The 57443-nt window shown below is 67.3% G+C and carries 50 protein-coding genes and 1 riboswitch (2 of these 51 cut by a window edge); of the genes, 31 read left to right on the top strand and 19 right to left on the bottom strand.

Going from position 1 to position 57443, the window contains the following annotated elements; translation table 11 throughout:
* Positions 1-633, bottom strand: partial view of a PA4780 family RIO1-like protein kinase gene (locus tag ABE546_RS07250; RefSeq protein ID WP_313210901.1) — the 5' portion only. The gene continues 228 nt to the left of window position 1, outside the view; only the first 633 of its 861 coding nucleotides appear in the window; the start codon lies at positions 631-633; its stop codon lies off the left edge, out of view.
* Positions 634-826: 193 nt separating this feature from the next.
* On the opposite strand from ABE546_RS07250, the gene ABE546_RS07245 reads away from it, so the two are divergent.
* Genes ABE546_RS07245 through ABE546_RS07230 form a run of 4 tightly spaced genes read left to right on the top strand, consistent with a single transcriptional unit; the run spans position 827 to position 4799 of the window.
* On the top strand, positions 827-1954 hold the full coding sequence (locus ABE546_RS07245; RefSeq protein WP_346463054.1) for a DJ-1/PfpI family protein: 1128 nt from the start codon (positions 827-829) through the stop codon (positions 1952-1954).
* Positions 1955-1957: 3 nt separating this feature from the next.
* Positions 1958-2644 (top strand): response regulator transcription factor, encoded by a 687-nt coding sequence (locus ABE546_RS07240; RefSeq protein ID WP_313219109.1) that lies wholly within the window; start codon positions 1958-1960, stop codon positions 2642-2644.
* On the top strand, positions 2641-3906 hold the full coding sequence (locus ABE546_RS07235) for a HAMP domain-containing sensor histidine kinase (protein ID WP_346463053.1): 1266 nt from the start codon (positions 2641-2643) through the stop codon (positions 3904-3906). The genes ABE546_RS07240 and ABE546_RS07235 overlap by 4 nt, the downstream gene beginning before the upstream one ends.
* An 11-nt stretch (positions 3907-3917) precedes the next feature.
* Entirely contained in the window at positions 3918-4799 is an 882-nt protein-coding gene (locus ABE546_RS07230; protein WP_346463052.1) for a hypothetical protein, read from the top strand.
* Between the two features lie 65 nt (positions 4800-4864).
* Here the strand turns inward: ABE546_RS07230 and ABE546_RS07225 are convergent, their stop codons facing one another.
* Both ABE546_RS07225 and ABE546_RS07220 read right to left on the bottom strand, forming a co-directional pair.
* Positions 4865-5290 carry a HupB gene (locus ABE546_RS07225; RefSeq protein ID WP_346463051.1) on the bottom strand — a complete coding sequence of 142 codons (426 nt, stop codon included), beginning with the start codon at positions 5288-5290 and terminating at the stop codon, positions 4865-4867.
* Positions 5291-5326: 36 nt separating this feature from the next.
* The gene (locus tag ABE546_RS07220) at positions 5327-7417 is read right to left on the bottom strand and encodes a catalase (protein ID WP_346463050.1); all 2091 of its coding nucleotides are present in this window, start codon (positions 7415-7417) and stop codon (positions 5327-5329) included.
* A gap of 181 nt (positions 7418-7598) precedes the next feature.
* On the opposite strand from ABE546_RS07220, the gene ABE546_RS07215 reads away from it, so the two are divergent.
* Entirely contained in the window at positions 7599-8309 is a 711-nt protein-coding gene (locus ABE546_RS07215) for an AraC family transcriptional regulator (protein WP_179460368.1), read from the top strand.
* Positions 8310-8384: 75 nt separating this feature from the next.
* Positions 8385-9782: an amino acid permease gene (locus ABE546_RS07210; RefSeq protein WP_346463063.1), complete on the top strand. Its 1398-nt coding sequence runs from the start codon at positions 8385-8387 to the stop codon at positions 9780-9782.
* A 780-nt stretch (positions 9783-10562) separates the two neighbouring features.
* On the opposite strand, the gene gcvP is transcribed toward ABE546_RS07210, so the two are convergent.
* Positions 10563-13442 (bottom strand): aminomethyl-transferring glycine dehydrogenase, encoded by a 2880-nt coding sequence (gene gcvP, locus ABE546_RS07205; protein WP_346463049.1) that lies wholly within the window; start codon positions 13440-13442, stop codon positions 10563-10565.
* Positions 13443-13530: 88 nt separating this feature from the next.
* Positions 13531-13632: riboswitch (glycine riboswitch) on the bottom strand.
* Between the two features lie 280 nt (positions 13633-13912).
* Between gcvP and ABE546_RS07200 the strand changes: the two genes are divergently transcribed.
* Both ABE546_RS07200 and ABE546_RS07195 read left to right on the top strand, forming a co-directional pair.
* On the top strand, positions 13913-15136 hold the full coding sequence (locus ABE546_RS07200) for a multidrug effflux MFS transporter (RefSeq protein ID WP_346463048.1): 1224 nt from the start codon (positions 13913-13915) through the stop codon (positions 15134-15136).
* Between the two features lie 72 nt (positions 15137-15208).
* Positions 15209-15595, top strand: a complete 387-nt coding sequence (locus ABE546_RS07195; protein ID WP_346463047.1) for a hypothetical protein — start codon at positions 15209-15211, stop codon at positions 15593-15595.
* Between the two features lie 141 nt (positions 15596-15736).
* On the opposite strand, the gene ABE546_RS07190 is transcribed toward ABE546_RS07195, so the two are convergent.
* From ABE546_RS07190 to ABE546_RS07175, 4 genes are all read right to left on the bottom strand, one after another.
* Positions 15737-17731 (bottom strand): M2 family metallopeptidase, encoded by a 1995-nt coding sequence (locus ABE546_RS07190; protein ID WP_346463046.1) that lies wholly within the window; start codon positions 17729-17731, stop codon positions 15737-15739.
* A 602-nt stretch (positions 17732-18333) separates the two neighbouring features.
* On the bottom strand, positions 18334-19986 hold the full coding sequence (locus tag ABE546_RS07185; protein WP_346463045.1) for a phosphoethanolamine--lipid A transferase: 1653 nt from the start codon (positions 19984-19986) through the stop codon (positions 18334-18336).
* Positions 19983-20753: a phosphatase PAP2 family protein gene (locus ABE546_RS07180; RefSeq protein ID WP_346463044.1), complete on the bottom strand. Its 771-nt coding sequence runs from the start codon at positions 20751-20753 to the stop codon at positions 19983-19985. The genes ABE546_RS07185 and ABE546_RS07180 overlap by 4 nt, the downstream gene beginning before the upstream one ends.
* A gap of 101 nt (positions 20754-20854) precedes the next feature.
* Positions 20855-22564, bottom strand: coding sequence for a glycosyltransferase family 39 protein (locus tag ABE546_RS07175; protein WP_346463043.1), 1710 nt, complete (start codon positions 22562-22564; stop codon positions 20855-20857).
* 130 nt (positions 22565-22694) lie between these two features.
* Between ABE546_RS07175 and ABE546_RS07170 the strand changes: the two genes are divergently transcribed.
* The 4 genes from ABE546_RS07170 (at position 22695) to ABE546_RS07155 (ending at position 27480) form a co-directional block, all read left to right on the top strand.
* Positions 22695-23396, top strand: coding sequence for a response regulator transcription factor (locus ABE546_RS07170; RefSeq protein WP_346463042.1), 702 nt, complete (start codon positions 22695-22697; stop codon positions 23394-23396).
* On the top strand, positions 23383-24714 hold the full coding sequence (locus tag ABE546_RS07165; RefSeq protein WP_346463041.1) for a HAMP domain-containing sensor histidine kinase: 1332 nt from the start codon (positions 23383-23385) through the stop codon (positions 24712-24714). The genes ABE546_RS07170 and ABE546_RS07165 overlap by 14 nt, the downstream gene beginning before the upstream one ends.
* Before the next feature lie 114 nt (positions 24715-24828).
* Positions 24829-26079, top strand: coding sequence for a DUF819 family protein (locus tag ABE546_RS07160; protein WP_346463040.1), 1251 nt, complete (start codon positions 24829-24831; stop codon positions 26077-26079).
* A 264-nt stretch (positions 26080-26343) separates the two neighbouring features.
* On the top strand, positions 26344-27480 hold the full coding sequence (locus ABE546_RS07155; protein WP_346463039.1) for a DUF3103 family protein: 1137 nt from the start codon (positions 26344-26346) through the stop codon (positions 27478-27480).
* Positions 27481-27597: 117 nt separating this feature from the next.
* On the opposite strand, the gene ABE546_RS07150 is transcribed toward ABE546_RS07155, so the two are convergent.
* Together ABE546_RS07150 and ABE546_RS07145 are read right to left on the bottom strand one after the other, a co-directional pair.
* Positions 27598-27822 (bottom strand): CstA-like transporter-associated (seleno)protein, encoded by a 225-nt coding sequence (locus ABE546_RS07150; RefSeq protein ID WP_019183464.1) that lies wholly within the window; start codon positions 27820-27822, stop codon positions 27598-27600.
* Positions 27822-29903: a carbon starvation CstA family protein gene (locus ABE546_RS07145; protein ID WP_121038787.1), complete on the bottom strand. Its 2082-nt coding sequence runs from the start codon at positions 29901-29903 to the stop codon at positions 27822-27824. Before ABE546_RS07145 ends, ABE546_RS07150 begins: the two co-directional genes overlap by 1 nt.
* Positions 29904-30130: 227 nt before the next feature.
* Between ABE546_RS07145 and ABE546_RS07140 the strand changes: the two genes are divergently transcribed.
* Entirely contained in the window at positions 30131-30982 is an 852-nt protein-coding gene (locus ABE546_RS07140; protein WP_313219085.1) for a pirin family protein, read from the top strand.
* Between the two features lie 124 nt (positions 30983-31106).
* On the opposite strand, the gene ABE546_RS07135 is transcribed toward ABE546_RS07140, so the two are convergent.
* The 4 genes from ABE546_RS07135 to ABE546_RS07120 form a co-directional block, all read right to left on the bottom strand.
* Positions 31107-31568 (bottom strand): hypothetical protein, encoded by a 462-nt coding sequence (locus ABE546_RS07135; RefSeq protein WP_313211349.1) that lies wholly within the window; start codon positions 31566-31568, stop codon positions 31107-31109.
* Between the two features lie 231 nt (positions 31569-31799).
* Positions 31800-32522: an aquaporin Z gene (gene aqpZ / locus ABE546_RS07130; protein ID WP_346463038.1), complete on the bottom strand. Its 723-nt coding sequence runs from the start codon at positions 32520-32522 to the stop codon at positions 31800-31802.
* A 115-nt stretch (positions 32523-32637) separates the two neighbouring features.
* On the bottom strand, positions 32638-33501 hold the full coding sequence (locus ABE546_RS07125; RefSeq protein WP_346463037.1) for a pirin family protein: 864 nt from the start codon (positions 33499-33501) through the stop codon (positions 32638-32640).
* A gap of 144 nt (positions 33502-33645) precedes the next feature.
* Positions 33646-35709 carry a 3-hydroxyacyl-CoA dehydrogenase NAD-binding domain-containing protein gene (locus tag ABE546_RS07120; protein WP_346463036.1) on the bottom strand — a complete coding sequence of 688 codons (2064 nt, stop codon included), beginning with the start codon at positions 35707-35709 and terminating at the stop codon, positions 33646-33648.
* A gap of 238 nt (positions 35710-35947) precedes the next feature.
* On the opposite strand from ABE546_RS07120, the gene rpoE reads away from it, so the two are divergent.
* The 9 genes from rpoE to recO all read left to right on the top strand — a co-directional run bounded on the left by rpoE (position 35948) and on the right by recO (position 44664).
* Entirely contained in the window at positions 35948-36568 is a 621-nt protein-coding gene (gene rpoE, locus ABE546_RS07115) for an RNA polymerase sigma factor RpoE (protein ID WP_313219082.1), read from the top strand.
* Positions 36565-37464 carry a sigma-E factor negative regulatory protein gene (locus ABE546_RS07110; protein ID WP_346463035.1) on the top strand — a complete coding sequence of 300 codons (900 nt, stop codon included), beginning with the start codon at positions 36565-36567 and terminating at the stop codon, positions 37462-37464. Before rpoE ends, ABE546_RS07110 begins: the two co-directional genes overlap by 4 nt.
* A gap of 83 nt (positions 37465-37547) precedes the next feature.
* The gene (locus ABE546_RS07105; protein WP_346463034.1) at positions 37548-39074 is read left to right on the top strand and encodes a DegQ family serine endoprotease; all 1527 of its coding nucleotides are present in this window, start codon (positions 37548-37550) and stop codon (positions 39072-39074) included.
* Between the two features lie 168 nt (positions 39075-39242).
* A complete protein-coding gene (lepA, locus tag ABE546_RS07100) occupies positions 39243-41033 on the top strand; it encodes a translation elongation factor 4 (protein WP_313211392.1) in 1791 nt (596 codons plus the stop codon).
* A gap of 100 nt (positions 41034-41133) precedes the next feature.
* Positions 41134-41928, top strand: a complete 795-nt coding sequence (gene lepB, locus ABE546_RS07095) for a signal peptidase I (protein ID WP_313211356.1) — start codon at positions 41134-41136, stop codon at positions 41926-41928.
* 32 nt (positions 41929-41960) lie between these two features.
* Positions 41961-42344: a DUF4845 domain-containing protein gene (locus tag ABE546_RS07090; protein ID WP_088434521.1), complete on the top strand. Its 384-nt coding sequence runs from the start codon at positions 41961-41963 to the stop codon at positions 42342-42344.
* Positions 42334-43014, top strand: a complete 681-nt coding sequence (gene rnc / locus ABE546_RS07085; protein WP_313211357.1) for a ribonuclease III — start codon at positions 42334-42336, stop codon at positions 43012-43014. The genes ABE546_RS07090 and rnc overlap by 11 nt, the downstream gene beginning before the upstream one ends.
* Positions 43011-43907 carry a GTPase Era gene (gene era, locus ABE546_RS07080; RefSeq protein WP_121038751.1) on the top strand — a complete coding sequence of 299 codons (897 nt, stop codon included), beginning with the start codon at positions 43011-43013 and terminating at the stop codon, positions 43905-43907. The genes rnc and era overlap by 4 nt, the downstream gene beginning before the upstream one ends.
* 31 nt (positions 43908-43938) lie before the next feature.
* Positions 43939-44664 carry a DNA repair protein RecO gene (recO, locus tag ABE546_RS07075; protein WP_346463033.1) on the top strand — a complete coding sequence of 242 codons (726 nt, stop codon included), beginning with the start codon at positions 43939-43941 and terminating at the stop codon, positions 44662-44664.
* Positions 44665-44734: 70 nt separating this feature from the next.
* Here the strand turns inward: recO and ABE546_RS07070 are convergent, their stop codons facing one another.
* Entirely contained in the window at positions 44735-45469 is a 735-nt protein-coding gene (locus tag ABE546_RS07070) for a response regulator (RefSeq protein WP_313219076.1), read from the bottom strand.
* 137 nt (positions 45470-45606) lie between these two features.
* Here ABE546_RS07070 and rlmD point away from each other — a divergent pair, with 137 nt between their 5' ends.
* Entirely contained in the window at positions 45607-46941 is a 1335-nt protein-coding gene (gene rlmD, locus ABE546_RS07065) for a 23S rRNA (uracil(1939)-C(5))-methyltransferase RlmD (protein ID WP_346463032.1), read from the top strand.
* 12 nt (positions 46942-46953) lie between these two features.
* Here the strand turns inward: rlmD and ABE546_RS07060 are convergent, their stop codons facing one another.
* Positions 46954-47565 carry a hypothetical protein gene (locus ABE546_RS07060; RefSeq protein ID WP_346463031.1) on the bottom strand — a complete coding sequence of 204 codons (612 nt, stop codon included), beginning with the start codon at positions 47563-47565 and terminating at the stop codon, positions 46954-46956.
* A 78-nt stretch (positions 47566-47643) separates the two neighbouring features.
* On the opposite strand from ABE546_RS07060, the gene ABE546_RS07055 reads away from it, so the two are divergent.
* The 8 genes from ABE546_RS07055 to ABE546_RS07020 all read left to right on the top strand — a co-directional run bounded on the left by ABE546_RS07055 (position 47644) and on the right by ABE546_RS07020 (position 53389).
* A complete protein-coding gene (locus ABE546_RS07055; protein WP_313211362.1) occupies positions 47644-48147 on the top strand; it encodes a CYTH domain-containing protein in 504 nt (167 codons plus the stop codon).
* Positions 48148-48192: 45 nt separating this feature from the next.
* Positions 48193-48885: a DsbA family oxidoreductase gene (locus tag ABE546_RS07050; protein ID WP_346463030.1), complete on the top strand. Its 693-nt coding sequence runs from the start codon at positions 48193-48195 to the stop codon at positions 48883-48885.
* A gap of 67 nt (positions 48886-48952) precedes the next feature.
* The gene (gene nagZ, locus ABE546_RS07045; protein ID WP_346463029.1) at positions 48953-49960 is read left to right on the top strand and encodes a beta-N-acetylhexosaminidase; all 1008 of its coding nucleotides are present in this window, start codon (positions 48953-48955) and stop codon (positions 49958-49960) included.
* A complete protein-coding gene (locus tag ABE546_RS07040) occupies positions 49960-50514 on the top strand; it encodes a hypoxanthine-guanine phosphoribosyltransferase (protein WP_019183441.1) in 555 nt (184 codons plus the stop codon). Before nagZ ends, ABE546_RS07040 begins: the two co-directional genes overlap by 1 nt.
* Positions 50514-51260: an S-methyl-5'-thioinosine phosphorylase gene (locus tag ABE546_RS07035; RefSeq protein ID WP_313211365.1), complete on the top strand. Its 747-nt coding sequence runs from the start codon at positions 50514-50516 to the stop codon at positions 51258-51260. Before ABE546_RS07040 ends, ABE546_RS07035 begins: the two co-directional genes overlap by 1 nt.
* 88 nt (positions 51261-51348) lie before the next feature.
* Positions 51349-51555 (top strand): cold-shock protein, encoded by a 207-nt coding sequence (locus ABE546_RS07030; RefSeq protein WP_019183439.1) that lies wholly within the window; start codon positions 51349-51351, stop codon positions 51553-51555.
* A gap of 64 nt (positions 51556-51619) precedes the next feature.
* Complete coding sequence (locus tag ABE546_RS07025; protein WP_346463028.1) at positions 51620-52867, top strand: NAD(P)/FAD-dependent oxidoreductase; 1248 nt, start codon at positions 51620-51622, stop codon at positions 52865-52867.
* A gap of 252 nt (positions 52868-53119) precedes the next feature.
* Positions 53120-53389: a hypothetical protein gene (locus ABE546_RS07020; RefSeq protein ID WP_121038721.1), complete on the top strand. Its 270-nt coding sequence runs from the start codon at positions 53120-53122 to the stop codon at positions 53387-53389.
* 45 nt (positions 53390-53434) lie between these two features.
* Here ABE546_RS07020 and pdeM read toward each other — a convergent pair whose 3' ends face one another.
* The 3 genes in view from pdeM to ABE546_RS07005 are tightly spaced (at most 14 nt apart) and all read right to left on the bottom strand, a layout consistent with a single transcriptional unit that may run on beyond the window.
* Positions 53435-54079 (bottom strand): ligase-associated DNA damage response endonuclease PdeM, encoded by a 645-nt coding sequence (gene pdeM / locus ABE546_RS07015; RefSeq protein WP_313211367.1) that lies wholly within the window; start codon positions 54077-54079, stop codon positions 53435-53437.
* Entirely contained in the window at positions 54069-56516 is a 2448-nt protein-coding gene (locus ABE546_RS07010; RefSeq protein ID WP_346463027.1) for a ligase-associated DNA damage response DEXH box helicase, read from the bottom strand. The genes pdeM and ABE546_RS07010 overlap by 11 nt, the downstream gene beginning before the upstream one ends.
* Before the next feature lie 14 nt (positions 56517-56530).
* Positions 56531-57443 carry the 3' portion of an ATP-dependent DNA ligase gene (locus ABE546_RS07005; protein WP_313211368.1) on the bottom strand. 692 nt of this gene lie beyond the right edge of the window, so 913 of the gene's 1605 nt are visible here — the last part of the coding sequence; its start codon lies off the right edge, out of view; it ends in the stop codon at positions 56531-56533.

Here is a 57443-nt window from a genome sequence, read left to right as displayed (position 1 = left end):
CGCGGTGAGGTTGTTGACGTCGCGCAGCAGCATCGTGCGTGCGGCATTGTTGCCCGCCGCACTGACCACCTGCGGGAAATCGATCACCACCGGGCCTTCCGGGCCAACCAGCACGTTGTACGGCGACAGATCGCCGTGGATCAGGCCGCAGCACAGCATGCGCACCACCTGGCGGACCAGGATCTGGTGGAACTGGCGTGCCTGCTCCGGGCTCAGTTCAACCTCACCCAGGCGCGCGGCGGAATAACCCTCGGCATCGGTGACCAGCTCCATCACCAGCACGCCGTGGAAGTAGCCATACGGCTCGGGTACGCGCACGCCGGCATCGCGCAGCTGGTACAGCGCATCGACTTCGGTGTTCTTCCAGGCCGCTTCCTGCTGCTTGCGGCCGTAGTTGCTGGCCTTGCCCACGGCGCGCGCTTCGCGGCTGCCACGGACCTTGCGGCCTTCCTGGTACTGCACGCGCTGCTGGAAGCTGCGCTGCGCCATGTCTTTGTAGACCTTCGCGCAGCGCACATCGTCGCCGCTGCGGACCACGTATACCGCTGCTTCCTTGCCGCTTTTGAGCGGGCGGAGCACTTCATCGATCACGCCGTCGTCGATCAGCGCCTGCAAGCCTTGGGGGGTCTTCACGGTATCTCGGGAATCGGCTGGCGCGGGGCCTGCCCTGGAGGGGGAGGGATTTTCGCATCTTCGGGCCGATGGAGCCATCGACACGGCACTCGGCCGCCGGATTGTTCAGCTGTGTGCACGCCCGGGCGGGCTTGAAATCTGATTCACATCCGGCGCGCAGGCTGGGATCACTTTCCCAAGGAGTGCCCCGCCCATGATGCTGTCCCTGTTGCGCCGTACCGGTGTTGTGCTGGCCTTTTTGCTGGCCGTTCCCTCGCTCCACGCCGGCCCGGCGGCGGCCGAGACGGTGCTCATCGTGGTCAGCGGCGAGGGCCGCGACGAAGGCAAGACCCGCCCCGGGTTCGAGATGGACGAATTCGCCCAGGCCTACCTGATCTTCCGCGACAACGGCCTGGCCGTGCAGGTGGCCAGCCCACGCGGCGGGCCGGTGGAGGCCGACAAGTTCGATGCCAAGGAGCCCTTCAATGCACGGGTCCTTGCCGATCCGGCTGCGGCCGCGTTGCTGGCCGACACCCGCGCCACCGCCACCCTCCGGGCGGCCGACTATGCGGCCGTCTACGTGGTCGGGGGCAAGGGGGCGATGTTCGATCTGCCCGCCGATGCCGCACTACGCGGTCTGCTGGGCACGATGTACGATCGCGGCGCGGTGGTCGCGGCGGTCTGTCACGGCCCGGCTGCGCTGGTGGACGTGCGGCTGGCAGACGGAACGCTGCTGGTCGCCGGGCGACGCATGACCGGCTTCACCAACGCAGAGGAGGGCGTGTTCGGCAAGCGCTGGGCGAAGGAGTTCCCGTTCCTGCTGGAGACGGCCCTGCGCGAGCGCGGCGCGCGCTGGGAACAGGCGCCGCTGATGATGCCCAGACTGGTGGTGGACGGACGCCTGATCACCGGGCAGAACCCGTATTCGACACCGGCGGTCGCCGAGGCGATCGTGCGGGCCACCGGCCGCACGCCGATCGCGCGCACGCCGTGGCGCGATGAGGCCAGCATGGCGTTGGTGCAGCGCCTGCTGGCCGGTGAAGGGGAGGCGGTCAAGCGCGAGCTGGCCAGCAATCGTACGGGCTATCACGATCAGCTGATCGGCGTGCTCGGCTACTACCAGCTGCAGGCCGCGCAGGACGATGCGGCGGTACGTGACGCGCTGTCGATCATGCAGCTGGCGGCCCCGTACATGAGCGAACCGCAGCTGCCGCTCGGCATCGCACAGGCGCATTGGCGGCTGGGCGAGGTGGCCCAGGCGCGCACGGTACTCGGCAAACTGCTGGAAACCCACCCGGACATGGCCGAAGCTAAGCAGCTCAAGGACACGATCGAAGGCTGACCCATGGACGATGGCCTGCACATCCTGGTGATCGAGGACAACCCGGCGCTGCGCGCCGGCATGGCCACGCTGCTGGAGGCCCGCGGCCATCGCGTGGCCTTCGCCGCCGATGGCCGCAGCGGCCTGCAGATGGCGCTGGAAGCGCCGCCGGATGTGCTGGTGCTGGACCTCACCCTCCCGGGCATGGATGGCCTGCGCGTGTGCAGCCATCTGCGTGAGCAGGCCGACCGTCACATCCCGATCCTGATGCTGACCGCGCGCGACACGCTGGCCGACAAGCTGATCGGCTTCCAGGCCGGTGCCGATGATTACCTGGTCAAACCGTTCGCAGGCGAGGAACTGCTGGCGCGATGCCTGGCATTGGCCCATCGACACGGCCGACGCGACGGGCATGTGCTGCGTATCGGATCCCTCGGCATCGACCGCCGTAGCGGCGCCGTGTGCCGCGGTGAGCAGGCGATCGAGTTGCCGCAGACCGCCTATCGGCTGCTGGTGCTGCTCGCCGAAGCCTGGCCGCGCACGGTGACCCGCAGCGAGTTGATCCGGCGTCTCTGGGGCGATGAGGCGCCGCCGTCGGATCCGCTGCGCTCGCATCTTTACCTGCTGCGCCAGGCGTTGGACAAACCGTTCAAGCGGGCGATGCTCAGGACCGTGCACGATGTCGGCTTCAAGCTGGAGGCCGATGCATGACGGCACGGGTGCATCGCCTGCGCAACCGGTTGATGCTGGCCTTCGCGGTGTTCGCGCTGGCGGTGGCCGGCCTGTTCGGCCTGTACGTGGCGGTATTCGTGTACAGCGTGGAGGATCGCTTCTTCGATGCGATGCTTGAGCAGGAAGCGCAGCTGCAGTTGGATCAGCGGGCCACCCGTGGGACGTGGTCGCCGCCGCGCAACGCCTTCATGACGATCCACGACAGCCCTGCCACGTTTCCGTCCGATCTCAAGGCCGCCTTCGATGCCGAGCCGTGGCGCCGCGAGATGGCCGGTGCGCAGGGGCGGCACTATCACCTGCGGGCGGTGACGCCGGACGGGGCAGGTACGCCGGGGTGGCTGGTCGCCGAGGTCAGCCAGCAGCTGGTGGTGCGGCCGATGCGCAGCCAGATTCTGGCGCTGCTGGCCTGGTCCGGCCTGGCCGTGGTGATGATCGCCCTCCTGGCTGGCGCATGGCTGGCTCGACGTACCACGCGTCCCTTGTCGAAGCTGGCGTCGCTGGTCGATGGCATGGCGCCGGACAGGTTGCCGGTGGGGTTCGCCGGGGACTTCCCCGATGACGAGGTCGGCGTGCTCGCCCGCGGCCTGGACAATCTGAGCGGGCGCGTGCGTGCCTTCATTGCGCGCGAGCATGCCTTCACCCGTGATGCCAGCCATGAGCTGCGCACGCCCCTGGCGGTGATCCGCAGTGCCACCGAACAGCTGGCCAGCGAACCCGGCCTGTCGGAGGCTGGGCGGCGGCAGCTCGCGCATGTGCAGCATTCGGCGCGTCAACTCGAACAGACCGTGATCACCCTGCTGACACTGGCCCGCGAAGAGAACGTGGAACAGGATGCGATGCCACTGGCGGTGCTGCCGGTGCTGGAACAGGTGGTGGTCGAGCAGGCCGCGCTGCTGGATGGCAAGCCGGTGGAGGTGCGGGTCGACGTACCGGCCGACGTGCGCCTGCCGGTGCCGGGCCCGGTGCTGCACATGCTGCTGGCCAATCTGGTTGGCAACGCGTTCGCGCATACCCGTTCGGGCGAGGTGCGCATCGAGGTGGCGAGCGGGCGGCTTCGGATCCGCAACACCGCCCTGGCGGGCGATCCCGAGGCGATCATGCGGCCGTTCACCAAGGGCGAGGGCAGTGCCGGGTTCGGGCTCGGCCTGGCGATCGTGCAGCGGCTGTGCGACCGCTTCGCCATCGACCTGCGTATCGAAGGGACCGAGCACGCAACGGTGGCCAGTTTCAGCGTTCAGTGAGGCGAGGCGGCATGGCGGCCGCGGCGACCGGGGCACACCCGGGGCGGGCCCGCTTCCGTCCATCGCCAAAGTGCGCGATGCTCTGCCGAACGGGGGAGGGGCGCATGGGCAGCAGGGACGAGGGCAGCATTGACGGGGATGTCCCGGCCGAGCAGACGCCGACCGATTGGTCGTTGCTGCCGATCACGCATGGCAACGAAGATTCGATGGTGGCCGTGATCTGGCGCCTGCTGCGGCAGGAGCCGGCCTTGATGGTGAGCGCGGGATATGTGTTCCTCTCCGTGCTGGGGCTGTGGTCGAGCTTCTTTTTCTATTTCAAATTCCGGCTGTCGATCCTGGACTACCTGCAGGTCAGTGATTTCCTGGTCGCCGGGCTGCGCGATCCCGCCTACCTGTTGATCCTGTTGCTGGGGGCCCTGCTTGCCGTGGTGCTGGGCTGGCCGGAGACGCTGCGGCGGCGCAACCCTGCCAAGGTGGCACGCCTGCGCGCGCGGCACTGGGGATGGCGGATGCTGTTCTCGGAATCGCCGTGGATGAACTGGGAATTCTCCGGGCTGCGCCCACTGACCGGCATGTGCATTGCGGTGGTCTGCTTCATGGCATTCGGCGCGGCGCTGTATGCCCTGAGCACGGCCGAAAAGATCCTCGATGGGAAGGGCGGTACGCCCGTGCAGGTCGTGCTCGCGGGTGACGCGGCCGCGCTTCCCGGCACCGCGAAGCTGCTGGGATCCAGCAGCGCGTTCGTGTTCCTGTGGTGGCCGGCGCAGCGGCGGGCAGAAGCCGTGCCGATCGGCTCGATCCGCCGGCTGCAGTCGATGCCCTTGCCGGCGAAGCCGGTAGCGCCCAAGCCGGTCACGCCGTCGGCGCAGCCCACTGCCGCCGCGAAACGGTAAGCAGCACTGCCTGCGCCCTGCCGCATGCTGCCTCAGGCAGCACGCGGCAGGGCCCGGCGTGTAGATCAGGCGTTGCTGGCGGCTCCTTTACGGGCGCCCGTTGGTACCTTTTTCGCAGACGTCCCGGCGGCGGTTTTCGACGCTGCTTTTCGGGGGGCCTGCTTTGCAGCGGTCTTCTTTGCCGCTTTTTTCACGGCCTTCTTGACGGCGGGTGTTGGCGTCGCCTTTTTCGCGGCCTTCTTCGTCGCAGCCTTCTGTGCAGCGGTCTTTTTTACCGCTGCCTTCTTCGTCGCCGACGCTTTCGTTGTCCGGGTTGCAGTTTTCTTCGCGCTGCCGCCCTTCCTGCCGCCACCATCCTGCTTGTTGACCGTGGCCCAGGCGATGCGCTCGGCGGCGGCACCGCTGCGCCCCTGGTCTTTCTCGCTTTCCTCGATGTGCCCGGCTTTGCGCTTCTGCGTGTCGGTATAGCTGGATTTATCACCCCGTGGCATGGACGTGCTCCTGTGTGGTGATGACGAAAGCGCCGCTCAGGCGAGCGTGCGCACCTTCGGTTCGCGGGCCCACTGGCGGGTAGCGGCGGCGGCGAGGAAGGCCTTGGCATCCTCGGCCTCGACCACCCCGGCATCGTTGCCGACCCGGGCAACCTTCAGCAGCGCCTGTGCGCCGTCATCGGCGGCGATCGCCTTCAGATGGGCCCAGGCGTCGCTGACGAAATCGATCGCGGCCGATTCCCTGCTCAGCTTCTTGGCGGCGTCGTTGCTCAGCACCACGGCGACCGCATCGAACACCACCGAGGGCGTGCCCGCCAGCTGACCATCGGCGGCCAGCGTCTTGCCGTCGCTGAGTTTGGCGCCACCGATCTTCGGCGCGACCAGCTTCACGCTCGCCCCGGCCTTGTCGGCCGCCTTGCGCAGGTTGGCGATCAAGGCCGCGTCGGAGCCTTCGTCGAACAGGATGCCGATGCAGCGGCCTTTGAGCAGGTCCTTGGTGCGGCCGATGATGCGCACTTCCGGCGCCTTCGGGAAATCCTGTGCCGGGGTCTGCGTGGCGGCCGGCTCGGGCAGCGCCGGCATCGCCAGACCGTCGGCCACGCGCTTGGCCAGTGCATCGTCGATGTTGCGCAGGTGGCTCACGGTGCGCTCGCGCACCTTGACCGTCTCCACCTTGGACAGCTCGAACACCAGCGCCGAGGCCAGATGCGCCTGCTCCGGCGCCTCCAGGCTACGAAAGAACATGCGGGCCTGGCTGTAGTGATCGGCGAAGCTCTCCGCGCGCACGCGGCCCTTGCGGCCGTCATCCGGCGCGGTGGCGTGACTGGGGAAGCCGTCGACGCTCTCACGCGGGCTGTCGCCCTGCAGCGAACTCGGATCGTAGGCGACCCGGCCCTTCGGGATGTTCATCTGCATGTGGCCGTCGCGCTGGTGGTTGGCGAACGGGCACTTGGGCGCGTTGACCGGGATCTGGTGGAAATTCGGGCCGCCCAGGCGGCTGAGCTGGGTATCCAGATAGGAGAACAGGCGGCCCTGCAGCAGCGGATCGTTGCTGAAGTCGATGCCCGGCGGCACGTTGGCCGGGCAATAGGCGACCTGCTCGGTCTCGGCGAAGAAGTTGTCCGGCCAGCGGTCCAGCACCATCCGTCCGATCACGGTCAGCGGCACCAGCGACTCGGGAATGATCTTGGTCGAATCCAGGTGATCGAACGGGAAGGCCTCGGCCTGTTCCTCGGTGAACAGCTGCACCGCCAGCTCCCACTCGGGGAAGTCGCCGGCGGTGATCGCCTCGAACAGGTCGCGCCGGTGGAAATCGTTGTCCGCGCTCTGCAGCTTGACGGCCTCGTCCCACACCGTGGACTGGATGCCCAGCTTCGGCCGCCAGTGGAATTTGACGAAGGTCGACTCGCCGGCATCGTTGATCAGCCGGAAGCTGTGGATGCCGAAGCCTTCGATGGTGCGCAGCGAGCGCGGGATCGTGCGGTCGCTCATCGCCCACATGATCATGTGCATCGATTCGGGCATCAGCGAGACGAAATCCCAGAAGGTGTCGTGCGCGCTGGCCGCCTGCGGGAAGGCACGGTCCGGCTCCATCTTCACTGCATGGATCAGGTCGGGGAACTTGATCGCGTCCTGGATGAAGAACACCGGGATGTTGTTGCCGACCAGATCCCAGTTGCCTTCCTTGGTGTAGAACTTGACCGCGAAGCCACGCACATCGCGCGGCGTATCCACCGAGCCGGCGCCGCCAGCCACGGTGGAGAAGCGGGTGAACAGGGGGGTGCGCACGCCGACTTCGCTGAGGATCCGGGCGCGGGTGTACTCACCCAGCGAGCGGGTAAGTTCGAAGTAGCCGTGTGCGGCGCTGCCGCGCGCATGCACGATGCGCTCGGGGATGCGCTCATGGTCGAAGTGGGTGATCTTCTCGCGCAGGATGAAGTCTTCCAGCAGGGTCGGCCCGCGCGGGGTGGCCCGCAGCGAATTCTGGTTGTCACCGACCGGGATGCCCTGGTTGGTCGTCAGGACGGGATGGCCATTGCCCGCGCGCTGGTGCAGTTCATCCCCTTCGCCGCGGGCGTCGGTGGCGGGTGCGGGGGCGTTCTTCGTGCTTTTCTTGCTGGCGGCCATGAGGCGACTCCGGGAGCTGGCGGGAAGGGGATCGCCTCACACTGGCGGCCGGGGCGTTAATCGAGGGTGCGAAAACCGGGCGCTGCTTGCACCCGCGCTTCACATGCGGCGCCCGGGCGCTGGGTGACGCGCGTGCGGGCAGGTATCCTTGGGCGCGTCTTCCCCTGTTCTTCCCGACCGCATGCGCGTTGAACCCGCCGACATCGAAGCCCTGTTTGATGCGATCCCCGACGTCCTGTTCTTCATGAAGGACTGCGACGGGCGCTATACGCACATCAACCAGACCATGCTGCGTCGGCTGGGGCTGAAATCCCGCAAGGACGTGATCGGGCGCACCGCAGCGGAGATTTACCCAACCGGTCTGGGGGCCGATTACGCCACCCAGGATGAGCAGGTGCTGGCGGGCAAGGTCATCGAGAACCTGATGGAACTGCATCTGTTCGCCAACCGCGAGCCGGGCTGGTGCCTGACCTGCAAGCGGCCGCTGCTGGTGGATGGGCAGATCCGCGGGCTGATCGGGATCTCGCGCGACCTCGGCCAGAAGGACAGCCTGGGCACCCAGTACGAACAGCTGCGCCTCGCGCTGGCACATCTGAATGCGCATTACGCCGAGAACGTGCGCATGCAGACCCTGCTGGACATCACCGGGTTCTCGCTATCCAAACTGGAGCGCACCTTCCGCAAGGTGTTCCAGATGACCCCGCAGCAGGTGCTGACCCGTCTGCGCATCCAGATGGCGGTACACCTGCTGCATGGCCCGGACAGCATCGCCAGCATCGGCCAGGCCTGCGGTTTCACCGACCAGAGCGCGTTCACCCGCAAGTTCAAGGCCGAGGTCGGGCTGTCGCCACGGGCCTACCGTGCCCAGATCGGCGAGCGCGCCGCTGCCTGAGGCGGGGTGGGGCTTCCGGCCTATGCCGTCGCGCGGCCGACAGGGTATGGTGTCGCACTTGTTGCCTGCCAATCGATTCCGATGCCCGCATCCCAGACTCCGGCTCCTGCCACTCCGCCCGCCGATACCCGCCTGGGGCACGCGCTCAAGCCCCGCCAGCTGATCATGATGGGCCTGGGCAGCGCGATCGGCGCCGGCCTGTTCCTCGGCTCCGGGGTGGGCGTCCAGGCCGCTGGTCCGGCAGTCCTGCTGTCGTATCTGGTCGCCGGCGCGCTGGTGATCATCGTGATGAACGCGCTGGGCGAAATGGCCGCGGCCAAGCCGACCAGCGGCGCGTTCTCGGTCTACGCCGCCGACGCCATGGGCGCCACCGCCGGCGCGACGGTGGGGTGGCTGTGGTGGGTGCAGCTGGTGATCGTCATCGCCGCCGAGGCGGTAGGGGCGGCCGGGCTGCTCGCCACGGTCTGGCCGGCGATCCCGGTGCCGATGGCCGCGCTGGCCTTCATGCTGTTCTTTACGGCGATCAATCTGCTCGGGGTGAAGAACTTCGGCGAGTTCGAATTCTGGTTCGCCATCCTCAAAGTCGCCGCGATCGTCGGCTTCATCCTGATCGGCGTGGCCCTGCTGATGGGCTGGCTGCCGGACGTGGCTTCGCCGGGCCTGCGCAACTTCACCGAGCACGGCGGCTTCATGCCCAAGGGCCTGGCCGGAATCGGCGCGGCGTTGCTGGTGGTGGTGTTCGCCTTCGGCGGCACCGAGATCGTGGCCGTGGCCGCGGCCGAAACCGAAGATCCCGAGCGCAGCATCGCCCGCGCGATCCGCACCGTGGCCTGGCGCATCCTGGTGTTCTACATCGGCTCGTTGAGCGTGATCATCGCGGTGGTGCCGTGGACCAGCGAGGCACTGAAGTCGCCGTTTGCTGCCGTGCTGGAAGCCGCCAAGATTCCGGGCGCGGCGACGGCGATCACGCTGATCGCGGTGATCGCGCTGCTGTCGGCGCTCAATGCGAATCTGTATGGCGCCTCGCGGATGATGTACTCGCTGGCGCAGCGCCGCGAGGCCCCGGCGGTGCTGGGGTGGACCGATCCGCGCCAGGTGCCGATCATCGCGGTGCTGGCCAGTGTGCTGTTCGGTTTTGCGGCGACGGTGATGGAGCTGCTGTTCCCGGACAAGGTATTGCCGGTGCTGCTCAACATCGTGGGCTCGACGTGTCTGCTGGTCTGGACGATTTCGTTGTTGTCGCAGTTGATTCTGCGCCATCGTGCGAACCGGGATGGGACGCGGTTGCCGTTCCGGATGGCGGGGTATCCGTATCTGACGGTGATCGGGTTGGGGGTGCTGGCGCTGATTTTCGGTCTGTTGTTGTCCGAGGCGCATACGCGGTTGCAGTTCCTGTCGATGGCGGCGCTGACGGCGGTGATTGCGGCGAGCAGTGAGATTGCGCGCCGGGTGCGTGGTGGTCGGAACGGCTGACGTTCGACAGCCAACAGCCAACAGCCAACAGCCAACAGCCAACAGCCGTAGATTCGGGCCTCCGCTTGACTGGGCGGGCACGGGTGGGTTGTCGGGACCCGCTGCAAGTACGTCCTTGTAAGCTCGTATGCCGCCATCCATGGCGGCATACGGTCCCGCCAACCCACCCGTGCCCACCCCCTGACAGGGGGCTGGTGGGCAATGGGAAGTCAAAAGCACAACGCAGAACGCTGCCAAGCTGATGCCGGGCTGTTGGATGCACTGATGCTGGCAACTGGCAACACAACCCAACGCTCAAAGCTCAAAGTTCGACACTGGATACGCACTGCGTACTAGCAGTAGCACTTAGCACTTAGCACTTAGCACTTAGCACTTAGCACTTAGCACTTAGCACTTAGCACTTAGCACTTAGCACTTAGCACTTAGCATTGAACGTTGGGCGCCCATGCTGATGCTATGGACAGTCATCCGATGAGTGCATGAGGTGTTAGTGCTCGCCTCCGTTGCACGGCGATTGCGTTTGCTTTTTCAGAGGTAGCCGACCCACTGTCGAGGGCGGGGGTGTGCGGGTTGGCGGGACCGTTGGAGCGGCATGGATGCCGCTCACGAGCCTCAAGGGACGGATTTACGGCGTGTCCCGCGGACCCGCACACCCCTGCCATGCCACAGCATCTCGCCGACGTTGAGCTCGGCCGGTGCGCCAGATTGGGGGGGCATGAAGCAACACAAAAAACGGCCCGCTTGCGCGGGCCGTCTGCTGTTGCGTCAGGGCAGGGAGGCTTAGACCTCCACGCCCTCGTCTTCCTTGTACGCATCGACCGGGATGCAGGCGCACATCACGTTCTTGTCGCCGTAGACGTTGTCCACGCGTGCCACCGGCGGCCAGTACTTCTGCTGGCGCAGGCTGGCCAGCGGGAAGGCCGCCAGCTCGCGCGGGTAGGCGTGGGCCCACTCGCTGGCCGAGACCGCCGTGGCGGTATGCGGGGCGTGCTTGAGAGGGTTGTCCTCACGGTCCAGGCGGCCGTCTTCGATTGCCGCGATCTCCTCGCGGATCTGGATCATCGCGTTGATGAAGCGATCCAGCTCGTGCAGCGATTCGCTCTCGGTCGGCTCCACCATCAGCGTGCCGGCGACCGGGAAGCTCAACGTCGGGGCGTGGAAGCCGAAGTCGATCAGGCGCTTGGCCACGTCCTCGGCGCCGATGCCGGAGGTCTTCTCCAGCGGACGCACGTCCAGGATGCACTCGTGCGCCACCAGCCCGTTGCGGCCGGTGTACAGGGTCTTGAAGTGCGGGGCCAGGCGGGTGGCGATGTAGTTGGCGTTGAGCAGGGCCACCTGGGTCGCCTTGCGCAGGCCGGCGGTGCCCATCAGGGTGATGTACATCCAGCTGATCGGCAGGATCGAGGCGCTGCCGAAGCTGGCCGCGCTGACCATGCCGACATCGCCTTCGCCACCGAGCACCTTCGGCAGGAACGGGGCGAGGTGCGACTTGACCGCACACGGGCCGACGCCCGGGCCGCCGCCGCCGTGCGGGATGCAGAAGGTCTTGTGCAGGTTCAGGTGCGAGACGTCCGAGCCCCACTTGCCGGGCTTGGCCACGCCCACCAGGGCGTTCATGTTGGCACCGTCGGTGTACACCTGGCCGCCGTGCTTGTGCACGATCTCGCAGATCTCCACCACCTCTTCCTCGAACACGCCATGCGTGGACGGGTAGGTGATCATCAGCGCGGCCAGACGATCGCTGTACTTCTCCGCGTTGATGCGGATGTCGTCCAGGTCGACGTTGCCGTTGGCATCGGTCTTGGTCACCACGACCTTCATGCCGCACATCTGTGCCGAGGCCGGGTTGGTGCCGTGCGCCGAATCCGGGATCAGGCAGACGTCGCGATGGCCCTCGCCGCGCGAGCGGTGGTAGGCGCGGATCGCCAGCAGGCCGGCGTATTCGCCCTGCGCGCCGGAGTTCGGCTGCAGGCTGACCGCGTCATAGCCGGTGCACTCCACCAGCATCGCTTCCAGACCGTCGATCAGTTCCTTGTAGCCGGTGGCCTGGTCGGCCGGGGCCAGCGGGTGGATGTTGGCGAACTCCGGCCAGGTCACCGGGATCATCTCGGCGGTGGCGTTGAGCTTCATGGTGCAGCTGCCCAGCGGGATCATGGTGCGATCCATCGCCAGATCCTTGTCCGCCAGCGAACGCAGGTAACGCAGCAGTTCGTGTTCGCTGTGGTGGGTGTTGAACACCGGGTGGGTCAGGAAGGCGCTGGTGCGCACCAGATCGGCTGGCAACGCATCGGCGGTGGCCGCATCGAGCGCATCGACATCGACCGTGGCACCGAACAGCTGGCCAAGCGCGACGATGTCGGCGCGGGTGGCGGTTTCATCCAGGCTGATGCCGACCGCGTCGCTGTCGATCGCACGCAGGTTGATGCGTGCCGCAGCGGCCTTGGCGTGGATCGCCTTGGCGTCCACATCCTTGACGTGCAGGGTGTCGAAGAAGTGCTCGCCGACGTTGAGGCCGGCGCCGCGCAGTGCCGCGGCCAGGATCGCGGCCAGGCGGTGGGTGCGGCGGGCGATACGGGTCAGGCCGTCCGGGCCGTGGTACACGGCATACATCGAGGCCATCACCGCCAGCAGCACCTGTGCGGTGCAGATGTTGGAGGTCGCCTTCTCGCGGCGGATGTGCTGCTCGCGGGTCTGCAGCGTCAAGCGGTAGGCAGCGTTGCCCTGCGCATCGACCGAGACGCCGATCAGGCGGCCCGGCATCGAGCGCTTATAGGCATCGCGGCAGGCCATGAAGGCGGCATGCGGGCCGCCGAAGCCGAACGGCACGCCGAACCGCTGCGAGTTGCCGACCACGATGTCCGCACCCCATTCGCCGGGGGCGGCGATCAGGGTCAGCGCCAGCAGATCGGTGGCCACGGCGACCAGGCCGCCGCGCGCGTGCACGGCATCGGCCAGCGCCTTGTAATCGCCGATATGGCCGAAGGTATCCGGGTACTGCAGCAGCACGCCGTAGGCTTCGGCTTCCATCGCCTCGGCCGGGGTGCCCACGCGCAGCACGATGCCCATCGGCTCGGCGCGGGTGCGCAGCAGTTCCAGCGTCTGCGGGTGCACGGCGTCGTGCACGAAGAACGTATCGGACTTCGACTTGGCCGAGCGCTTGGCCAGCGTCATCGCTTCAGCCGCGGCGGTGGCTTCATCCAGCAACGAGGCGTTGGCGATTTCCATGCCGGTCAGGTCGGCGCACAGCGTCTGGAAGTTGATCAGCGCTTCCATGCGGCCCTGCGAGATCTCGGCCTGGTACGGGGTGTAGGCGGTGTACCACGCCGGGTTTTCCAGCACGTTGCGCAGGATCACGTTCGGGGTGAGCGTGCCGTAGTAGCCCTGGCCGATGAAGGTGCGGAACACCTGGTTCTTGTCGGCGATGGCGCGGATCTTGGCCAGTGCCTGCACTTCGGTCAGCGACTCGGGCAGGTCCAGCGGTGCCGGCGATTTGATCCCGGCCGGGACGATCGCATCGGTCAGCGCGTCCAGCGAGGCGTGGCCGACCACGTCGAGCATCTGCGCGATTTCGGCGTCGTTGGGGCCGATATGGCGTTCGACGAACGCGTGGCTGTGTTCAAGCTCGCGCAGGGAGGGGGTGTTCTGGGACATGGCTGGCATCTCGGAGAGTGGGCACGCACGTTCGGAAGGCGGCTGGGCCAGGGCGCGTCGCGGGCGACAGCGATCCACCGGACCTTGCGGTCTTCCTGGGTGCCCCTCTGTCCTTTTGCCTGAGAGTTTGGAAGCGCGCATCGGCGTGCTTCGTGCCCCTTCGGCGCCGGCACTCGCCGGTCTCTCCAGAGTTTTGGTACGGGTGGTATCGGGCCTGAGCGATTACGGGCGTTGCGCCTTCGGCAGCGGGTGTCCGCTTCTCCCACCATGTAGCGGGGCGATTATAGCCCAGCGCTTCGGCCCACTGGGCCTTTCCGGCACCTGAATACGGGCGCGCACGTGCGCCGGAAACCGTGCCCGGGCATGGTGCCAAGGGCTGCAAAGGCCTATGATCACTGGATCCTCGTATTCATCTGGCGCCGCCCGTTCCGGGCCAGGCGCCCGCCGTGCAATGCGCATGGCCGCTGACGGAAGCCCGCATGACGCCCGCCTCACCCTCGACCCGCCGCCTGGCCCTGCTGCTCGCAGGCCTGGCGATGTTCGGTCCGTTCTCGATCGACACCATTTTCCCGGCGTTCCTGTTGCTGGGCGAGCGCATGCAGGTGGACCAGGTCGCGGTGCAGCAGACCATCAGCGTGTACCTGCTGTTCTACGGCCTGATGAGCCTGGCGCACGGCCCGCTGTCGGATGCGTTCGGCCGCAAGCGCGTGATCATCGGCGGGCTGGTGCTGTTCATCGGCGCCTCGATCGGCTGTGCGCTGTCGCGGGACATGACCACCTTGCTGGTGTTCCGCGCGCTGCAGGGCGTGACCGCCGGTGTGGGTGTGATCGTCGGCCGCGCGGTGATCCGCGATCTGTACCACGGTGCCGACGCGCAGCGGTTGATGAGCCAGGTCTCGATGATCTTCGGCGTGGCCCCGGCGATCGCGCCGATCATCGGTGGCTGGATCCTGCTCGGCGGCGGCGACTGGCCGCTGATTTTCTGGTTCCTGGTGCTGTTCGGCGTGGTGTTGCTGCTGGCCACCGGCAAGTGGCTGCCGGAAACCCATCCGGTCGAGGCGCGCACGCCGCTGTCGATGCGGGAACTGCTGCGCAGCTATGCGCGGATGGGGTCCAACGCGCGCCTGCTGCGTCTGGCCGCGGCCGGCGCCTTCAACTTCTCCGGCATCTTCCTGTACATCGCGTCCGCGCCGGTGTTCGTGATGCAGCATCTGCAACTGGGCGAGGGCGGCTTTGCGTGGTTGTTCATCCCCACCATCGGCGGCATGACCATGGGCTCGTTCCTGTCCGGTCGGATGGCGGGCCGGCTCACCGCGCAGCGGCAGATCGCGATCGGGTTCGGGCTGTGTGCGGTCTCGGCGCTGTTGAACGTCGGTTACGTGGTGTCGGTGCCGCAGATCGCGCTGCCGTGGGCAGTGATGCCGATCTTCCTTGGCGGTGTCGGCATGGCGCTGATCTTCCCGATCCTGGCGCTGGCCGTGCTGGACATGTATCCGCGTCAGCGCGGCCTGGCCTCGTCCATGCAGATGTTCATCCAGCTGATGATCAACACCGTGGTGGCCGGCGTGGTCTCGCCGATGCTCAGCAGCAGTCCGGTGCATCTGGCGTTGGGCTACATGGGCTTCTTCGCGCTGGGCGGCTCGTTCTGGTACTGGGAACGGTATTGCGAGCGCCGCCGCGAAGTACTGACGCCCATCGAGTAGGCCACGCAGCTGGCGGGTCCCCCAGGGCCCGTGCGGTATCCTTTGCCCTTTCATGCAGTCCGGAAGTCCCTGATGTCGACCACCTCCAAACTGCGCCGCGACATCCGCCGGCGCCGTGAAACCCTGGCCGCCAACCGCGAGCAGGCCGCCACCCCGCCGGTCGAGCCGCATGCCGAACTGCGCGACCAGCAACGTACGCTGCTGGCCGGCGTGGTACGCCGTGATGGCGAGTGGGTGCTGGGCATGGATGGGCGTATCGCCGGCCAGACCACCAGCGCGGCACGCGTGCTGGCCTTGATCATGCAGGCCGCCGAACTGCACGAGCGGCAGGGCACGCCAGTCCGGCTGGTGTACTCGGACGTGTTGAAGGATGCCGCGCACGCCGAGGCCAAGGCCGATGGCATGGACTTCGAGCAGTTCAAGACCGAGCTGGCGGCCGCCCTGAAACCCAAGTCGTAGCGCCACGCCACGTGTGGTTGCAGGTGTCCCGGCCCATCGAGGCCGGACGCAGGCCACAGCGTCAGGGACAAAAAAACCGGCCTTTCGGCCGGTTTTTTCGTTGCGGGCTGCGGCCGGGCAGGGCCCGGCCCAACCCATGGGTTACGGTGCCCCGGGCGCCGTCGGTGCGGCCGGGGCCGCAGCGGTGGCCGCCGGCACCTGCCACCCACACATCTGGCCCTGGTTCTGCTGCTTGAGCCACTCGTTGACCGGGGTGAAGTACTCGATCATCGGGCCGGCATCGAGCTTGTCGCCGCCGGTGATTTCCTTCAGCGTAGCCTGCCACGGCTGGCTAGCGCCCTTGCTCAGCATCGCCCAGAACTTCTGGCCGGCTTCCTTGTTGCCGTAGAAGCTGCACTGGTGCAGCGGGCCCTTGTAGCCGGAGGCATCGCACAGGCCCTTGTAGAACTGGAACTGCAGGATGCGCGCCAGGAAGTAACGGGTATACGGGGTGTTGCCCGGCACGTGGTACTTGGCACCGGCGTCGAAGAACTCCTCACCGCGTGCGCTGGCCGGCGCCACGCCCTGGTACTTGGCCTTCAGGTCCCACCACGCCTGGTTGTAATGGTCCGGGGTGATCGAGCCATCGAACACCCCCCAGCGCCAGCGGTCGATCATCAGGCCGAACGGCAGGAACGACACGCCGCTCAGGGCCATGCGCATCTGCGCGTTGATGGTCGCCTCGCGGCTTTCCTGCGGGGTGTCCACCAAGCCGATCGAGTTGAGGTACTGCGGCGTCATCGCCAGCACGATGGTGTCGCCGATCGCTTCATGGAAGCCATCGTTGGCACCGCCCTGGAACAACGGCGGCAGCGGGTTGTAGGCCAGGTCGTAATAGATGTGGCCCAGCTCGTGGTAGATCGTGGTGAAATTCTCTTCGTTGGGCTTGATGCACATCTTGGTGCGCACGTCGCCTTCCATGTTCATGTCCCACGCGCTGGCGTGGCAGACCACGTCACGGTCCAGCGGCTTGATGAACTGGGTCTTGTCCCAGTACGACTTCGGCAGTGCCGGCATGCCGAGCGAGACATAGAAGTCCTGCGCGCGCTCGGTCATCTGCTTGGCGGTGCGCAGTTCGGCTTCACGCTGGGCCTTGTACAGCGCTTCCACGTTCGCGCCGCTGCCGGCCTTGGCCAGTGCGCCACTGAGGTTGGTCTGGTACTGCTTTTCCAGTGCGGCGGTGATGTCCAGGTTGCCGGCGCCGGGATACGGTTCCAGCTGGTCCCACAGGTTGGACCAGTCCTGCTGCCACATGTTGCCGGTCAGGTGCGCGGCGATCAGGCCGCCGTTGACCTCGGCCTTGTCCTTGCCGTACGTGCCGTCCAGCTTGGTGCGGGCATAGCAGTGAAGCTGCTCGTACATCGGCTTGACCTGGTCCCACAGGCGGTCGGTTTCCGGGCCGATCTGGTCGGCGGGCATGTCATAGCCGCTGCGCCACATCTGGCCGGCATCGGCGAAGCCCATTTCCTTGGCGCCTTCATTGACCAGGCTGACGAAGCGTTCGTAATCGGCGCGCATCGGCTTGGTGGTGCCGTGCCAGCCCTGCCAGGCGTCGAGCTGCTTGTCATAGTCGCGGCTGCGGGCGAGCACCTGTTCCAGATCGCCGAGCTGGCGGCAGCTCTGCGGGTTGGCTTCATCGGTGCAGTATTTGCCGGAGCCGTAGGCGCCTTCCATGCGGCTGGCGATGCGGGTCAGCTCGGAGAGCTTGGCCGGGTCGCGCGGGGCGGGCATGGAGGTCATCAACTTGAGCAGGTGGATCTGGCGCTTGGTGTCTTCGCTCATCGGCTGGCCGTCGTACTGACCGGCCTGGGTGATCCAGCCATTGAGGACGGTGAGCCAGCGCTCGTTGGCCTTGGCCGCGACGCGCTCGGAATCGTCATTGATGTAGGTCGAAGACAGCCACTGGGCCGAGGTCATTTCCGGGTACATGGCTTTGTACTCGGCGTTGACGCGGGCGATGAACTGGTCCGCGGTTTCCTTGGACTGGGTGGTGCCCGTGGCCGGTGCATCGGCGGGGGACGGTTCCTTCTGGCAGGCCGCCAGCGTCAGTGCGGCAGCACTGACTGCCAGGGCCAGCAGGAGCGGGCGGTGGTTCACGGGCACATCCTTGGGTGGTGACAGACCGGCGAAGGCTAGTGAAGCGCCGGGCGCACCGCAAGGGGCAGGGCAGCAGGGGGCGGGTCGATCGTCAGTGTCAACGACAGCTTCAGCGGCAACTTCAACGGCGAAGGTTTGGCGGCCGTGTTACGTGGGGAGGGTCGGTGTGGGTGGGTTGTCGGGACCCGCCGTGAACCCGTCCATGGGGGCTCGATATGCGCCATCCATGGCGCATAACGGTCCCGCCAACCCACCCACACCGCCCCGTCGACAGTGGGTCGGTGCGCATGGGAACAACAACGGCTCGAGACCAACCCACAGCCGAAGCCATTGTCTTTGCTCGACTATCCGCCGACGGACAGTGTGGGGGGCGAGGCAGGCCATACCGTGGCGGGACCGTCGGGCGCCATGGATGGCGCACGTCGAGCCCCCATGGGTGAGAGCGCATTGCTTGCGAGGCACTGCCTCGCATGCGTTCGAACGCACAGCCGCCAGCGGCTGGGCCGGGCCGCGGAGCGGGGTTTACGGCGCGTCCCGCCACGGTATGGCCTGCCTCGCCCCAAACGGAAGAGCGAATAGCTGACAGCAGTGGTCGTTCCGCTTCAAACCTCGCACGACGCAAACAGATCCCGGTCACGTTCATACACCGAGGTCTTGACCTGCATCAGCCCCAGCACCGACGGGAACAGATTGTCGTGGTCGGTGTACTTGCCCGCGCGCTCCCGCACGCAGGCCAGGTTGAGCCCGCGGTTGGCCGCGAAGGACGGCGAGAACCACATCGTCATTGGCACGCGGGTCTGTTCCTGCGGGGCGATCGCATACGGCACGCCGTGCAGATACAGGCCCTTTTCGCCCAGCGATTCGCCGTGATCGGAGAGGTAGATCATCGCCGTGTCGTAGTCGTCCATGCCCTTCAGCGTCCCGATCGTCCGCGACAGCAGATGATCGGTGTACAGCAGCGCGTTGTCGTAGCTGTTGGTGATCTGCTCGCGGCTGCACTTGCCCAAGTCCGGCGTGTCGCAGGTCGGGGTGAAGCGGCGGAAGCGCGCCGGATAGCGCTCGAAATAGCTCGGGCCGTGGTTGCCCAGCTGGTGCAGCACCACCACGCGGTCACCCGGTCTGGCGCGCACCTGGGTGGCCAGATCGTCGATCAGGATCTCGTCCATGCAACGCCCGTTGGCGCACAGGGTCGGGTGCTTGGCATCGTCCAGTGCCTGCATTTCCAGACCCTCGCACACGCCCTTGCAGCCGGACTGGTTGTCGCGCCACAACGTGCTGATGCCCGCGTGGTCCAGCACGTGCAGCAGCGATTGGTGCGCGCGGATCTTCGTTTCGTCGTAGTCATGGCGCCCATACGGCGAGAACAGGCAGGGCAGGGACACCTCGGTGCTGGTGCCGCATGAGTGCATGTCGGGGAAGTTGATCACCCCGGCCTGGGCCAGTTCCGGCGTGGTCTGCTTGGCATAGCCGTTGAGGCCCCAGTTCTGTGCGCGTGCGGTCTCGCCCATCACGATCACCAGCAGGCGCGGGCGGCCGCCTGCCGCACGTGGGGTTGCTTTGGCATCCATGCCGATCGGCAGCTTGGGAGCGCGCTGGATGGGATTGTCACCGCGCAGTGCCTTGGGCAGGCCGAGCAGGAAGTTGCCGGGCGTGGCCAGGTAGCGCACTTCGCGTTGGTTGCGCATCAGCGATGACATTTCCTGGAAGGACAGCATCGCCCCGCCGAAGGCGATCAGGGCCGACAGCAGCAGAAACCCGATGCGCCACAGCAGCGCCGCGCCCAGCGTGCGCCGGCGCAGCTGCACGCGCCACAGCAGCAGCATGGGGGCGAAGGCCAACAGCAGCAGCGGCAGGATCAGGGTGGGCGTGATCAGTTCCCGGCTTTCCTTGTGGTCGGTGGCCAGCACATTGCGCAGCATGTCCGCATCCAGATAGATGTGGTAACTGCTCATGTAGTGCGCCGCCAGTGCGGTGCCGATCAGCAGCACGCTGATCACAACCTTGGCATTCCAGCGCCAGACCAGCATCCCCATCAAAAGACTGTGCGCGCCGACCAGAAACAGGAACAGCGAGAGCGCGAAGCCAATGCTGCCCGGGTGGGTCGCCATCGCGCTGTGCCAGAACAGGCCATTGCAGGCCACCGCGAAGAACACGCTGGTGAGCAGGATCAGGGTTTCGGTGGTGCACTGCGGGCGCCAGCCACGCAGGGTGGCCAGTGCCGGGAAACGCGTGGCGCGCGGAAGGGTGGTGCTCATGCCGCTTCTCCCTGCGCGCTGACCGGTGCAGTGCTGCGTTCGCGCAGCCGCAGCCGTTCGATCAGCAGGTACAGGCCCAGCGATACCGCCCAGCAGATGGCCAACGTCCACAGGTCATGCGACAGGAAATGCGCGCCGCGCAGTTGCTGCGAGACCCCGAACACGCCGCCGGCCAGCAGGCCGACCGCCAGGCCGCGCCAGCGCCAGGCGGGGCGCACCATCAAGGCGAAGAAGTACAGGCTGACCCACGCAAAACCCGCGCTGGAGTGCCCGCCGGGGAAGCAGACCCCGCGCGGCATGCCCGGTGGGCGTGTGGCGAACAGGCCGATGAACTCGCGGGTGCCGCCGTAGCGGGTGAGATCCCACGGGCAGTCCATGTTGGTCAATGACTTGAGCAGCGAGACCAGACCGGTGCCCAGCGCGACCGCCAGCACCAGGTACAGCAGCGGCCAGCGCCACGCGACGGCGCGCTCACTGCGCCAGGCGTGGGAGCACAGCACGATCGCCACGAGCGCCGCCACACTGCTGGCCCATTTGCCAGCCTGATGGATCAGGTGAGTGGTGACCCAAGCGTTCTGCAGCGCCCACTGCTGCCCTTCCAGGCGATACCACTGGTCGGCCAGCCACTGGTCGCCCCCGGCGCCCATCAGCGCAGCGCTGGCGAGCAGGGTCAGCGCCATCGGGGCCCATAGGTGGTCGCGAAGGAAGCGCGGCGTGGCCGACGCAGCCGGCGTGGAGGAGAGCGCAACGGTGGACGCTGGGAACATGGACAAAGGGGCCGGGGGTGGATTCCGGCGCCATGGTCGTTAGCGGGTTGTCGGAGAGGGGTCGGAGCGATGTTGGCCGCCGGTTAAGCGCGACCTTCCGTTCAGTCTTCCTCGTCCTGCGCGGTGTCGGTAGCCGTGACGGCGGCATGGCAGTCCGCCTGCCAGGCGGTGCCCGGGAACAGTAGCCAGCGGTTGCGGTTGGCGCTGCCGATCTCGATCACCGCCGAGGGGGACACGCAGGGGCTGATCGCCTCATCAAGCACCAGCAGCCAGCGGCGCCTTGGGGCCTGCGCCAACCACGGGCCGGCGGCCTGCCATTGCTGCTCCCATGGCGTCTTGAAGCCGAAATCGGTCACCGGGCGGTCGGCCTGCAGCAGGTTCTGCTCGCGCCAGGCGACCACGCCCAGCTCGGCCTCCGGCCCGATCCGCGCGCCCACCCGCTGCATCACAGCCGAGGCGGAGCTGTACGGATCCAGCGTGGGCATCAACACCCAGCCGTACAGATTCCACAGCAGGAAAGCGGTTGCCACCACCAGTGCGCCTGCGCGGCGCTGGCGCCACCACAGGGCCAAGGCGAGCAGCACCACGCCAAAGGCGATCAGCCAGCCGCCCAGCACGGGCAGCAGGGCATCGGGCATGGCACGTCGGGCCAGCTGGAGGTGCGCCCACGCGCTGCCGCTCCAGAGCTGTGTGCCGATGTACAGCGCCGCCGCGCCCAGCACGGCGACATACGCCCACAGCAGCCAGCGCAGCCCGGCCCGGCGCAGCAGCCCGGGCAGCAGCGGTGCGGCGGCCAGGCACAGCGCGGGCAGCATCGGGAAGATGTACACCTCGCGCTTGCCCGGGCTGGCGCTGAAGAAAACGAGTACCAGCAGCGCCCAACCCAGCAGCAGCCACCAGCGCCCGTCCAGGCGGGTGAGGCGGCGCCACCACGCGGGGATCAGCGCCGGCAGCAACAGGCTGCCCGGCAGCCACAAGGTGGCCATCACCTGCAGGTAGTACCAGACGGGCTTCACGTGGTGCCAGGCGTTGGCGTAGCGGGTGCCGGTCTGTTTGAACAGCAGTTCGCGCGCATATGCATGCAGTGCCGGATCGGTCGCGTTGAGCAGGGCGATGCCCAGCGGCGCCAACCAGACCGCCGTGCCCAGCAGGAAGGCCGGCAGCAACCACCACAGATCGCGCGCGGTGCCCGGCGGCAACGCCGTGCCACGGGCGCGCCAGCGCCACAGGGCAAACGGCACCAGCACCAGCAGCGGCAGGAAGCCGACGCCCTTGGTCACCGTGCCCAGCCCGGCAGCGAAGCCGGCCAACCACAACGCCGGCCGGTTGCGGCCCTCCAGCAGGTGGCGCAGCAGCCCCCACAGCGACAGGGTGGTCATCGCTACCAGCACCATGTCGATCTGGGCCCGTTTGGCCATCAGGCCGAACTGCAGGCAGCTGAACAACGCGAGCATGGCCCACCAGCCGACGCGCCGGGTCCACAGCCGCCGGCCCAGATCCCAGGTCAGCCACAGCGTGAGCAGCGCAGCCAGCAGCGAAGGCACCAGAAAGGCGAGGGCCCAGCCGCCGAACAGCTGGTGGCTGGCCGCCTGCATCCACATGAAGACCGGCGGTTTTTCCGCATACAGTTCGCTGCCGCGGTGTGGCAGCAGCCACTGGCCGGACTCGACCATGGCACGCGCCGCGAGCACGAAACGCGGCTCATCCGGTGGTGAGGGCTGGCGCAGGCCGATGCCGGCGGCCAGCGCCAGCAGCAGGGCAAGGCAGACCAGCACACGCGGCCAGCGCTGCAGGAAGAAGGATTCGGTCACGCCCAGGCTCACCGGCAAAACAGCCACTGTCTCCCCGACAGCGTAGGAAAAGCGTCGTAACCACCCCATTGCGACCGGATTCCGACACGGTTCCCGCTACCATGCGTTCAACCGGTCAAGAGAGTCTCCCATGCGGCTGCTGGTCATTGAAGACAACCGTCAGCTGGTTGCCAATCTATTCGATTATTTCGAGTCGCGGGGGCATGTGCTCGATGTCGCGCCCGACGGCGTGACCGGCCTGCACCTGGCCGTGTCGCAGCCCTATGACGCGCTGATCCTGGATTGGATGCTGCCGCGCATGGAAGGCCCGGAGGTGCTGCGCCGGCTGCGTGCTGACCACGGCTCGGAAGTGCCGGTGATCATGCTCACCGCGCGCGATGAGCTGCCGGACAAGATCGCTGGGTTTCGTGCGGGTGCCGATGATTACCTGACCAAGCCATTCGCGCTGCCCGAGCTGGAAGTGCGCCTGGAAGCACTGATGGTGCGTGCCAAAGGGCGCAACCCGCGCAAAGTGCTGGAGGTGTCCGACCTCAAGCTGGATCTGGCGACGCTGGAAGCGCAGCGCGACGGCAAGCCGCTGCACCTGTATCCGGCCTGCCGGAAGCTGTTGGAAGTGCTGATGCGGGCCAGCCCCGGCGCAGTCACGCGCCAGCAGCTTGAATTTGCGCTCTGGGGGGATGAGCTGCCCGATGGCGATCTGCTGCGCTCGCATGTCTACGAACTGCGCCGCAGCGTCGATGGCCCGTTCCAGCAGAAGTTGATCCACACCTTGCCGCGGGTCGGCTACCGCCTCGGCGTGTCGGCTGCGGACAGTTCCAATGAAGTGGCATAAGCGCCCACCCAAGCCAGCGCCGATGCACCGGCGCATGGTGTGGTGGCTGCTGGGCTACCTCGCGCTGATCTCGCTGGCGGTATTCAGCGTGGGCAACTACGTGCACGAACACGCCGAGCACTCGGCATGGCGCGCGCTGCTCAACTCCGAACTGGACAGCATCGTCAACCACATCGAACACGAGCCGCACTACCACTGGCAGGATTCGGACACCCTGCGGCTGTTCTACATCAACGGCAGCCCGACGGTGCCGGAAAGCCTGCGCACGCTGCATCCGGGGCTGCACGACGGTGTGGAGGTCAGCGGGCGCGCCAGCGCGGTGATGGTCCGCGAAACCGCGCAGCTGGGGCGGCTGGCGCTGGTGCTGGACATCAATGACTTCCATGAGCTGGAACAGTTCGCCACGCGCTGGGTGCTGCTGGCCGGCGTGCTGATGATCATCGTCACCGTGGTGATGGCGTCCTTCGGCGTCGGTCGCCTGGTACGGCCACTGAGCTCGCTGGCCCGGCGTATCGACGACCTGCGGCCGGGTGTTCCCGGGCAACGGGTGGAGGTGGACCCACGGGCCAGCTCCGAGCTGTACGTGATCGCCAACGCGCTCAACGACTACCTGGCGCGCAACGAACAGTTCGTTGAACGCGAGCGGATCTTCATCAGCACGGCCAGCCATGAGCTGCGCACGCCGATCGCGGTGATCACCGGCGCCTCGGAACTGGCACTCGGCCAGCCGGAGATTCCCGACCGCGCCCGCCAGCAGATGCAGCGGGTGCACCGCACCGCGCAGGGCGTGGAGCAGTTGATCCAGCTGCTGCTGGTGCTGGCGCGCGACCCGGCGCGGCTGGCTGCCCTGGGCGAGCGCATTCCGCTCGATCTGCTGGTACCGGACATCATTGAAGACCATCGTCACCTGATGGGCGACAAGGACCTGCGCATCGAGATCGATGGGCTGGCGCGGGTGGATATCGTCGCGCCACTGGGCGTGGTCCAGGCGGCGATCGGCAATCTGCTGCGCAACGCGATCGAGAACAGCGGCCGCGGCACCATCCACATCCAGGTCTCCGACCAGGCGGTGGTGACGCTGCAGGATCCGGGGCTCGGCATGAGTCCGGAAGAGATCGCGGCGGTGCATGCGCGCATGGCGCGGGGCGACCGCAACGAACAGAGCGGGATCGGCCTGGAGCTGATCGCCCGGCTCTGTGAACATCTGGGCTGGGCCCTGCAGATCGAGCCCTGCGTCCCCCGGGGCACCTGTGTGATCCTCGATCTGGGGGCCTCGCTGCCCGGGCGCAGTGAACATCCATCGCTGCCAGCGTCGTAATCGTCCTGCTCGCTGCGCCGCAAAGTGTGGCGTCGTGAAGACAATGTTAAGCTCCGGAGGCGCCGCTCTATGCGGCGCTTTTTTTTAACCCTTCGATCGACAGAGGATGGCTTGATGCCGACCGAACCCAGTACTGCCCTGATCACCAATGACATCGTCGGCCTCGGCCTGATCGCCGCCACCCTGGCGGTGATCTTCTGGGCCGCCAGTGGCCCGACCCCGATCCTCAAGAAGATTTTCGCGTGGGTACCGGCCCTGCTGCTGTGCTACTTCATCCCGGCCATCTACAACACCGCCGGCCTCATCGACGGCCACAACACCTCGCTCTACAACCCGATCGCCCGCGACGTGCTGCTGCCTGCCGCGCTGGTGCTGCTGACGCTCTCGATCGATCTCAAGGGCATCATGAAGCTGGGGCCGAAGCTGCTGGTGATGTTCTGCGCCGGCACGCTGGGCATCATCCTCGGCGCCATCGTGTCGTTCCAGGCGATGTCCTGGATCCACCCGGCCACCGTGGCCGGTGATACCTGGAAGGGCATGGCGGCCCTGGCCGGCAGCTGGATCGGCGGCGGCGCCAACATGGTGGCGATGCGTGAAGTGTTCGGCACCGATGCGACGACCTTCGGCCAGTTCGCCGTGGTCGATGTGGCCTGCGCGAGCCTGTGGATGGCGGTCCTGCTGTTCCTGGCCAACCGCGCCAAGCAGATCGATGCCCGCAGCGGGGCCGATACCCGCGCCATTGATGAGATGAAGGAGCGCATCTCGGCATACGAAGCACAGAATGCCCGCATTCCGAGCCTGACCGACCTGATGGTGATCGTCGGTGTGGGGCTGGGCGGCGTCGGCCTGGCGCATGCCATCGCCGCGCCGCTGAGCGGCTGGTTCAAAGCCAATGTGAGCTGGGCCAGCCAGTTCAGCCTGGACAGCGCGTTCGTCTGGGTGGTGCTGTTGTCCACGGCGCTCGGCCTGGGCCTGAGCTTCACCCGTGCGCGGCGCCTGGAGTCGGCCGGTGCTTCGCGCCTGGGCACCCTGTTCCTGTACTTCCTGATCGCCTGCATCGGCATGCAGATGGACCTGCTCTCGCTGCTCGACCGGCCATGGCTGTTCGCGCTCGGCGCGATCTGGATGCTGACCCACATCCTGGTGCTGTGGATCGCCGCCAAACTGCTGCGCGCGCCGCTGTTCTTCTTCGCGATCGGCTCGCAGGGCAACATCGGTGCGGCGGCATCGGCACCCGTGGTCGCCGCCGCGTTCCATCCGTCGCTGGCGCCGGTCGGCGTGCTGCTGGGCACCGTGGGCTATGCCACCGGGACCGGCCTGGCGTATGTGACCGGCCTGATCCTGAAATGGATGGCGGGCGCGTAAGCGCGCGCCACGTTGTCGACTCCCGGGGCGGCCTTGATGGCCGCCTCTTTTTTGGCGGCGATCACCCGCTGAACGGCATGGGTCTGGGACCCCGGTCACGCGCCGGTGTCAGAAATGGCTGCATGCGACACGAACTGTGAAAGGCGTAGGGGATCGCCCTGGCACCGCCGCGTAAGGTCCGGCGCCATGCACTGTGCTGTGCGCCGAGCGCGCAGGGCATGGAACCCATCTGTCGATGGCAGTCGGCGCCTACCAGGAAATACGATGAAGACGAAGGGAACCTGGATGTCGGTGGTCACCACCGGCGTGCTGATGATTGCTTCTGTGCTGCCCGTACAGGCCGCACCGGGCGACGCTGGCAACGTGCACGCGGTGATGGATGCGAGTGCACGCGATGTGGCGGCGTGGCTCGGGCAGCCGGCACTGGGCGGCGCCCTGGTCGATGCGCTGGCGGCACATCCCGAACGCGGGCTGCCGTTGACCGCGGTCCTGGCCGAGAGCGATCCGGGTGGGAACCGCCTGGCGTCGCGGATGCTGTCCGAACGCGATGATCTGGTCCGCCAGTACAAGGGCCTGCCGGCCGCAGATCGTGGGTTGCTGCAGGTCCGCAGCTTCGTCCCGGCAGGGCAGACCCTGGCGTCGGTGGCGCCTGCCGATCTCTGGGTAGCGGTGCTGCCCAAGGGAGACGACCGCACATGGACCTCCCTGGTGGCCTACGACCGGCACGGGCGTCAGCATCTGCTGGATGCGCAGGTGGCCCCGACCTTCCCGGTGCTGATCGTGGATATCGATACCGGGCAGGCGGTCCAGGAAGGCATGGCCCTGATCAATGCCGGATTGCAGGCGAGGGGATTGCAGTCGGCCGATCGCCTCACGGTGGCCGCCGATGGAGCGACCTCCCTGGATGTCACCCGGCTTGACCGTATCCGCCTGGCCAATGACGGCGAACCGTGGGCGCTGGGCGGCGCGGAAGTGTTCGCCGTGGTGTCCGGCCTGCAGACAGGCAAGGCAGAGCCGGAGATGGCCACGGTGTCACTGCCGTACCTGGACCATGACAAGACCGATTACACCCCGGGCCAACCGTTGGTGATCTGGGGCAACTACCGGTTCGACACCGCCAACGTGCAACTGTTCGAAGACGATGGCGACACCAATTACAAAGACCTGCTGATCGCTCTCACCGAAGGTGTGAAGCTGGGGCTGGTTGCCTTCGCCCCGGAGTATGCGGTGATTGCCGAGATCGGCGGCGCGATCCTCAAGGCCATGCCGAGCGGCTGGTTCACCAACGATACCGACTACCTGGACAGCTTCTATCTGCTCCAGCGCGGTCAGACCTATACCGGGCGGATGGGCGCGGCGAACAATGCACAGGTAACGTTGAGCCCGCTCACGCTCCAGTAGCGCCGGCCGCGCTGGCCGGATCCCGATGGGGCCTGTCGCAGGCAGTGGCAAACGCGACCCGACAAAAAACGGCGGCGCTTTCGCGCCGCCGTTTTCGTGTGCATCCGCTGCCGGAGGTCAGCAGCAACGTCCCCCGTTCTTGCCGCTGTAACGCGCCTCCTGGCGCTCGCGGAAGAATGTCTTGTAGTCCATCGGCACGCGGTCCGGATGCTTCTCCAGCACATGCCGGACGTAGTTGTCGTAATCAGGAATGCCGCAGCACAGCCGTGCGGTCTGCACCAGGCGCCGCCAGATGCGGCGGTGGGCCTGGTATTGACCGGCGGGGACGAGTTCAGTGCTCATCACAGGTCCGCCATCTGGTGCGGCTCAAGCGCCACGTACGGGGTTTCCTTGTCGGTCCGTTGCGGAGTGCGGCGGGCCATGAAGATGGTCTTGATCGCGTAGAACAGGATCGAGAACACCACGAACAGGAACAGCACGGTCAGGCCGGTGTTGACGTAGGCGTTGACCACGATCTGATGCATCTGGCCGACGGTCTTGGCCGGGGCGGTCAGCGTGCCGCTGGCGATCGCATCCTGGTACTTGTGCGCCTGGGCCAGGAAGCCCTGTGCCGGGTTGCTGTCGAAGATCTTGATCAGGCCGGCATACGTGGTGCAGATCAGCAGCCACACGGCCGGCACGCCGGTCACCCAGGCGAAGCGGTCACGCTTCATCTTGAACAGCACCACGGTGCCGAGCATCAGCGCGATACCGGCCAGCATCTGGTTGGAGATGCCGAACAGCGGCCACAGGGTCTGGATGCCACCGAAGGGATCCACCACACCCGTGTAGAGCAGGTAGCCCCACAGCGCCACGCAACCGGCAGTGGCGATGATGTTGGCGGTCCACGATTCGGTCTTCTTCAGGGCGGGGATGAAGTTGCCCAGCAGGTCCTGCAGCATGAAGCGACCGGCACGGGTACCGGCATCGACCGCGGTGAGGATGAACAGCGCTTCGAACAGGATCGCGAAGTGGTACCAGAACGCCATCATCGCGTTGCTGCCGCTCGGGATCGCCTCGTGCAGGATCTGCGCGATACCCACCGCCAGCGTCGGTGCGCCACCGGCGCGGTGCAGGATGGTCGGCTCGCCGATCGCCGCGGCCGTGGCCTCCAGCTGCTCGGGGGTGATGATGAAGCCCCACGTATTGCTGATGTAGGCCGCAGCGGAGACCGCATCCGGACCGATCACGGCCGCCGGTGCGTTCATGGCGAAGTAGATGCCCGGGTCGATGATCGAGGCGGCCACCAGCGCCATCACCGCGACGAACGATTCCATCAGCATGCCGCCGTAGCCGATGTAGCGCATGTGGCGCTCATTGGCGAGCAGCTTGGGCGTGGTGCCCGAGGCGATCAGGGCATGGAAGCCGGAGACCGCGCCGCAGGCGATGGTGATGAACAGGAACGGGAACATCCCGCCTTTCCAGACCGGGCCGTCGCCGCTGGCGGCGAACTGGGTCAGGGCCGGCATCTTCAGTTCCGGCATGACGATCAGGATGCCGATCGCCAGCGCCACGATGGTGCCGATCTTGAGGAAGGTGGACAGGTAATCGCGCGGGGCCAGCAGCAGCCACACCGGCAGCACCGAGGCGACGAAGCCGTAGCCGATCAGCATCCAGGTGATCTGGATCCCGGTGAAGGTGAAGGCCGGTCCCCAGACCGGATCGGCGGCGACCTTGCCACCGAACCAGATCGCGGCCAGCAGCAGGATCAGGCCGACCACGGAGATCTCGCCGATCTTGCCCGGGCGGATGTAGCGCATGTACACGCCCATCAGGATGGCGATCGGCATGGTCGCGATGACCGTGAACATGCCCCAGGGGCTTTCGGCCAGCGCCTTGACCACCACCATCGCCAGCACCGCCAGGATGATGATCATGATCAGGAAGGCGCCGAACAAGGCGATGGTGCCGGGTACCGGCCCCATTTCCTCACGCACCAGGTCACCCAGCGAGCGGCCGTTGCGGCGGCTGGAGAGGAACAGGATCATGAAATCCTGCACCGCGCCGGCCACGACCACACCCACCACCAGCCAGAGCAGGCCGGGCAGGTAGCCCATCTGCGCGGCCAGCACCGGGCCGACCAGCGGCCCTGCACCGGCGATGGCGGCGAAATGATGGCCGAACAGCACGTGTTTGTTGGTCGGGACGTAATCCAGGCCATCGTTGTTGATCACCGCGGGCGTGGCCCGGGTCGGATCGAGCTGCATCACCTTGTCGGCGATGAACAGGCTGTAGAAGCGATACGCGATGAGATAGATGGAGACCGCAGCGACGACGATCCACAGCGCATTGATGGGCTCACCGCGGCGCAGCGCGACGGTGCCTAGACAGAATGCGCCAAGCAGTGCGATGACTGCCCAACCCAGTTTTGAAAAACCTTTCATGAGATTGCGTCTCCCTGGAGATCGTCGTAAGAGTCCGCCTTGGCACTGACGGGGTCAATGCAATGGCGGGGGCTTGCTGCTAGTACTTTGGTCGTAGGGTGGGTGTGGCGCGTGTCTGTGCACGTCGCCGGAACATCACGCTTGGAACAATCGGTTGCGGGCATGACGGTTGGCCGGCGGGGCCGGCGAGGCCATCTTGTTGATCGATCACCGACCCTGGAGTCACCATGAGCAGCCCAACCCCGGTGCGCGTGCTGCGCACCATCCGTGGCATGGCCACCTCCGATGGCGCCGGCGTGCGCCTGACGCGGGTGATCGGGGGGCCGTCGCTGCCCGACCTGGACCCGTTCCTGCTGCTGGATGAATTCGGCACGGACCGCGCCGAGGACTACATCGCCGGCTTCCCCAGCCATCCGCACCGTGGGTTCGAAACCGTCACCTACATGCTCGATGGCCGCATGCGGCACAAGGACAACCACGGCAACGAGGGCCTGCTCACGCCGGGCAGCGTGCAGTGGATGACGGCAGGCCGCGGCTTGATCCACTCGGAAATGCCCGAACAGGAATCCGGACAGATGCGTGGGTTCCAGCTGTGGGTGAACCTGCCGGCGCGCGACAAGATGACCGATCCGAAGTACCAGGAGTTCGCGCCGGACCACATCCCGGTGACCGCGCCGGCCGACGGTGTGCAGGTCAAGGTCATCGCCGGCCAGGTGGGTGACACCGTGGGGCCGATCGTGCAGCCGGCCACCGATCCGGTGTACCTGGACATCACCCTGGATGCGCGCGCGGGCTGGAGCTACACGCTGCCGGATGGCCACAACGCCTTCGCGTACGTGTTCGAAGGGGGCCTGGAGGTCGGCGAGGGTGACGACGCGCGCCCGGTGGCCAAGCAGGAAATGGCGGTGTTGGGCGGCGGTGAGCAGCTGAGCCTGCGTGCCGGTGAAACCGGTGCGCGCCTGATCCTGGTGGCCGGCCGCCCGCTGCGCGAGCCGGTCATGCGGCATGGGCCGTTCGTGATGAACACCAAGCAGGAGCTGATGCAGGCCTTCGTGGATTTCCAGGAAGGCCGCTTCTGAGGCACGTGGGCACCGGTCGCTGGCCGGCCGGCGCATGACACCTGACGGTGTGGGAGGCGCCGGCCGGCGGCTGGCGCTACCGTGGATGACGGGATGAGTGCGGTGCACTGTCCCGACCTCGTCCTCAGCGCCCGGCGGCGACAGCCGAGGGCGTCAGGTTCATCCCCTGCGCCAGCGTTTGCAGCGAACCCAGTTCGCTCTTGTCGCCGGCGTAAAGCGCAATCTGCGCAAAACGGTTCTTGTCGAATTTCACCACAGTGATCCGGCGGGTGTCATAGCCCGGCGGTTTCTGTCCCCCCAGGTCGGGCTGGTACCAGTACAGGGTTTCACCCGCGAAGCTGCCTTTTTCCTGGCGCAGCGCGCGGTTCAACGGCAGCTCGGGATTGCGCGCGCTCAAGGTCAGGCTGAGCACTTCGCGGCCATCGGCGGCGGTGGCCTTGCACAGGATGAAGTCGCGCTGGACGAGCGACTGCCATTGCAGGCCGCTGCTGGCGGGCAGGGACGGACATTCGCTGGTCGTTTGCGCCGCAACGGCGCCGGCAGTGACCAGCAGACACACACATACGACAGCGCGCAGGACGTTCATGGTTCCCCCAAGGTCGATGATCGCGTCCGTCGCTGACAGGCAGTCCGGTGGCCGTCGACAACCCAGGCCGTGGTGGCGCATTCCCCGCGCGCGTACCGGATCACTCGCTGCCGTCAGTGTCGGACGAGTGATCGGGACCTTAACGGAATGTGACTCAGTGTACAAATAACGGTTTCAGGTGAACCTTTCTGCACCGACGCCGGGCGGTCCGGGACCGCCCGGCCACGCCGGTCAACGGGGCGCGGCGCCCATCCACTTGTAGACGATGCCGCCGATCAGGCCGCCCAGCAGCGGTGCCAGCCAGAACAGCCACAGCTGGCTGAGCGCGCCGCTGCCGGCGAACAGCGCCACGGCGGTGGAGCGCGCCGGATTGACCGAGGTATTGGTGACCGGAATGCTGATCAGGTGGATCAATGTCAGCGCCAGGCCGATCGCGATCGGGGCGAAGCCGGCCGGCGCGTTGCCGTGGGTCGCGCCCATGATCACGATCAGGAAGAACGCGGTGAGGACCACCTCGCAGAGGAAGGCGGCGGCGACGCTGTAGCCGCCCGGCGACAGCGCGCCATAGCCGTTGCTGGCGAATGCACCGGCCTGGCTGCCATCAATCTGGAAACCGGGCGCGCCGGAGGCGATCTGCAGCAGGATGAAGCCGGCCAGTGCACCGCCCAGCACCTGCGCCAGGATGTAGGGAAACAGGTCGCGCGCGGGGAAGCGGCCGCCAGCCCACAGGCCAACACTGACCGCTGGATTGAAGTGCGCGCCGGAGACGTGTCCGAATGCATAGGCGCCGGTCAGCACGGTCAGGCCGAAGGCCAGCGCCACGCCCAGAAAGCCGATCCCCAGCGGATTGCCATCGCCACCGAAGTTGGCGGCCAGTACCGCGCTGCCACACCCGCCCAACACCAGCCAGAACGTGCCCAGGAACTCGGCGGCCAGACGTTTGCCCATGCTCATCGACGTGCTCCAACGTTATGCCCGGGGTGGGCAGGCGCAACGTAGCTGAATCGGGGTTCATCGGGGTGACGGCGGCGTCAACGGCCGACGAACGGTTGGCCGCCGGCGTGTCGGCTCAGTACGAAGGCAGCGGAATGAACTCTTTATCGTCGCCCGGAATCGTGCCGAAGCGGCCGGATTCCCAGTCGTGCTTGGCCTGCTCGATCCGTTCGGTGGAGCTGGAGACGAAGTTCCACCAGAGGTGACGCGGCCCGTCGAGCGGTTCGCCGCCCATCAGCATCGCCTTGATCGGGGTCTTGGCGCGCAGGCGGCCGCGGGCACCGGGTTCGGGAATGATCAGGTGCTGGGCAGGGACGTCCACACCGTCAAGCTGGGCCTGGCCTTCCAGGATGTAGAGCGAGCGCTCGGCGTGGCCGGTATCCAGGTCGATTTCCGCATCGGCGTCCAGATCGATGGCGACGTTGAGGGTATCGGCGAAGACCTTGACCGGGGATTCTTCGCCGTACGCGCGGCCGGCGATGACGCGCAGCCAGGCGCCGTTGCGGCGCTGCTGGGGCAGGGTCGCGGCAGCATGGTGATAGAACGCGGGATCGGTCTCTTCGGCACTCTTCGGCAGCGCCAGCCAGGTCTGCATGCCGTGCAGCGGGTGGTCGTGCTCGCGTTCGACGGCAGGCGTGCGTTCGGAGTGGGCGATGCCGCGGCCGGCGGTCATCCAGTTGAGGTCGCCGGGGCGGATGACCTGGTCCGAGCCAAGGGTATCGCGGTGGCCGATGGCGCCGGACCACAGGAAGGTGACGGTGGCCAGGCCGATATGCGGATGCGGGCGCACGTCGATCCCGGTGCCGGGGGAGAGCACGGCCGGGCCCATCTGGTCGACGAACACGAACGGCCCGACGCTGCGCGCCTGCAGGGTCGGCACGGCGCGGCGGACCTGCAGGCCACCGATATCATGGATGCGGGGGGCGATGATGGTCGTCATGCGGCGGTCTCGCTGGCGGGGACAGAGCGGGAGCATCGCATGCGGGGTGTGGGGGTGGGAGGCCTGTATCGGTAACAGGTTGTTCTGGTTGTACGCCGGCGGCGGAAACAACAACGCCAGCGTGCGCTGGCGTTGTTGCGATGCTCAGATGACCGGTTCGCGCAGCGCCGGCGAATCCCAGCCCGGGCGCGGGGCGAAACGGTCGCCGTAGCGCTGCTGCAGGACCTTGAGACGTTCGACCAGGGCATCGGCGCCGGTGGCGCGGATGTACTGGATCGGGCCGCCGCGGAACGGGGCGAAGCCGGTGCCGAAGATCACGCCGGCGTCGAGCAGGTCGGCGTCGGCGACGACGCCGTCATGCAGGCAGGCCACCGCCTCGTTGAGCAGTGGCAGGATCAGGCGGTCTTCCAGATCGGCCGGGACCTCGTAATTGGCGGGGACGTCCGGCTTCTGCGCGCGTCCGTTCTCCCACTTGTACAGGCCCTGGCCGTCCTTCTTGCCACGCTTGCCCTGTTCCACGGTCGCCAGGGCCGCCGGCACCTGCAGGCCGAGGAAGGGCGCCAGTTCCTTGCCTACGCCGGCGGCCACATCCAGGCCAACGGTGTCGAGCAGTTCGATCGGGCCCATCGGCATGCCGAACTTCACCGCGGCCTTGTCCAGCACCGGGCCAGGCACGCCTTCGGCATACGCGGTGGCAGCTTCAAGCATGTACGGGAACAGCACGCGGTTGACCAGGAAGCCGGGCGTGCCGGCGACCGGCACCGGGAACTTGCCCAGCGCCTTGCAGAACGAGGCCAGGCGACGCTCGGTCTCCGGCGCCATGCCGTCGTGATGGATGATTTCCACCAGCGGCATCTGCGCGACCGGATTGAAGTAATGCAGGCCGGCAAACTGCGCCGGACGCTGGATGTGGTCGCGCAGTTCGTCCAGCGGGATCGAGGAAGTGTTGGTGGTCAGCAGCGCATCGGCCTTCATCTTCGGCTCCAGCGACTGGTACAGCGCGCGCTTGGCGTCCGGGTTTTCGATGATGGCTTCGATCACCAGATCGGCCTGGGCCACGCCCTCGCCCGCGAGATCGGCTTTCAGGCGCGCGGCCACGGCCGGGCGCTTGCTGTCGTCTTTCACCCGCTTGGCAAACAGCGCCTGCGCGCGTTCCATGGCCGGGTCGATGAAGCGCTGCTCGCGATCCTGCAGGGTCACGTTGAAGCCTTTGTAAGCCGACCATGCCGCGATGTCGCCGCCCATCACGCCGGCGCCGACCACGTGGACGTGCTGGATGCCGTGGTCCTTGCCGCCCAGCGCCTTCAGGCGTTCGGTCAGGAAGAAGATGCGGATCAGGTTGCGTGCGGTCGGGGTGCCGGCCAGCTTCACCACCGCGCGGCGTTCGGCATCCAGACGGGTCTGGATCGGGCTGCCGCCGGTGCGTGCCCATGTGTTGATCAGCGCGTAGGGGGCCGGGTAGTGCTCCTTGCGCGCCTTGCGGGCGACCTGCTTGGCCATCTGCGGGGCGAGCAGCTTGCGTGCCAGCCAGGTGTTGGTGATCCACGCGGTCGCGCGCTGCTTGAATGGGCGGGTAGTGCCCTTCAGCGCGAGCGACACCGCGGTATCGAGCAGCACGGCCGGTGCGACCACCTTGTCGACCAGGCCGATGTTGCGCGCGGCCGAGGCCGACAGGTTGCGGCCGGTCAGCATCATGTCCATCGCCGCCGGGGCGCCCACCAGCTGCGGCAGGCGCGAGCTGCCGCCCCAGCCCGGGAAGATGCCCAACTGGGTTTCCGGCAGGCCGATGCGGGTGGAGGCATCGTTGGAGGCGACGCGGTAACGGCAGGCCAGGGCCAGCTCGGTGCCGCCGCCCAGGCAATGACCATGGATCGCCGCGACGGTCGGGCAGGGCAGTTCGGCCAGCTTCTGGTAGGTGCTCTGGCCACGGCGGATTGCGTCATTGACGGTGCCGCGGCGGTCGAATTCCTGGAATTCCTTCAGGTCCGCTCCGGCGATGAAGCCGGCCGCCTTGATCGACTGGATCACCACCGCCTTGGGCGGGTCCATCGCGATCCGCTCGATCAGGTCGCCCAGTTCGAGCAGCACGTCCTGCGACATGGCATTGACGCTGCTGTCGTGGCGGTCGAGGCTGAGCACGACGACGCCATCGTCACGGATCTGCGGGTGCCAATGCGAGAAGCGGAGCCCATCGAAGCCTGAGAGCATGGGAACGTTCCATCCGGTTGTGTATGGAGAAGGGGGCTATGATCCAGAGGTTGTTTCCTCCCCGTCAAATCCCTATAGCTGGGGGAGAGATACCGTCGATTCATTGCCTGGATCGGAAACCTTAACGGAACGGTGGTTAAAAGCTGGTGCGGCGCTGTGTGATCGAGCGCTGAACTTTTCCCGGGATTGGCAGTCTCATTGCCCGACGTCGGTTGGGCTGACAGGAGTGCGGCCCCCCATGGCCGAGGTTGAAACACCACAGGAGCTGGACCTGGAGCTGGTCCGACGTGTGCAGCGTGGCGAGAGCGCGGCGTTCGATGTCCTGGTACGCAAGTATCAGCATCGGGTCATCGCGTTGATCGGGCGCTACATCGCGGACTGGAGTGAATGTCAGGACGTGGCCCAGGACACTTTCGTCCGCGCGTATCGCGCGATCGGCAGTTTCCGCGGCGACGCCCAGTTCTATACCTGGTTGCACAGGATCGCCGTGAACACTGCCAAGAACCATCTCGCCGCCCACAACCGCCGCCCGCCCACCGATGACATCGAGATCGGGGACGCCGAGCAGTACGACAGCGGCACCCGCCTGCGCGACACCGACACGCCTGAACGCGAGTTGATGCGCCAGGAACTGGAACAGACGGTGATGAAGGCGGTCTCCGCGCTGCCTGAAGAACTGCGATCGGCCATCACCATGCGCGAGGTGGACGGCCTGAGCTACGACGAAATCGCGCAGAAGATGGGGTGCCCGATCGGCACCGTGCGGTCGCGGATCTTCCGTGCCCGTGAGGCGATCGACACTGAACTTCGGCCGCTGCTCGATGTGGGCAGCGCCACCCGCGAGAAGAGCCGCGCATGAGCCACGATATGTCCAATGATGCTTCCCGGGGCGCGTCCCCCGATAAATTCGACGCCCATTACCGGCAGCAGCTGTCGTCGTTGATCGATGGCGAGCTGTCCGCCGATGAAGCCCGTTTCATGCTGCGCCGGCTGGAACACGATGAGGCGTTGTCGAGCTGCAATGAACGCTGGCAGATGCTGGGCGATGTGCTGCGCGGGCAGGCCTGCGCGCCGGCGCCGGTCGATTTCGCCGAGCGTGTGCGCGTTTCCGTGGCGGCCGAGCCGGAACCGGCGATGCAGGCGCGTGTCGAGCGCAGCCAGGACCGTCAGGAACGGCGTGTCGGTTGGCGACGCTGGGGCGGGGGGGCGGCGTTGGCCGCCTCCGTCGCGGCCGTGGCGATGTTCATGACCCGCGAGCAGCTGCCGGCCCCGGCCCCGCTGGACGCGCCGACCACCATCATCGCCAGCCAGGCCGAGCTTCCTGCCGCGCCGGTGACCGAAGCCTCTGCCGCCGAACAGGCGCTCGCCGTGGCGGCGGTGCCCGCTGCCGCGGTGGCTGCCGCCAGCCGCCGCCAGGAGGTGGCGACGGCACGCCGCGCCAGCGCCAGCGCCACGCGTACCCAGCAGGCTGCGCGCAGCGCCGCCGAGCGCAGTGCCGAGCCGCAGCGGGCGGTCGCCAGCCAGGCGCCGTTGGCCCCGGCCATGCCGGCGGCCGCCGCGCGGCAGTTCCCGTTCGGCGAGGTCGGCACTCTGCAGGCCAAGCCTTGGCCGCGCTCCAGTCTGGCCCCGGCCGCAGGTGGCGCGCTCAATGCGAGCTTCTCCACACAGGCGCCGCAGGCCGCGTTCTATCCGTTCGAGCCGCGCCTGCAGGAGTCGGCCGAATCGGCCGAACCCGCGCGCCGGCACCGCGACTGAGCATCGTCGCGCTGACGCTCCGCTCCGGCCTGTGCGCCGGAGCGTTCCCCCCCTTTGTTCCCTGACCCGGAGGTTCGTGTCTGATGACCGCCCGTATCCGTACCCATGCCCTGGCGCTGATCGCCATGACGCTCCCACTGGTGGCCTGCGCGCAGTCGCCGTCGCCGGCCACCGCTGCCGCGCCGGCGTCCGCTGCTGCACCCCGCGCGCCGGCGCCGCAGCTGGTCAGTGGCCTGCCGGACTTCACCCATCTGGTCGAACAGGTCGGGCCGGGCGTGGTCAATGTCGAGACCACCATCGTGCGCAGTAACCGCCAGGCACGCATGGCCGGGCCGTCCGATCAGGACATGCCGGAATTCTTCCGTCGCTTCTTCGGCCCGGACTTCCAGATGCCGGGGCAGGGCGCGGACGGTCCCGATGACGGCACCCCGAGCATCCGCGGCCGCGGCATGGGGTCGGGCTTCATCATCTCCGCCGACGGCTACGTGCTGACCAATCACCATGTGGTCGCTGATGCCAGCGAAGTGAAGGTCAAGCTTGGCGATCGCCGTGAGTTCACCGCCAAGGTGGTCGGCAGTGACCAGCAGTACGACGTGGCACTGCTCAAGATCGACGGAAAGAATCTGCCGACCGTGCGCGTGGGCGACTCCAACACCCTCAAGCCTGGGCAATGGGTGGTCGCGATCGGTTCGCCGTTCGGGCTGGACCACTCCGTCACCGCTGGCGTAGTCAGCGCGGTCGGCCGCAGCACCGGCGGCCCGGACCAGCGCTATGTGCCCTTCATCCAGACCGACGTGGCGATCAACCAGGGCAACTCCGGTGGCCCGCTGCTCAATACCCGTGGTGAAGTGGTCGGCATCAACTCGCAGATCTTCTCCGCTTCTGGCGGCTACATGGGGATCAGCTTCGCGATCCCGATCGACCTGGCGATGGGTGCGGTGGAGCAGATCAAGAAGACCGGCCGGGTCAGCCGCGGCCAGCTCGGCGCGGCGGTCGGCCCGATCGATGGCCTCAAGGCCCAGGGGCTGGGCCTGCCGGACAGCCGCGGCGCGCTGGTCAACGAGGTGGTCGCGGGCAGCGCAGCGCTCAAGGCCGGTATCGAGCCGGGAGACGTGATCCGCTCGGTCAATGGCAGCCCGATCAACACCTTCAGCGATCTGCCGCCGGCCATCGGCGCGCTGCCGCCGGGCAGCAAGGTGCGCCTGAGCGTGCTGCGCGATGGCAAGGAGCGGGAGATCACCGCCACCCTGACCGAGCTGGCCGAAGACGCCGAGCGTGGCGCCGCCCGTCCTGCCGCGGACGCGGCCAAGCCCGAGGCCGGCGCCAATGCCCTGCTGGGGCTGGAGGTGGCCGACTTGACCGCCCCGCAGCGCCAGCAGCTGGGCCTGTCGGCGGGCGAGGGCGTGCGCATCACCCGGGTCAACGGCCAGTCCGCGCGTGACGCCGGCCTGTCGCCGGGCCTGGTGGTGCTGCAGGTCGGCCGGACCCCGGTCGGCAGCGTGGCCGCGCTGAACAAGGCGTTGGGCGGCTACGCCAAGGGCGATGTGGTCATGCTGCTGATCCGCGCCAACGGCAACAGCGCCTTCGTGGCGGTCAAGGCCGGGCAGTAAGCCCCGCCCCGCCTACGTTTCCGGGCCCGCTTCGGCGGGCCCGGTCGTTTCTGGCGGGCCGATCACGCCAATCGCGGGCGGCCGCACGCGGGACCGGGCCGGCCATGCGATAATCCGCAGTCATCCTGACGACGCGACGCGCCGCCGCCACCTATGTCTTCTGATTCGATGCGGTTCATCCGCAACTTCTCCATCATCGCCCACGTCGACCACGGCAAGTCCACGCTGGCCGATCGCATCATCCAGCTTTGCGGCGGCCTCCAGGCCCGTGAGATGGAGGCGCAGGTGCTCGACTCGAACCCGATCGAGCGCGAGCGTGGCATCACCATCAAGGCCCAGTCGGTCTCGCTGCCGTATGTCGCCAAAGACGGCCACACCTACCACCTGAACTTCATCGACACCCCCGGGCATGTCGACTTCTCCTATGAAGTCAGCCGCTCGCTGGCCGCCTGCGAAGGCGCGCTGCTGGTGGTCGATGCGGCCCAGGGCGTGGAAGCACAGTCCGTTGCCAACTGCTACACGGCGGTCGAGCAGGGCCTGGAAGTGGTGCCGGTGATCAACAAGATCGACCTGCCCACCGCCGACATCGACCGTGCCAAGGCCGAGATCGAGGCCGTGATCGGCATCGACGCCACCGACGCGGTGGCCGTCAGTGCCAAGACCGGCCTGAACGTGGGCGACGTGCTGGAAGCGATCGTGCATCGCATCCCGCCGCCGGTGCCGCGCGATACCGACAAGCTGCAGGCGCTGATCATCGACTCGTGGTTCGATAATTACCTCGGCGTGGTCTCGCTGGTGCGCGTGATGCAGGGCCAGATAAAGGCCGGCGACAAGCTGCAGGTGATGTCCACCGGCCGCAACCACCAGGTCGACAACGTCGGCGTGTTCACCCCCAAGCGCAAGGTGCTGCCGGCACTGAACGCCGGTGAGGTGGGCTGGGTGACGGCCAGCATCAAGGACGTGCACGGCGCGCCGGTCGGCGACACCCTGACCCTGGCCGCCGACCCGGCCGCCACGCCGCTGCCGGGCTTCCAGGAAATGCAGCCGCGCGTGTTCGCCGGCCTGTTCCCGGTCGATGCCGAGGATTACCCGGACCTGCGCGAAGCGCTGGACAAGCTGCGCCTGAACGATGCCGCGCTGCGCTTCGAGCCGGAAAGCTCCGAGGCGATGGGCTTCGGCTTCCGCTGCGGGTTCCTGGGCATGCTGCACATGGAAATCGTGCAGGAGCGCCTGGAGCGCGAGTACAACCTGGACCTGATCAGCACCGCGCCGACCGTGGTCTATGAAGTGCTCAAGACCGACGGCAGCATCATCAACATGGACAACCCGGCCAAGCTGCCGCCGGTGAACATGGTCGATGAGATCCGCGAGCCGATCATCCGCGCCAACGTACTCACCCCCGAGGAGTACATCGGCAACATCATCAAGCTGTGCGAAGAAAAGCGCGGCAGCCAGATCGGCATCAACTACCTGGGCAGCCAGGTGCAGATCAGCTACGAGCTGCCGATGGCCGAGGTAGTGCTGGATTTCTTCGACAAGCTCAAGTCGGTCAGCCGTGGCTATGCCTCGCTGGACTATCACTTCGTGCGCTTCGATGCCGGTCCGTTCGTCCGCGTGGACGTGCTGATCAATGGCGACAAGGTCGATGCGCTGTCGCTGATTGTGCACCGCAGCCATGCCGACCGCCGGGGCCGCGAGCTGTGCGAGAAGATGAAGGAACTGATCCCGCGCCAGCAGTTCGACGTGGCCATCCAGGCCGCCGTCGGCTCGCAGATCATCTCGCGCACCACGGTCAAGGCGATGCGCAAGAACGTGCTGGCCAAGTGCTATGGTGGCGACGTTTCGCGCAAGAAGAAGCTGCTCGAGAAACAGAAGGAAGGCAAGAAGCGCATGAAGCAGGTCGGCCGCGTGGAAATCCCGCAGGAAGCCTTCCTGGCCGTGCTGCAGATGGACAAGTAAGGCCGGATGGCTTTCCCGGCAGCGGCAGGCGGCACCGGATCGGTGTCGCCGGACGCGCAGGGGCACACCACACCGCTGCAATCGTTCCCAAGGACACTGCATGAAATTGTTTGAGCTCCTCCTGGTCGTACTGACGTTGGCCTCGGGCCTGATCCTGCTGGCCGAAAAGCTGTACTTCGCCAAGCGCCGCGCCCAGCGCGCCGGCCTGCTGGACACCGAGCCGGTGATGGTCGACTACGCGCGGGCGTTCTTCCCGGTGCTGGCGATCGTGCTGGTGGTGCGCAGCTTCATCGCCGAGCCGTACAAGATCCCGTCCAGTTCGATGATGCCCAACCTGCTGATCGGCGATTTCATCCTGGTCAACAAGTTCTCCTACGGCCTGCGCCTGCCGCTGAACAACGCCAAGGTGATCCCGTTCGGCGAGCCCAAGCGTGGCGACGTGGTGGTGTTCCATTTCCCGGGCCACTCGGACAACGATCCGGCCAAGGGTGAGAACTTCATCAAGCGCGTGATCGGCGTGCCGGGCGACCAGATCGAGTTCCAGGGCAACGGCCTGATCCTCAACGGCGAGCCGGTCAAATACGACAACAAGGGTCTGTACGCAGGCCACAACGGTCAGGGCGAGGGCAGCTCGTTGCTGGTCGAGCACCTGCCGGGCCGCACGCATACCGTGCTGGAGACCGATTACGCGCGAGGCGAAGGGCAGTGGACCGTCCCGGCCGGCAAGTACCTGGTCATGGGCGACAATCGCGACAACAGTGACGACGGCCGTTTCTGGGGCCTGCTGCCGGAGGAGAATCTCCGGGGCAAGGCGTTCCTGATCTGGCTGAACTGCTCGGGCTGGTTCTGCAAGGACGGCTTCGAACCGTCGCGGATCGGCACGGCCATCCATTGATTCATGGCACACGCGTATCTGGGGAGAACGCAATGAAGAACATGACATCGCAGCGCGGCATCACCTTGACCTCGTTCCTGGTGGTGCTGATCGTGGTCGCCTTCTTCCTGTACATCGGGATGAAGCTGTTCCCGATGTACCAGGAGTACTACGCCGTGCGGTCGGCGATGAAGAGCCTGGCCAAGGAGCCGGGCGTGGGCAACATGGAGCCGCGCCGCATCCAGGAGATGTTCTTCAAGCGCCTGTACATCAATTACTCCGAAAACGTGAAACCCGCCGACGTGAAGTTCGATCGCATCGATGGCGGCTGGAACATGAAGGTCTACTACGAAGTGCGCCGTGAAATGATCGGTAATCTGGACGTGGTGGGCAAATTTGATTCAAACCAGGAATTGACCCGTAGCGGTGCCGACTAAGACCTTCCAACGCGGTGACCTGATCGGTCACGCCTTCAACGATCCGGGCCTGCTCCAGCAGGCGCTGACGCATCGCAGCGCCGGCACGCCCAACAATGAGCGGCTGGAATTCCTCGGCGACAGCATCGTCAACATGATGGTGGCCCAGGCGCTCTACGAACGCTGGCCCAAGGCCGACGAGGGCGCGCTGACCCGTGCCCGCGCCGAGCTGGTGCGCGAAGGCGCACTGGCGGTGATCGCGCGCGAGCTGCAGCTCGGTGAGCGCCTGATCCTGGGGCCCGGCGAGATGAAGACCGGCGGCCACCGCCGTGACTCCATCCTGGCCGATGCGCTGGAAGCGGTGGTCGCGGCGATCTACCTCGATGCCGGCTTCGCCGCCTGCCAGGCGGTGGTGCTGCCCTGGTTCAGCGCCTCGATGCAGGCCCTGCCGGCCACCGGCAAGCCCGAGAAAGACCCCAAGACACGGCTGCAGGAATGGCTGCAGGCCCGACAGAAGGCGCTGCCGCTGTACGAGCTGGTGTCAGAATCGGGTGACGATCACGCCAAGACCTTCCGGGTACGCTGCGGCGTAACCGACCCCGCTGTCAGCACCGAAGGCGAAGGTGCCTCGCGACGGCTGGCCGAACAACAAGCGGCTGCCGCCGCCCTTGAGCAATTGGATTCCAAGTGAACGAAGCAACCCCCCATCGTTCCGGCAGCGTGGCCGTCATCGGTCGCCCCAACGTCGGCAAATCCACCCTGACCAACGCCCTGGTGGGCGCCAAGGTCAGCATCGTCTCCAACCGCCCGCAGACCACGCGGCACCGGTTGCTCGGCATTGCCAGCTACCCGGAAGGCCAGATCGTGCTGGTCGATACCCCCGGCCTGCACCGTGCGCAGAAGCGCGCCATGAACCGGGTGATGAACCGCGCCGCGCGCGGCTCGCTCGAGGGCGTGGACGCGGGCATGCTGGTGATCGAGGCCGGCCGCTGGGATGACGAAGACACCCTGGCCTTCAATGTGCTCAGCGACTCGGGCATCCCGGTGGTGCTGGTGGTCAACAAGATCGATCGCCTGAAGGACAAGGGCGCGCTGCTGCCGTTCCTGCAGCAGGTCACCGAAGGCCGCACCTTTGCGGCGGTGCACCCGATCTCGGCGCAGAAGCGCAACGGCCTGGAGTCGCTGGTCCGCGACCTGATGAAGCTGTTGCCGGAAGCCCCGCCGATGTTCGGCGAAGACGAGATCACCGACCGCAGCCAGCGCTTCCTCGCCGGTGAACTGGTCCGCGAGCAGCTGATGCGCCAGCTGGGCGAGGAACTGCCGTACGCGACCACGGTCGAGATCGAGCGCTTTGTCGAAGACGGCAACCTGCTGCGCATCGGCGCGGTGATCTGGGTCGAACGCGAAGGCCAGAAGGCGATCGTGATCGGCAAGGCCGGCACCCGCCTGAAGGAAATCGGCGCCAAGTCGCGCCTGCAGATGGAGCGCCTGTTCGGCGCCAAGGTCTTCCTGGAGACCTGGGTGCGCGTGCGCGAGGGCTGGTCCGACGACGAAGCCGCGCTCAAGGCGTTCGGCTACGAATAAGCCGGCCACTCCGGCCCCGGGCGGTTGAGTCATGCGCATCGACGATGAACCGGCCTTCGTACTGCACGCCCGGGCCTGGCGGGAAACCAGTCTGCTGGTCGAGGTGCTGACCGAGCAGTACGGCCGCATCGGGGTGCTGGCGCGGGGCGTGTCCAGCCCGCGCAGCCAGGCGTTGCGCGCGGCCCTGCAGCCGCTGCAGTGGATCCGCCTGACGGCCGTGCAGCGGGGCGAACTGGCCCAGCTCCGCGGTGCCGAGGCCTTGGACGCCGCGCCCCGGCTCACCGGTGAGGCGATGCTGGCCGGCTTCTATATCAACGAACTGATGATGCGGCTGGCGCCCCGCCAGGATCCGCTGCCCGAGCTGTACGATCATTACGCGCAGGTGCGTGCGCGGCTGCGTGACGGGGAGCCCCTGGCCTGGACGCTGCGTCGTTTCGAGCGCGACCTGCTGGAGGCCCTGGGCTTCGGTTTCGATCTGCTGCATGGCAGTGATGAGGAGCCGGTCGACCCGGCGGCGCGCTATGAGCTGGATCCGCAGGAGGGGCCGCGCCGCCTGCTCAGCGACCGTGGCGTGGATCAACGCCGGGGTACGGCCACCGGCAGCGCGCTGCTGGCGCTGGCCGCCGATGACATGCCGGGGCCCGAAGATCTGGGCAGCCTGCGCCGGCCGATGCGCGCAGTGCTGATGCACCATCTGGGCGGGCGGGGGCTCAAATCCTGGGAAATGCTGGAGGACCTGACCCGGCGGCGCACGTAAGCGCTGCTGGGCCGCGGGATCCTTGCGGGGTAACTCATGCGGCGCCGGTGCCCCGGCTGCCGCCCCGCGCTCACTGCAGCAGGGCGTCCACTGCCACGCGGAAGCGGTTCTGCGCACCGGTCGACTCCGGCGCCTGGTGCAGCTGCCGGACTGCCCGCGCCAGGCGGGCGGCGCCGACGAACCCGCAGCTGGCCTGCAACCGGTGCAGCTGCCCACGCAGGGCCCGTACATCGTCCTCGCGCAGGGCCTGGGCCACTGCATCGCGCACGCCGGGCAACTCGGCCAGGAACAGTTCGCGCAGCGCGATGAGGTGGTGGCGCTGCCCATTCAGCGCGGCCAGGGCGGTGGTTTCGTCCCAATCCTGACGCAGGCCGTCAGCGTCGTCCGCCTCCGGGCCGAGCGGCGCCGACAGGCTGCCCGCGGTATGCACCAGGGCGCGGCGGACGGCTTTGAGCAGGTGCTCGCGGCTCAGCGGCTTGACCAGGGTCTCGCTGAAACCGGCATCGCGCAGGCGCGAGTGGATCGAGGTGTCGCCGTCGGCGGTATGCGCCAGCGCCGGGGTATCCGGACGCGAGCGGCGCAGTTCCTGCAGCAGTTGGGTGCCATTGCCGTCGGGCAGGTTCACATCGATCAGCCACAGATCGTGTTGGCTGCCGCGGGCGCGGTCCATGGCCGTGGCCAGTGAATCGGCGGTATCGACCTGGGCCGGCAGGGTTTCCAGCGCGGCCTTGAAGAAGCCGCGGCTGATGGTGTCGTCCTCGACGAGCAGGAATCGGGGCATGGGATCCCTCGGGGTCATCTGCATTTGGGCTGCCTCCATGTCAGCTGCGCCCATCTTAAACGTGAAGTGGCCCGCCGCAAGCCTCCCGGCGGCATAGCGGCTCAGCTTGCAGTTGGTATCTGCGACAATACGCACCCTTTTTGCCCGCAGCCTGTTGCCACGTGGCCCGAACCCGCTCCCGCCTCGACCGAACCCCCTTCCAGACCGACATCCTCGACCTCAGCCATGACGGCCGTGGCGTTGCCCGCCGCGACGGCGAGGGTGGCAAGGTCACCTTCATCACCGGCGCGCTGCCGGGTGAGGTGGTGACCGCCGAGCCGACCGCGCGCAATCGTCATTTCGATGAAGCCCGGACCCTCGAGGTCGTACAGGCCTCGCCGCAGCGGGTGACCCCGCGCTGCCCGCATTTCGGCGTCTGCGCCGGCTGCGTGCTGCAGCATCTGGAGGAGTCGCAGCAGATCGTGGCCAAGCAGCGCGTGCTGATCGACAACCTGACCCGGATCGGCCACGTCACGCCGGGCACCGTGCTGCCGCCGCTGGTCGGCGACAGCTGGGGCTACCGCCGCAAGGGCCGCTTCTCGGTGCGCCGCGTGGAGAAGAAGGACAAGACCCTGGTCGGCTTCCGCGAGCTGGATCCGCGCTTCGTCGCGGACCTGAGCCAGTGCCTGACCGTCATCCCGGAAATCGGCATGAAGGTCGGCGTGCTGTCCGAGTTCATCGAGACGCTCGATGGCAAGCGCGATATCCCCCAGATCGAATTCATCGCCGGCGATGACGCGATCGTCCTGACCATCCGCCACATGCAACCGCTCAGCGACGCTGACCGCGCCGCATGGACCGCCTTCGGGCAGGAACATGGTTTTGCGATCTCGCTGCAGCCCGGCGGCGTGGAGTCGGTGCACCCACTGTGGCCGGCCGAGGTGCCGCTGTCGTTCAAGCTGGCACCGTGGGATGTCGAGCTGGCCTTCCGCCCGCTGGACTTCATCCAGGTCAACGCCAAGCTCAACGTGCAGATGATCGCCCACGCGCTGGCGCTGCTCGATGCGGGCGCGGACGAGCGCGTGCTGGATCTGTTCTGTGGGCTGGGCAACTTCACCCTGCCGCTGGCGCGCACCGTGCGCAACGTGGTCGGTGTGGAAGGCGATGCCGGCCTGGTGGCGCGTGCGAAAGAGAACGCCGTGCGCAACGGGCTGGGGAATGCCGAGTTCTACGCAGCGGACCTGACCCAGGACCAGCGCCAGACGCCGTGGATGCGCCAGGGCTTCGACAAGCTGCTGCTGGATCCGCCGCGCTCGGGCGCCATCGAAGTGCTGCAGCAGCTGCCGCTGAAGCAGTTCAAGCGGATCGTCTACGTGAGCTGCCATCCCGGCTCGCTGGCGCGCGACGCCGGCTACCTGGTCAATGAGCAGGGTTTCACCCTGGTCTCGGCCGGCGCGATGGACATGTTCCCGCACACCGCGCACGTGGAAAGCATCGCGGTGTTCGAAAAGCGCTGACGGCGTTCGCGCTTACCGGCCGTTCCCCGGTGCGGCGTTCTGCCACTGGCCCTGTGCGTCGAACACATAGGTCTGCGGGTAGGTCCCGCGCTCGGTGTCATCGCCCGCGGTGATATCGCAGCGGATGTCCGGCGACTGCGTGCTGTGCAGTTCGCAGTCGTCGACCGCAAGAATCTGCACGCGCTGCTGGTAGGCGCGCAGTTCGTCGCGGGCGGCGGTATCGGTGATGGATGCGGCACGATGACCGAGCTGTTCGATGAGCAGTTCGCGGACACGCTCGCGCGGGGGAACCGGCGCATCGACATCGGCCCGCTGCATCGCCCAGCCCATGCCCTGCGGAACGAAGCGCAGCATCCGGTAGCGGTTCTTGAGCCCGATCTCCATGCCGACCAGGCACTCGTAGGCACCGGTGACCGTCGTGCTGGCAAAGCACGGGCCATGCTCGAACCCGCGCGGGGTGAACATCGATTGCAGCAGCAGATCCTGCGCGGAGGCCGCCGGCGTCTTCTCCGCCTCGATCATGGCCATGATCGCCGCCTCGATCTGCGCAGGCGTGGGCGGCGTCGCGGCGAACCCGGGCAGTGGCAGCAGGGTCAACAACAGCGTGGGGAAGAGCGGCTTCATCGGGCGTCCTTGCAGGGCAGCCGGCCAGTATAGGAGCAGGCCGTGGCCGCATGATCGTGATCGCCGCATACTGTGCGCATGGGCATTGAAATCGAACGCAAATACCTCGTCACCAGTGAGGGCTGGCGCACTGCCGCGCACGCGGTGATCCCGATGGCGCAGGGCTATCTCAACGACACCGCCTCATTGGACAGCGGCGCACAGAAAGCCTCGGTGCGCGTGCGCATCCAGGGCGAGCAGGCCTTCCTCAACATGAAATCGCGCGAGATCGGGCATACCCGGCAGGAGTTCGATTACCCGATCCCGGTGGACGATGCGCGCGCGCTGCTGGCGCTGTGTGTCGGCGGGTTGATCGACAAGCGTCGGCATCTGGTCGAGCACGAGGGGCTGCTGTGGGAAGTGGACGAGTTCCTGGGCGAAAACGCCGGGCTGGTGGTGGCCGAAGTCGAGCTCGAGCACGCCGATCAGGCCATCACGCTGCCCGACTGGGCCGGCGCTGAGGTCACCGACGAGGTCCGTTATTACAATCTGGCGCTGGCTGCCCATCCGTTTTCACGCTGGTCCAGTGCTGAACGCGGCTGACCGCCAGACCTTGTAAACGCCGCGCAGCACCCACAATCTGGCGAGATGAAAATCGATATCTGGTCGGATGTGGTGTGTCCCTGGTGTTGGATCGGCAAGCACCGGTTCCAGCAGGGCCTGGCGCTGTTGGGGGATGACGCCACCGAGGTGGAGGTGCACTGGCACCCCTTCCTGCTGGATCCCGACGCGGGCACCACCCCGGTACCGCTGCGCGAGGCCTATGCGGCCAAGTTCGGCAGTGCCGAGCGCACCGAGCAGATCCTGACCCAGACCCAGACCGCTGCGCGCGCTGAAGGCCTGCCGATGGATTTCGACCAGGGCCAGGTCCGGGTCACCACGCTGCCAGCGCACCGCCTGATGTGGCTGGCCGGGCGTGAAGGCGTCCAGGCCGCGGTCGGCGAGGCCCTGTTCCGCGCGCATTTTGCAGAGGGCCGCAACCTGGCCGAGCCGCAGACCCTGATCGATGCCGGCGCCGCCGGTGGCCTCAGCGCCGATCGGATCACCACACTGCTGGCCGGTGAGGAAGGGCTGGCGGAGATCCAGGCACAACTGGCGCAGGCGCAGCGGTTTGGCATTCAGTCGGTGCCCACCTTCGTGATCGACGATACGTACGCCATCCAGGGGGCCCAGCCGCCGGAGGCCTTCGCCCAGGCGCTGCGCCAGATCGCGGCGGAAACCCCGCCGGCAGGGGCTGCCGGGCAGGGCGCTGGCTGCGCCCCGGACGGCTGCGAGGTCTGACGCTGCGCGCGGGTTCTGCGACAATGCGGCAGTGCGCCATGGTGGCGCCCCGTATTGGAGACACCCCATGCTCGTGATCGGCGTTGCCGGGACCGAACTCACCGCCCAGGAACGCGAGTGGCTGCAGCACGACGCCGTGGCCGGCGTGATCCTGTTCAAGCGCAATTTCGCCTCGCGCGAGCAGGTGGCCGAGCTGTCGGCGGCCATCCGCGCCGCCGCGCCGCGCCCGCAGCTGATCTGCGTGGACCAGGAAGGCGGGCGCGTGCAGCGCTTCCGTGACGGTTACAGCGCGCTGCCGCCGCTGCAGGGCTTCGATGCCCTGTATGCCACCGATCCCGAGGCTGCGCTGGCATTGGCCGAACAGCATGCCTGGCTGATGGCCAGTGAAGTGCGCGCCAGCGGCGTGGACCTCAGCTTCGCCCCGGTGGTCGATCTGGGCCGTGGCAACCTGGCCATCGGCGATCGCGCGTTCAGCGCGGACCCGCAGGTGGTGGCTGCGTTCACCGCTGCCTATGTGCGCGGCATGCACAGCGTCGGCATGGCTGCCACGCTCAAGCATTTCCCCGGGCACGGCACCGTGCTGGAAGACACCCATTTCCACGATGCCAGCGACCCGCGTTCGCTCGATGAACTACGCGCGCTGGACCTGATCCCGTTCGCGGCCGGCATCACTGCCGGCGCCGATGCGGTGATGATGGCCCACGTGGTCTACCCACAGGTCGCGCCGGAGCCGGCCGGCTACTCGCCACGCTGGATCCAGCAGATCCTGCGCGAGGAGATGGGCTTCCGTGGTGTGGTCTTCTCCGATGACATCGGCATGGCCGCCTCGTTCTCGGCCGGTGGCGTCAAGGCGCGCGTGGATGCGCACCTGGAGGCCGGCTGCGACGTGGTGCTGGTCTGCCACCCCGAACTGGTGGAAGAATCACTGCGCGCGGTCGAAGGCCGCGCCCTCAACACCGCTGCGCTGCTCGGCCTGATCGGTCGCGGCGCGTTGGGCTGGGACGGCCTGCTGGCCGATTCCCGCCACGGCACCACCCAATCCCGTTTGCTTGACACCCTTGGAAGAACCGTCTGATGCCCAACCTCACCATTTCCCAGGCCCTGGCCCAGGCCGACCTGCTGGTCGACCGTCCCACCATCGACAAGGCCATCGCTGGCATCGCCGACGCCATCGCGCGCGATTACAAGGGCGAGGTCCCGCTGTTCCTGTCGATCATGCACGGCGCGCTGCCGTTCGCCGGCCAGCTTGCGCTGGAGCTGGGCGCACGCGGCCAGGACGTGCAGTTCGATTACCTGCACGCCACCCGCTACCGCGGTGAAACCACCGGCGGCGATCTGGTCTGGAAGCACAAGCCGGCCACCGCGCTGTTCGGCCGCCGCGTGCTGCTGGTCGATGACATCCTGGATGAGGGTTACACGCTGCAGGGCGTGCGCACCTGGTGCCTGGAGCAGGGTGCCACCGACGTGCGCATCGCCGCGCTGACGGTCAAGCTGCACGACCGCGCGCTGCCGGACGTCAAGGCCGACTACGCTGGCATCGACCTGCCGGACCGCTACGTGTTCGGGTTCGGCATGGACGTCAACGAGACGCTGCGCTGCGTGCCGGCCATCTACGCGATGAAGGAATGATGGAGCACATTTCTCTCGCCGTCATCGGCGGCACCGGCGTCTACAAGCTGGCCCAGCTCGATGACGTGAGCAGCCACCAGGTCGAGACACGGTACGGCACGCCGTCCGGTCCGATCCGCGTCGGCACGCTGCTGGGCCAGCGCGTGGCCTTCCTGGCGCGCCACGGTGAAGGCCACTCGCTGCCGCCGCACAAGATCAACTACCGCGCCAACCTCGCCGCGCTCCAGCAGATCGGCGCGCAGCGCGTGCTTGCGCTCAATACGGTTGGCGGGATCACCGAACCGTTCGGCCCGCGCGTGCTGGCCTGCCCGGACCAGCTGATCGATTACACCTGGGGCCGCATCTCCACCCTGTGCGAAGAGCCGGGTACCGAGGTGCTGCACGTGGACTTCGGGCACCCGTATACACCGATGCTGCGCAGCAAGGTGCTGGCCGCGGCGAAAGTGACCGGCGTGCGCCTGCAGGACGGTGGTTGCTACGGTGCCACCCAGGGCCCGCGCCTGGAAACCAATGCGGAAATCGCGCGCATGCGCCGCGATGGCTGCGATCTGGTCGGCATGACCGGGATGCCCGAAGCGAGCCTGGCCCGTGAGCTTGGCCTGGACTATGCGTGCCTGGCGATTGTGGCCAACTGGGCCGCCGGCTGTGGCGATGGCGATGAAATCACGATGGCCGAAGTACTGGCCAATGTGGACGCTGCCTCCTCCGGCCTGCCCGAATTGATCGGTGAATTGGCACGGGGGTGATTGTCATTCCGGTACAAGGTTTGCATACTCCGCCAGTGCGCTGGTTGAGCGTACACCACCCATTCATAGAAGAAGGTCTCGCATCACCATGCCGAACGGTACCGTCAAGTGGTTCAACGACGCCAAGGGATTTGGCTTTATCTCGCCGGAGGACGGCAGCGCCGACGTCTTCGCGCACTTCTCCGCGATCAACTCCAAGGGCTTCCGCAGTCTGCAGGAAGGCCAGAAGGTCACCTATGACGTGACCCAGGGCCCGAAGGGCGCCCAAGCCTCGAACATCGTGCCGGCTGAGTGATTTTTTCAGCTGCGCATTGAAAACCCCGCTTCGGCGGGGTTTTTTTTCATCAGTGAGTCCGCGCATGTCCCCTCGTCGCACCATCGCCATCGTCGGTTACGGCACCGCTGGCCAAGCAGCGTCGATCCTGCTTTCACGTGACCATCACGAGGTGCACGTATTCGAGCGTGCCCCCACCCCGGGTCCCGTCGGTGCGGGGTTCCTGCTCCAGCCCAGCGGTCTGGACGTGCTCTGGCAGATGGATCTGCTGCCCGCGGTGCTCCGCCACGGCGCTGCCGTGCGTCGCCTGTACGGCGAGACGCCGTGCGGACGCGCGGTGATGGACATGCGGTATGTCCATCTGGATGCCGCACTGTACGGCGTGGGCATGCAGCGCGGCGCGTTGTTCTCGCTGCTGGCAGCTGCGTGGGAACAGCCGGGCAACCTGCAGGCCGGTACTGCCATCGTCGAGGTCGACACCGCGCAGGGACGCGTGCGTGACACAGACGGGCGCTGGCACGGGCCGTACGATCTGGTGATTGCGGCCGATGGTGCCGCCTCCTCGCTGCGCGCGCAGGTGCAGGGCACCTCGCTGGACCGCGAATACCCGTGGGGCGCGCTGTGGTGCCTGCTGCCGCGCGGCGACTGGCCGCACGTGGATGAACTGCGGCAACGCTATGTGGCCGCGCGCAAGATGATCGGGCTGCTGCCGGTAGGGACCCGGCCGGGCAACGATGCGCCACAGCTGAGTTTCTTCTGGAGCCTGCCACGTGACCGCTTCGCACAGTGGGAGCGTGACGGCATGGCCCGCTGGCTCGATGAGATCGCCACGCTGTGGCCGCAGGCGCATGAGCGCCTCGCCGGCGTGACGGAACCGGGTCAACTGGCCCGCGCCGGGTACCGCGACGCCGTGCTCTCGCGCTGGCATCGCGGGCGGCTGGTGCTGGTCGGCGATGCGGCGCACGCGATGAGTCCACAGCTGGGGCAGGGCGTGAACATGGCGCTGATGGATGCGCTGGCGTTGCGCGACGCACTGCGTGCGCACGCCGATGCCGATGTCGCGCTGCGGGCCTACCAGGTGCAGCGGCGCGCCCACGTGGCGATCTACCAGTACTGGAGTCGATGGCTGACGCCCTTGTTCCAGTCCGAACGCGATGGACTGGCGCGCGCACGCGATGTGCTGTTCCAACCCATGGGCCGCGTGCCGGGTGGGCGCGGGCATATGCTCCGCGTGCTCAGCGGAACCCAACGTGGCTGGCTGGGCAGACTGCCGTTGTCGCCCGCGTTCGAGCAGGCGATGCATGCCGCGCGAGCGACGGATGGCATCAGCTGATAACCCTGTGTATCGGTGCACGCGCCGATGTGAAGGCGTGAATAACATTCATTGACGGTGGACTCACCGCTGGCATGGGACAACACTCTGGCAAACGCAGCGCTCGCGCGCTTATCCATGCGCGCCCTGCTGACACCGCTGATGCGCGTCCAATTCCTGATCGCGTGGAGGCCCGCGACGGCGGGGTGGTACGGTGATGCTGCGTTTGCGACCTACGGTCCGGTGGACCGATCGCAACCCAAGGAGATTGAAATGCTGTTCTCGGCCGAAACTCTGGAAAGTGAAATCCGCAAACTGCGCGGACTACTGCAGATGCTGCATGAGGATCAGCCGGACGTGATGGAAGACGTGTTCGAGTTCCATGTGACCAGCCTCATCACGCACGCCGCGCCGGAGCACCATCCGCGCATCCGTGCCGCCGCCCATGACATGCTGACCGCGATCCAGCGGCAACCCGTGCGGCCCAATCCGAATGCACCGGATATCCGGTTGATGCCCGACCTGTTGGCCTCGGCTGCCTGATCCAGGCAACGTAGCTGGGGTCACGTACGTCGCGCGCTGTCCGAATCAGCGCGCCGGCAACGCGATGGCCTGGTCTTCGACACAGGCCACCAGCTGCTCGCCGGCACCGAGCACCGGTGCGATGCCGGCGGTGAATCCGGAAAACGCCGGCAGGATCGTCATTCCCTCGCGCATCCAGAACGACGGCCACCGCCGCTGCATGCCGGGCAGGCGCGCCAGCGGGTGCAGATGGCCGCACAGCACATGCAGGCCCGGCTGACGCTGCGGTGCATGGCGCAGCAGGAAGGGCCCCTCCTGCACACGCTCGCCGAGCAGTTCGATGCCCAGGTCGGCCTTGGGCAACACCCGGTCGTGATTGCCTTCGAGCGCGCCGATCCACAGGTGGGAATGCTGCTCGCGCCATCCCTGCCATTGCCGGTACCACGCCGCGCGATGCGCCGCGCCATGCAGGACATCCCCGAGAATCCACAGATGGCGCACGTCGTGGTGCTGCACCATCGCGCCCAGCCGTTGCAGATCATCGGAGGTGCCGCCACTGGGCAGGCCGATGCCCGATCGCCGGAACAGGTCGGCTTTGCCCAGATGCAGATCGGCGATCAACAGTGCGTGCCGTGCCGGCCAATGCAGCGCACGCGCGCCAAGCAGATGGACGGTCTCGCCGGCGAGGGTGATCGGCAGTTCAGGCGCCATGGCGCTTCTCCAGTTGCTGTGCGGCGCGCAGGACGCGGGTCTTCCAGTCTTCGTTGCTGAGCTGGCCGCGCAGCCGCTCGGCCCAGAGTGGGAAGGACAGTGGGCCCAAGCTGGCGGGATGCTGCAGGCTCAGCGTGCGCGCCTGGCAGGTGGTGAGGGCGCGGGCCAGACTGTCGAGATCGAGTTGATCGTGCAGCACTTCGTGTTCGGCCAGCGTCAGCAGGATGTGATCCGGATCATGTTGGCGCAGGACGTCGTACAGCAATCCGCTGGAGGCCTGCAGCTGACGCAGGCTGCGCGGTGTCCGCCCCGGCAGCGCGGGTACCAGCATGCCGGACACGCGCGCGATGTCGCGGAACTGGCGTCGGGCAAGCTCGCCCAGATTGAGGCTCTCGCGCAGATCCGCAAGCAGTCCCTGCGGTTCCAGCAACGCGCGCACGCGCGCCGCATCGATCTCAATCGCACGCGCCGGGGCGAGCACGAAACCGTAATCGTTGGCCGCGTAACCGAACGTATTGCTCTGCAGGCGCGTCCAGCGCATCGCCATCAACGCGGCCAGCCCTTCATTGACCTGACGGCCGGCGAAGGGATACACGAACACGAACTGGCCTTCGCGCCGGCGGACATGCTCCACCAGCAGCAGCTCGGGCCCGGGCAGGGCCGACAGGCGCATCTGCAGCGCCAACAGCGGCGCCAACCACTGCATCTCCGGGCTCTCGGGCGGGTGGGCCAGCACGGTTTCCATTTCATGCCCGAGCGCGTCCGACAGCGGCAACCGACCGCCCTGCCAACGCGGTACCACCCCATCGCCGCCGCGCGCTACGCGCACGTAGGCGGTCAGGTTCTCCAGCCGCACCAGTTCCAGCAGGCGGCCGGCGAACTGGAAGCGATCGCCCGGGCGCAGCCGGCTGAGGAACTGTTCCTCCACCGCGCCGAGCCGGCCGCCGCGCAGGAACTGCACCATGACGCTGCCATCGCTGGTGATGGTGCCGATCGACAATCGATGCCGCAGCGCGACGCGGCGGTCATGCACGCGATAGAGGCCATCGTCATCGCGCACGACCTTGTGGAAGTCCGGGTACTGCGACAGCGCGCGCCCGCCCTGCACGATGAACTCCAGCACGCCCTCCCAGTGCGCGCGGTCCAGCCCGGCAAAGGCATGCGTGCGCCGTACCTGCTCGAACAGCGCATCGGGATCGAAGCCGCCACCGAGGGCGCAGCTCACGGCATGTTGCGCCAGCACGTCCAGGGACAGCCGCAGCGGCCGGCGTGCTTCGATGTGGCCATGGGCGAGCGCGCGCCTTGCCGCTGCGTACTCAATGAGCTCCAGCGCATGGGAGGGCACGCAGACGATGTGGCCCGATTCGCCGGGGCGGTGCCTGGCGCGCCCCGCACGCTGAAGCAACCGTGCGATGCCCTTGGGGCTGCCGATCTGCAGGACCTGGTCGACATTGGGGAAATCGACGCCGAGATCCAGGCTGGAGGTGGCGACCACGCAGCGCAGCCGGCCCTCGCGCAGGCCTTCCTCGGCCGCGCGGCGCAACGCCGGGTCGAGCGAGCCGTGGTGCAGCGCGAGCGTGGCCGGGTCTTCCGGCCACACCGCGGACAGCGCCTGGTGCCAGAGCTCGGCGTGGGCACGGGTGTTGGTGAACAGCAGGCTGGTACGCACTGTCAGCAGTTTTTCCAGCACGCGCTGCAACTGCGACAGACCCAGATGGCCCGCCCACGGGAAGCGCTCGCCCTGCGCGGGCAGCAGCGTTTCCACACTGACCGGGCGCGGCCGCGCACCAGCCACCAGCGGGGCATCGGGCACATCGGGCAACAGCACTTCGCGCGCTTCGTCCAGATTGCCCAGCGTCGCTGACAGCCCCCACACCTGCAGCGCGGGCAGGGCATCGCGCAGGCGGCGCAGATTCAACTGCAGCAGCACACCGCGCTTGTTGCCGAGCAGTTCGTGCCACTCATCCACCACCACGCAGCGCAGGTGCTGCAGGCGCGCCATCGTATCGGGATAGCTCAGCAGCAGCGCCAGTGATTCGGGCGTGGTCACCAGCACATCCAGCCGCCCTTCACGCGCCAGGCGCTTGTCGCGCGCGCTGGCATCGCCGGTACGCAGGCCCACCTGCCAGTCCAACCCGAGGGCATCCAGCGGCTCACGCAGTGCGCGCGCCGTGTCGGCGGCCAGTGCGCGCAGCGGGGTGATCCACAACACCTGCAGGACCGGTACGGGCGTCTTCGCGCGGCCGCGGGTGGTTCGGGGCGGTGGATCGTTGAGTGCCTGCAGCAGCGGCCCACCGAACATCGCCAGCGTCTTGCCGCTGCCGGTCGGTGTGTGCAGCAGGCCGGACCCGCCGGCCAGGTAATGCCGCCACATCGCTCTCTGGAAGGGCAACGGTGCCCAGCCCCGGCTGGCGAACCACGCCGTCAGGCGGGCCATGGCCTCGCGTCGCGTCACCGCGCCAGCGCCTGCAGCTGGGCCAGCGTGTCGGCCTCGCTGGCCGGCTTGTCATGCCGCCAGCGCAGGATGCGCGGGAAGCGTACGGCGATGCCGGACTTGTGACGCTTGCTGCGGTTCACCGCTTCGAAGCCGAGCTCGAACACCTGCTCGCCACGCACGCTGCGCACCGGCCCGAAGCGCTCGATCGTGTTCGCGCGGATCCAGCGGTCCAGCGCGAGGATTTCCTTGTCGTCCAGACCCGAGTAGGCCTTGGCCACCGGCACCAGCGTCTCGCCGTCCCACACCCCGAAGGTGTAATCGGTGTAGAGCGTGCTGCGCCGGCCGTGGCCGGACTGCGCGTAGATCATCACCGCATCGATGGTCAGCGGGGCGATCTTCCATTTCCACCAGTCGCCGCGTCGGCGCCCGGCCTGGTAGACGGAGTCGCCGCGTTTGAGCATCAGCCCTTCCACACCGCGCTCGCGGGCCAGATCGCGCTGCGCGGCCGCCGCGCTCCAATCGGCCACGCGGACGGCCGGCGACAGCATCAGGCGCGGGTCGGCCAGCGTGGCGAGCACCTCGGCCAGGCGCGCACGCCGTTGCGACAGCGGCAAGGCGCGCAGGTCGTCACCGTCCAGTTCGAGCAGATCGTAGGCGAGCACGCGCACCGGCGTATCGCGCAGCGTCTTGGGGCCAGGCTTGAGGCGCTGGATGCGCGTCTGCAGCGCGGTGAAGGGCAGCGGCAGATCATCGCCGTCGGCCCAGGCCAGCAGTTCGCCATCGATCACGCAGCCATCGGGCAGCGCCATCGCCGCCGCTTCGATCTCCGGGAAGCGCCCATCCAGCCGTTCTTCGCCGCGCGACCACAGCGCGACCTCGCCCTGGCGGCGCAGTACCTGCAGGCGGATGCCATCCCATTTCCATTCC

Origin of the sequence: Stenotrophomonas sp. TWI377 (assembly GCF_039674525.1) — a bacterium.
In the GTDB taxonomy this organism is placed as follows: Bacteria; Pseudomonadota; Gammaproteobacteria; order Xanthomonadales; family Xanthomonadaceae; genus Stenotrophomonas.
The sequence above is the reverse complement of the archived record's forward strand: the minus strand, read 5'-3'. Positions and strand labels throughout refer to the sequence as shown.

Coding starts and splice junctions, on each gene's coding strand:
- ABE546_RS07240 (WP_313219109.1), top strand. CDS start 1,958: ATGGACGATGGCCTGCACATCCTGGTGATCGAGGACAACCCGGCGCTG.
- ABE546_RS07160 (WP_346463040.1), top strand. CDS start 24,829: ATGCCGACCGAACCCAGTACTGCCCTGATCACCAATGACATCGTCGGC.
- ABE546_RS07245 (WP_346463054.1), top strand. CDS start 827: ATGATGCTGTCCCTGTTGCGCCGTACCGGTGTTGTGCTGGCCTTTTTG.
- ABE546_RS07235 (WP_346463053.1), top strand. CDS start 2,641: ATGACGGCACGGGTGCATCGCCTGCGCAACCGGTTGATGCTGGCCTTC.
- ABE546_RS07230 (WP_346463052.1), top strand. CDS start 3,918: ATGGCGGCCGCGGCGACCGGGGCACACCCGGGGCGGGCCCGCTTCCGT.
- ABE546_RS07200 (WP_346463048.1), top strand. CDS start 13,913: ATGACGCCCGCCTCACCCTCGACCCGCCGCCTGGCCCTGCTGCTCGCA.
- ABE546_RS07070 (WP_313219076.1), bottom strand. CDS start 45,469: ATGCAGATGACCCCGAGGGATCCCATGCCCCGATTCCTGCTCGTCGAG.
- ABE546_RS07165 (WP_346463041.1), top strand. CDS start 23,383: ATGAAGTGGCATAAGCGCCCACCCAAGCCAGCGCCGATGCACCGGCGC.
- ABE546_RS07105 (WP_346463034.1), top strand. CDS start 37,548: ATGACCGCCCGTATCCGTACCCATGCCCTGGCGCTGATCGCCATGACG.
- ABE546_RS07180 (WP_346463044.1), bottom strand. CDS start 20,753: ATGTTCCCAGCGTCCACCGTTGCGCTCTCCTCCACGCCGGCTGCGTCG.
- rpoE (WP_313219082.1), top strand. CDS start 35,948: ATGGCCGAGGTTGAAACACCACAGGAGCTGGACCTGGAGCTGGTCCGA.
- ABE546_RS07110 (WP_346463035.1), top strand. CDS start 36,565: ATGAGCCACGATATGTCCAATGATGCTTCCCGGGGCGCGTCCCCCGAT.
- ABE546_RS07155 (WP_346463039.1), top strand. CDS start 26,344: ATGAAGACGAAGGGAACCTGGATGTCGGTGGTCACCACCGGCGTGCTG.
- ABE546_RS07135 (WP_313211349.1), bottom strand. CDS start 31,568: ATGAACGTCCTGCGCGCTGTCGTATGTGTGTGTCTGCTGGTCACTGCC.
- ABE546_RS07040 (WP_019183441.1), top strand. CDS start 49,960: ATGCCCAACCTCACCATTTCCCAGGCCCTGGCCCAGGCCGACCTGCTG.
- ABE546_RS07225 (WP_346463051.1), bottom strand. CDS start 5,290: ATGCCACGGGGTGATAAATCCAGCTATACCGACACGCAGAAGCGCAAA.
- nagZ (WP_346463029.1), top strand. CDS start 48,953: ATGCTCGTGATCGGCGTTGCCGGGACCGAACTCACCGCCCAGGAACGC.
- ABE546_RS07140 (WP_313219085.1), top strand. CDS start 30,131: ATGAGCAGCCCAACCCCGGTGCGCGTGCTGCGCACCATCCGTGGCATG.
- ABE546_RS07010 (WP_346463027.1), bottom strand. CDS start 56,516: ATGGCCCGCCTGACGGCGTGGTTCGCCAGCCGGGGCTGGGCACCGTTG.
- ABE546_RS07035 (WP_313211365.1), top strand. CDS start 50,514: ATGGAGCACATTTCTCTCGCCGTCATCGGCGGCACCGGCGTCTACAAG.
- ABE546_RS07185 (WP_346463045.1), bottom strand. CDS start 19,986: ATGAGCACCACCCTTCCGCGCGCCACGCGTTTCCCGGCACTGGCCACC.
- ABE546_RS07060 (WP_346463031.1), bottom strand. CDS start 47,565: ATGAAGCCGCTCTTCCCCACGCTGTTGTTGACCCTGCTGCCACTGCCC.
- ABE546_RS07050 (WP_346463030.1), top strand. CDS start 48,193: ATGAAAATCGATATCTGGTCGGATGTGGTGTGTCCCTGGTGTTGGATC.
- gcvP (WP_346463049.1), bottom strand. CDS start 13,442: ATGCCAGCCATGTCCCAGAACACCCCCTCCCTGCGCGAGCTTGAACAC.
- pdeM (WP_313211367.1), bottom strand. CDS start 54,079: ATGGCGCCTGAACTGCCGATCACCCTCGCCGGCGAGACCGTCCATCTG.
- ABE546_RS07215 (WP_179460368.1), top strand. CDS start 7,599: ATGCGCGTTGAACCCGCCGACATCGAAGCCCTGTTTGATGCGATCCCC.
- ABE546_RS07025 (WP_346463028.1), top strand. CDS start 51,620: ATGTCCCCTCGTCGCACCATCGCCATCGTCGGTTACGGCACCGCTGGC.
- ABE546_RS07170 (WP_346463042.1), top strand. CDS start 22,695: ATGCGGCTGCTGGTCATTGAAGACAACCGTCAGCTGGTTGCCAATCTA.
- ABE546_RS07125 (WP_346463037.1), bottom strand. CDS start 33,501: ATGACGACCATCATCGCCCCCCGCATCCATGATATCGGTGGCCTGCAG.
- recO (WP_346463033.1), top strand. CDS start 43,939: ATGCGCATCGACGATGAACCGGCCTTCGTACTGCACGCCCGGGCCTGG.
- aqpZ (WP_346463038.1), bottom strand. CDS start 32,522: ATGAGCATGGGCAAACGTCTGGCCGCCGAGTTCCTGGGCACGTTCTGG.
- ABE546_RS07220 (WP_346463050.1), bottom strand. CDS start 7,417: ATGGCCGCCAGCAAGAAAAGCACGAAGAACGCCCCCGCACCCGCCACC.
- ABE546_RS07030 (WP_019183439.1), top strand. CDS start 51,349: ATGCCGAACGGTACCGTCAAGTGGTTCAACGACGCCAAGGGATTTGGC.
- ABE546_RS07020 (WP_121038721.1), top strand. CDS start 53,120: ATGCTGTTCTCGGCCGAAACTCTGGAAAGTGAAATCCGCAAACTGCGC.
- ABE546_RS07150 (WP_019183464.1), bottom strand. CDS start 27,822: ATGAGCACTGAACTCGTCCCCGCCGGTCAATACCAGGCCCACCGCCGC.
- ABE546_RS07120 (WP_346463036.1), bottom strand. CDS start 35,709: ATGCTCTCAGGCTTCGATGGGCTCCGCTTCTCGCATTGGCACCCGCAG.
- ABE546_RS07145 (WP_121038787.1), bottom strand. CDS start 29,903: ATGAAAGGTTTTTCAAAACTGGGTTGGGCAGTCATCGCACTGCTTGGC.
- lepB (WP_313211356.1), top strand. CDS start 41,134: ATGAAATTGTTTGAGCTCCTCCTGGTCGTACTGACGTTGGCCTCGGGC.
- ABE546_RS07090 (WP_088434521.1), top strand. CDS start 41,961: ATGAAGAACATGACATCGCAGCGCGGCATCACCTTGACCTCGTTCCTG.
- ABE546_RS07195 (WP_346463047.1), top strand. CDS start 15,209: ATGTCGACCACCTCCAAACTGCGCCGCGACATCCGCCGGCGCCGTGAA.
- lepA (WP_313211392.1), top strand. CDS start 39,243: ATGCGGTTCATCCGCAACTTCTCCATCATCGCCCACGTCGACCACGGC.
- ABE546_RS07055 (WP_313211362.1), top strand. CDS start 47,644: ATGGGCATTGAAATCGAACGCAAATACCTCGTCACCAGTGAGGGCTGG.